Origin of the sequence: Peribacillus frigoritolerans, from assembly GCF_030676415.1 — a bacterium.
Taxonomy (GTDB): domain Bacteria; phylum Bacillota; class Bacilli; order Bacillales; family DSM-1321; genus Peribacillus; species Peribacillus frigoritolerans_A.
The window spans coordinates 57,672-115,342 of record NZ_JAUUTW010000003.1; the positions used below are offsets into that span (position 1 = coordinate 57,672).

At 40.5% G+C, this 57,671-nt stretch carries 61 protein-coding genes, 2 pseudogenes, 1 riboswitch and 1 other annotated feature (2 of these 65 cut by a window edge); of the genes and pseudogenes, 46 read left to right on the forward strand and 17 right to left on the reverse strand.

Translation table 11 applies throughout. The annotated features are described in order from the left end of the window. The 3 genes in view from Q8G36_RS03995 to Q8G36_RS04005 are tightly spaced (at most 12 nt apart) and all read right to left on the reverse strand, a layout consistent with a single transcriptional unit that may run on beyond the window. Positions 1–322 carry the start of a sigma-54-dependent transcriptional regulator gene (locus Q8G36_RS03995; protein WP_305159084.1) on the reverse strand. 1,109 nt of this gene lie to the left of the window's left edge, so only the first 322 of its 1,431 coding nucleotides appear in the window; the start codon lies at positions 320–322; its stop codon lies beyond the left edge, outside the window. Positions 323–326: 4 nt separating this feature from the next. After that, entirely contained in the window at positions 327–1,943 is a 1,617-nt protein-coding gene (locus Q8G36_RS04000) for a sensor histidine kinase (protein ID WP_305159085.1), read from the reverse strand. 12 nt (positions 1,944–1,955) lie between these two features. Further along, entirely contained in the window at positions 1,956–3,104 is a 1,149-nt protein-coding gene (locus tag Q8G36_RS04005; protein ID WP_305159086.1) for an iron-containing alcohol dehydrogenase, read from the reverse strand. A gap of 271 nt (positions 3,105–3,375) precedes the next feature. On the opposite strand from Q8G36_RS04005, the gene Q8G36_RS04010 reads away from it, so the two are divergent. The 12 genes from Q8G36_RS04010 to Q8G36_RS04065 all read left to right on the forward strand — a co-directional run bounded on the left by Q8G36_RS04010 (position 3,376) and on the right by Q8G36_RS04065 (position 11,531). Next, positions 3,376–4,779, forward strand: a complete 1,404-nt coding sequence (locus Q8G36_RS04010; protein ID WP_305159087.1) for a M28 family peptidase — start codon at positions 3,376–3,378, stop codon at positions 4,777–4,779. 245 nt (positions 4,780–5,024) lie between these two features. Continuing rightward, a complete protein-coding gene (locus Q8G36_RS04015; protein ID WP_305159088.1) occupies positions 5,025–5,450 on the forward strand; it encodes a YwqH-like family protein in 426 nt (141 codons plus the stop codon). Beyond that, positions 5,450–5,737 (forward strand): YwqI/YxiC family protein, encoded by a 288-nt coding sequence (locus Q8G36_RS04020; RefSeq protein ID WP_034306007.1) that lies wholly within the window; start codon positions 5,450–5,452, stop codon positions 5,735–5,737. Before Q8G36_RS04015 ends, Q8G36_RS04020 begins: the two co-directional genes overlap by 1 nt. Beyond that, a complete protein-coding gene (locus tag Q8G36_RS04025) occupies positions 5,734–7,860 on the forward strand; it encodes a ribonuclease YeeF family protein (RefSeq protein WP_305159089.1) in 2,127 nt (708 codons plus the stop codon). Before Q8G36_RS04020 ends, Q8G36_RS04025 begins: the two co-directional genes overlap by 4 nt. Next, positions 7,860–8,279 (forward strand): hypothetical protein, encoded by a 420-nt coding sequence (locus Q8G36_RS04030; protein WP_057278525.1) that lies wholly within the window; start codon positions 7,860–7,862, stop codon positions 8,277–8,279. The genes Q8G36_RS04025 and Q8G36_RS04030 overlap by 1 nt, the downstream gene beginning before the upstream one ends. 1 nt (position 8,280) lies before the next feature. After that, entirely contained in the window at positions 8,281–8,493 is a 213-nt protein-coding gene (locus Q8G36_RS04035) for a hypothetical protein (RefSeq protein WP_305159090.1), read from the forward strand. 475 nt (positions 8,494–8,968) lie between these two features. Beyond that, a complete protein-coding gene (locus tag Q8G36_RS04040; RefSeq protein WP_305159091.1) occupies positions 8,969–9,211 on the forward strand; it encodes an Imm59 family immunity protein in 243 nt (80 codons plus the stop codon). Positions 9,212–9,626: 415 nt separating this feature from the next. Further along, positions 9,627–9,869 carry an ADP-ribosylglycohydrolase family protein gene (locus tag Q8G36_RS04045; RefSeq protein ID WP_305159287.1) on the forward strand — a complete coding sequence of 81 codons (243 nt, stop codon included), beginning with the start codon at positions 9,627–9,629 and terminating at the stop codon, positions 9,867–9,869. Positions 9,870–10,079: 210 nt separating this feature from the next. Then, a complete protein-coding gene (locus tag Q8G36_RS04050) occupies positions 10,080–10,319 on the forward strand; it encodes a hypothetical protein (protein WP_305159092.1) in 240 nt (79 codons plus the stop codon). Positions 10,320–10,511: 192 nt separating this feature from the next. Beyond that, a complete protein-coding gene (locus tag Q8G36_RS04055) occupies positions 10,512–10,787 on the forward strand; it encodes a hypothetical protein (protein ID WP_305159093.1) in 276 nt (91 codons plus the stop codon). Positions 10,788–10,811: 24 nt separating this feature from the next. Continuing rightward, positions 10,812–11,195, forward strand: a complete 384-nt coding sequence (locus Q8G36_RS04060) for a hypothetical protein (RefSeq protein WP_305159094.1) — start codon at positions 10,812–10,814, stop codon at positions 11,193–11,195. 144 nt (positions 11,196–11,339) lie between these two features. After that, positions 11,340–11,531: a hypothetical protein gene (locus tag Q8G36_RS04065; protein WP_305159095.1), complete on the forward strand. Its 192-nt coding sequence runs from the start codon at positions 11,340–11,342 to the stop codon at positions 11,529–11,531. 196 nt (positions 11,532–11,727) lie between these two features. On the opposite strand, the gene Q8G36_RS04070 is transcribed toward Q8G36_RS04065, so the two are convergent. Further along, positions 11,728–12,984: a DUF445 domain-containing protein gene (locus Q8G36_RS04070; RefSeq protein ID WP_305159096.1), complete on the reverse strand. Its 1,257-nt coding sequence runs from the start codon at positions 12,982–12,984 to the stop codon at positions 11,728–11,730. A 319-nt stretch (positions 12,985–13,303) separates the two neighbouring features. Between Q8G36_RS04070 and Q8G36_RS04075 the strand changes: the two genes are divergently transcribed. From Q8G36_RS04075 to Q8G36_RS04090, 4 genes are all read left to right on the forward strand, one after another. Then, entirely contained in the window at positions 13,304–13,981 is a 678-nt protein-coding gene (locus Q8G36_RS04075) for a response regulator transcription factor (RefSeq protein ID WP_305159097.1), read from the forward strand. Continuing rightward, a complete protein-coding gene (locus tag Q8G36_RS04080; RefSeq protein WP_305159098.1) occupies positions 13,978–15,357 on the forward strand; it encodes a sensor histidine kinase in 1,380 nt (459 codons plus the stop codon). The genes Q8G36_RS04075 and Q8G36_RS04080 overlap by 4 nt, the downstream gene beginning before the upstream one ends. A 99-nt stretch (positions 15,358–15,456) precedes the next feature. Next, entirely contained in the window at positions 15,457–16,563 is a 1,107-nt protein-coding gene (locus Q8G36_RS04085) for an ABC transporter permease (RefSeq protein WP_305159099.1), read from the forward strand. After that, positions 16,560–17,237: an ABC transporter ATP-binding protein gene (locus Q8G36_RS04090; protein ID WP_305159100.1), complete on the forward strand. Its 678-nt coding sequence runs from the start codon at positions 16,560–16,562 to the stop codon at positions 17,235–17,237. The genes Q8G36_RS04085 and Q8G36_RS04090 overlap by 4 nt, the downstream gene beginning before the upstream one ends. Before the next feature lie 175 nt (positions 17,238–17,412). Here the strand turns inward: Q8G36_RS04090 and bioC are convergent, their stop codons facing one another. Genes bioC through bioF form a run of 3 tightly spaced genes read right to left on the reverse strand, consistent with a single transcriptional unit; the run spans position 17,413 to position 20,169 of the window. Further along, positions 17,413–18,234 (reverse strand): malonyl-ACP O-methyltransferase BioC, encoded by an 822-nt coding sequence (bioC, locus tag Q8G36_RS04095; RefSeq protein WP_305159101.1) that lies wholly within the window; start codon positions 18,232–18,234, stop codon positions 17,413–17,415. Beyond that, a complete protein-coding gene (locus tag Q8G36_RS04100) occupies positions 18,227–18,973 on the reverse strand; it encodes an alpha/beta fold hydrolase (RefSeq protein ID WP_305159102.1) in 747 nt (248 codons plus the stop codon). The genes bioC and Q8G36_RS04100 overlap by 8 nt, the downstream gene beginning before the upstream one ends. Then, positions 18,970–20,169 carry an 8-amino-7-oxononanoate synthase gene (gene bioF, locus Q8G36_RS04105; protein ID WP_305159103.1) on the reverse strand — a complete coding sequence of 400 codons (1,200 nt, stop codon included), beginning with the start codon at positions 20,167–20,169 and terminating at the stop codon, positions 18,970–18,972. Before bioF ends, Q8G36_RS04100 begins: the two co-directional genes overlap by 4 nt. Positions 20,170–20,644: 475 nt before the next feature. On the opposite strand from bioF, the gene Q8G36_RS04110 reads away from it, so the two are divergent. The 10 genes from Q8G36_RS04110 (at position 20,645) to Q8G36_RS04155 (ending at position 30,460) form a co-directional block, all read left to right on the forward strand. Continuing rightward, a complete protein-coding gene (locus Q8G36_RS04110; RefSeq protein WP_305159104.1) occupies positions 20,645–21,484 on the forward strand; it encodes a YitT family protein in 840 nt (279 codons plus the stop codon). Between the two features lie 169 nt (positions 21,485–21,653). Then, on the forward strand, positions 21,654–21,839 hold the full coding sequence (locus Q8G36_RS04115; RefSeq protein ID WP_305159105.1) for a hypothetical protein: 186 nt from the start codon (positions 21,654–21,656) through the stop codon (positions 21,837–21,839). A 360-nt stretch (positions 21,840–22,199) separates the two neighbouring features. Continuing rightward, on the forward strand, positions 22,200–23,489 hold the full coding sequence (locus Q8G36_RS04120) for an ABC transporter substrate-binding protein (RefSeq protein ID WP_251432031.1): 1,290 nt from the start codon (positions 22,200–22,202) through the stop codon (positions 23,487–23,489). A gap of 161 nt (positions 23,490–23,650) precedes the next feature. Beyond that, on the forward strand, positions 23,651–24,511 hold the full coding sequence (locus Q8G36_RS04125; protein WP_251432028.1) for a carbohydrate ABC transporter permease: 861 nt from the start codon (positions 23,651–23,653) through the stop codon (positions 24,509–24,511). Continuing rightward, entirely contained in the window at positions 24,511–25,329 is an 819-nt protein-coding gene (locus tag Q8G36_RS04130) for a carbohydrate ABC transporter permease (protein WP_305159106.1), read from the forward strand. The genes Q8G36_RS04125 and Q8G36_RS04130 overlap by 1 nt, the downstream gene beginning before the upstream one ends. A 57-nt stretch (positions 25,330–25,386) precedes the next feature. Further along, the gene (locus tag Q8G36_RS04135; RefSeq protein ID WP_034306559.1) at positions 25,387–26,421 is read left to right on the forward strand and encodes a LacI family DNA-binding transcriptional regulator; all 1,035 of its coding nucleotides are present in this window, start codon (positions 25,387–25,389) and stop codon (positions 26,419–26,421) included. Positions 26,422–26,647: 226 nt separating this feature from the next. Further along, positions 26,648–27,376: a ThuA domain-containing protein gene (locus tag Q8G36_RS04140; RefSeq protein WP_305159107.1), complete on the forward strand. Its 729-nt coding sequence runs from the start codon at positions 26,648–26,650 to the stop codon at positions 27,374–27,376. Positions 27,377–27,389: 13 nt separating this feature from the next. Continuing rightward, positions 27,390–28,412, forward strand: a complete 1,023-nt coding sequence (locus Q8G36_RS04145; protein ID WP_305159108.1) for a Gfo/Idh/MocA family protein — start codon at positions 27,390–27,392, stop codon at positions 28,410–28,412. Between the two features lie 17 nt (positions 28,413–28,429). Further along, positions 28,430–29,470, forward strand: coding sequence for a Gfo/Idh/MocA family protein (locus Q8G36_RS04150; RefSeq protein ID WP_063235296.1), 1,041 nt, complete (start codon positions 28,430–28,432; stop codon positions 29,468–29,470). A gap of 21 nt (positions 29,471–29,491) precedes the next feature. Next, a complete protein-coding gene (locus tag Q8G36_RS04155) occupies positions 29,492–30,460 on the forward strand; it encodes a sugar phosphate isomerase/epimerase family protein (protein ID WP_305159109.1) in 969 nt (322 codons plus the stop codon). Positions 30,461–30,511: 51 nt separating this feature from the next. Here Q8G36_RS04155 and Q8G36_RS04160 read toward each other — a convergent pair whose 3' ends face one another. Continuing rightward, the gene (locus tag Q8G36_RS04160) at positions 30,512–30,784 is read right to left on the reverse strand and encodes a hypothetical protein (RefSeq protein ID WP_305159110.1); all 273 of its coding nucleotides are present in this window, start codon (positions 30,782–30,784) and stop codon (positions 30,512–30,514) included. 492 nt (positions 30,785–31,276) lie between these two features. On the opposite strand from Q8G36_RS04160, the gene Q8G36_RS04165 reads away from it, so the two are divergent. The 5 genes from Q8G36_RS04165 (at position 31,277) to Q8G36_RS29135 (ending at position 34,066) form a co-directional block, all read left to right on the forward strand. Continuing rightward, on the forward strand, positions 31,277–31,597 hold the full coding sequence (locus Q8G36_RS04165; protein WP_016131412.1) for a PadR family transcriptional regulator: 321 nt from the start codon (positions 31,277–31,279) through the stop codon (positions 31,595–31,597). A gap of 71 nt (positions 31,598–31,668) precedes the next feature. Beyond that, positions 31,669–32,022, forward strand: coding sequence for a DUF1048 domain-containing protein (locus Q8G36_RS04170; protein ID WP_305159111.1), 354 nt, complete (start codon positions 31,669–31,671; stop codon positions 32,020–32,022). Positions 32,023–32,221: 199 nt separating this feature from the next. Beyond that, positions 32,222–32,983: an ABC transporter ATP-binding protein gene (locus Q8G36_RS04175; protein ID WP_305159112.1), complete on the forward strand. Its 762-nt coding sequence runs from the start codon at positions 32,222–32,224 to the stop codon at positions 32,981–32,983. Then, the gene (locus Q8G36_RS04180) at positions 32,984–33,733 is read left to right on the forward strand and encodes an ABC transporter permease (protein WP_305159113.1); all 750 of its coding nucleotides are present in this window, start codon (positions 32,984–32,986) and stop codon (positions 33,731–33,733) included. A gap of 171 nt (positions 33,734–33,904) precedes the next feature. Next, positions 33,905–34,066 (forward strand): hypothetical protein, encoded by a 162-nt coding sequence (locus Q8G36_RS29135; protein ID WP_370694015.1) that lies wholly within the window; start codon positions 33,905–33,907, stop codon positions 34,064–34,066. A 137-nt stretch (positions 34,067–34,203) separates the two neighbouring features. Here the strand turns inward: Q8G36_RS29135 and rluF are convergent, their stop codons facing one another. The 4 genes from rluF to brnQ form a co-directional block, all read right to left on the reverse strand. Further along, positions 34,204–34,911 (reverse strand): 23S rRNA pseudouridine(2604) synthase RluF, encoded by a 708-nt coding sequence (gene rluF / locus Q8G36_RS04190; protein ID WP_305159115.1) that lies wholly within the window; start codon positions 34,909–34,911, stop codon positions 34,204–34,206. A 101-nt stretch (positions 34,912–35,012) separates the two neighbouring features. Next, positions 35,013–35,927 carry a DMT family transporter gene (locus tag Q8G36_RS04195; protein WP_305159116.1) on the reverse strand — a complete coding sequence of 305 codons (915 nt, stop codon included), beginning with the start codon at positions 35,925–35,927 and terminating at the stop codon, positions 35,013–35,015. Between the two features lie 198 nt (positions 35,928–36,125). After that, entirely contained in the window at positions 36,126–37,058 is a 933-nt protein-coding gene (locus Q8G36_RS04200; RefSeq protein ID WP_305159117.1) for an aldo/keto reductase, read from the reverse strand. A 121-nt stretch (positions 37,059–37,179) separates the two neighbouring features. Then, the gene (brnQ, locus tag Q8G36_RS04205; protein WP_305159118.1) at positions 37,180–38,511 is read right to left on the reverse strand and encodes a branched-chain amino acid transport system II carrier protein; all 1,332 of its coding nucleotides are present in this window, start codon (positions 38,509–38,511) and stop codon (positions 37,180–37,182) included. Positions 38,512–38,608: 97 nt separating this feature from the next. Then, positions 38,609–38,855: a binding site (T-box leader), on the reverse strand. Positions 38,856–39,062: 207 nt separating this feature from the next. Between brnQ and Q8G36_RS04210 the strand changes: the two genes are divergently transcribed. From Q8G36_RS04210 to Q8G36_RS04235, 6 genes are all read left to right on the forward strand, one after another. Next, positions 39,063–39,236, forward strand: coding sequence for a hypothetical protein (locus Q8G36_RS04210; RefSeq protein WP_164468807.1), 174 nt, complete (start codon positions 39,063–39,065; stop codon positions 39,234–39,236). A gap of 495 nt (positions 39,237–39,731) precedes the next feature. Next, entirely contained in the window at positions 39,732–42,473 is a 2,742-nt protein-coding gene (locus Q8G36_RS04215) for a GTPase domain-containing protein (RefSeq protein WP_305159119.1), read from the forward strand. Positions 42,474–42,568: 95 nt separating this feature from the next. Next, positions 42,569–42,674: riboswitch (SAM riboswitch) on the forward strand. A gap of 116 nt (positions 42,675–42,790) precedes the next feature. After that, on the forward strand, positions 42,791–43,903 hold the full coding sequence (locus tag Q8G36_RS04220; protein WP_305159120.1) for a sugar ABC transporter substrate-binding protein: 1,113 nt from the start codon (positions 42,791–42,793) through the stop codon (positions 43,901–43,903). Positions 43,904–43,959: 56 nt separating this feature from the next. Then, a complete protein-coding gene (locus Q8G36_RS04225) occupies positions 43,960–45,462 on the forward strand; it encodes a sugar ABC transporter ATP-binding protein (protein ID WP_305159121.1) in 1,503 nt (500 codons plus the stop codon). 1 nt (position 45,463) lies between these two features. After that, the gene (locus Q8G36_RS04230) at positions 45,464–46,468 is read left to right on the forward strand and encodes an ABC transporter permease (protein WP_305159122.1); all 1,005 of its coding nucleotides are present in this window, start codon (positions 45,464–45,466) and stop codon (positions 46,466–46,468) included. Between the two features lie 273 nt (positions 46,469–46,741). After that, positions 46,742–47,101 carry a winged helix-turn-helix transcriptional regulator gene (locus Q8G36_RS04235; RefSeq protein ID WP_305159123.1) on the forward strand — a complete coding sequence of 120 codons (360 nt, stop codon included), beginning with the start codon at positions 46,742–46,744 and terminating at the stop codon, positions 47,099–47,101. A 72-nt stretch (positions 47,102–47,173) separates the two neighbouring features. Here Q8G36_RS04235 and Q8G36_RS04240 read toward each other — a convergent pair whose 3' ends face one another. Further along, the gene (locus tag Q8G36_RS04240; RefSeq protein ID WP_305159124.1) at positions 47,174–47,704 is read right to left on the reverse strand and encodes an NAD(P)H-dependent oxidoreductase; all 531 of its coding nucleotides are present in this window, start codon (positions 47,702–47,704) and stop codon (positions 47,174–47,176) included. A gap of 150 nt (positions 47,705–47,854) precedes the next feature. On the opposite strand from Q8G36_RS04240, the gene Q8G36_RS04245 reads away from it, so the two are divergent. Both Q8G36_RS04245 and Q8G36_RS04250 read left to right on the forward strand, forming a co-directional pair. Next, positions 47,855–48,208, forward strand: coding sequence for a PadR family transcriptional regulator (locus tag Q8G36_RS04245; RefSeq protein ID WP_305159125.1), 354 nt, complete (start codon positions 47,855–47,857; stop codon positions 48,206–48,208). Beyond that, positions 48,195–48,563, forward strand: a pseudogene (locus Q8G36_RS04250) (ABC transporter permease); the annotation flags it as partial. The gene Q8G36_RS04245 and the pseudogene Q8G36_RS04250, both read left to right, overlap by 14 nt. 173 nt (positions 48,564–48,736) lie before the next feature. On the opposite strand, the gene Q8G36_RS04255 reads toward Q8G36_RS04250, so the two are convergent. Further along, on the reverse strand, positions 48,737–49,360 hold the full coding sequence (locus Q8G36_RS04255) for a nitroreductase family protein (protein ID WP_305159126.1): 624 nt from the start codon (positions 49,358–49,360) through the stop codon (positions 48,737–48,739). 125 nt (positions 49,361–49,485) lie between these two features. Here Q8G36_RS04255 and Q8G36_RS04260 point away from each other — a divergent pair, with 125 nt between their 5' ends. After that, a complete protein-coding gene (locus Q8G36_RS04260) occupies positions 49,486–49,836 on the forward strand; it encodes a winged helix-turn-helix transcriptional regulator (RefSeq protein WP_305159127.1) in 351 nt (116 codons plus the stop codon). Between the two features lie 322 nt (positions 49,837–50,158). Then, positions 50,159–51,142, forward strand: coding sequence for a ketoacyl-ACP synthase III (locus Q8G36_RS04265; protein ID WP_305159128.1), 984 nt, complete (start codon positions 50,159–50,161; stop codon positions 51,140–51,142). 233 nt (positions 51,143–51,375) lie between these two features. Here Q8G36_RS04265 and Q8G36_RS29140 read toward each other — a convergent pair whose 3' ends face one another. Together Q8G36_RS29140 and Q8G36_RS04270 are read right to left on the reverse strand one after the other, a co-directional pair. Beyond that, positions 51,376–51,534, reverse strand: coding sequence for an IS3 family transposase (locus tag Q8G36_RS29140; RefSeq protein ID WP_370694014.1), 159 nt, complete (start codon positions 51,532–51,534; stop codon positions 51,376–51,378). 248 nt (positions 51,535–51,782) lie between these two features. After that, entirely contained in the window at positions 51,783–52,139 is a 357-nt protein-coding gene (locus Q8G36_RS04270; RefSeq protein WP_305159129.1) for a hydrolase, read from the reverse strand. Between the two features lie 174 nt (positions 52,140–52,313). Between Q8G36_RS04270 and Q8G36_RS04275 the strand changes: the two genes are divergently transcribed. Further along, a complete protein-coding gene (locus Q8G36_RS04275) occupies positions 52,314–53,039 on the forward strand; it encodes a hypothetical protein (RefSeq protein WP_305159130.1) in 726 nt (241 codons plus the stop codon). 194 nt (positions 53,040–53,233) lie between these two features. After that, positions 53,234–54,469 carry a S1C family serine protease gene (locus tag Q8G36_RS04280; RefSeq protein WP_305159131.1) on the forward strand — a complete coding sequence of 412 codons (1,236 nt, stop codon included), beginning with the start codon at positions 53,234–53,236 and terminating at the stop codon, positions 54,467–54,469. 120 nt (positions 54,470–54,589) lie between these two features. Here Q8G36_RS04280 and Q8G36_RS04285 read toward each other — a convergent pair. Next, a pseudogene (locus tag Q8G36_RS04285) lies at positions 54,590–54,718 on the reverse strand (transposase); the annotation flags it as partial. A 390-nt stretch (positions 54,719–55,108) separates the two neighbouring features. Between Q8G36_RS04285 and Q8G36_RS04290 the strand changes: the two are divergent. The 3 genes from Q8G36_RS04290 to qoxB all read left to right on the forward strand — a co-directional run. Beyond that, on the forward strand, positions 55,109–55,423 hold the full coding sequence (locus Q8G36_RS04290; RefSeq protein ID WP_305159132.1) for a hypothetical protein: 315 nt from the start codon (positions 55,109–55,111) through the stop codon (positions 55,421–55,423). A 1,166-nt stretch (positions 55,424–56,589) separates the two neighbouring features. Then, positions 56,590–57,519 carry a cytochrome aa3 quinol oxidase subunit II gene (gene qoxA / locus Q8G36_RS04295; RefSeq protein WP_305159133.1) on the forward strand — a complete coding sequence of 310 codons (930 nt, stop codon included), beginning with the start codon at positions 56,590–56,592 and terminating at the stop codon, positions 57,517–57,519. Positions 57,520–57,592: 73 nt separating this feature from the next. Next, positions 57,593–57,671 carry the 5' end (the start) of a cytochrome aa3 quinol oxidase subunit I gene (gene qoxB, locus Q8G36_RS04300; protein ID WP_305159134.1) on the forward strand. The gene runs 1,868 nt beyond the window's last position, so the window shows 79 of its 1,947 coding nt (coding positions 1–79); it begins with the start codon at positions 57,593–57,595; its stop codon lies off the right edge, out of view.

The following is a 57,671-nucleotide window of genomic DNA, read 5'->3' on the forward strand; positions in this document are numbered from 1 at the left end:
TATCCACAAAAGGTTTTTCCATATAATCACTTGCGCCAAGTTTCATTGCATCAACAGCGGTCTTGACGGTGCTATATCCAGTCATGATCAGTACCTTGCAACGCGGCTGTAGTTGTTTTAGATGCTGCAGGAGGGAAAGGCCATCACAATCCGGAAGCTTCAAGTCTATCATTGCGACATCAAAACGCAGCTGATTCCAATCGATCTCATGAAACTCCCTCCCGCTATTCACAACTTGTACGAGGTAACCTTTCATCGTAAAAAGGCGGGATAGAAAAGTCCCAACCTCTTTCTCATCATCTACCACAAGTAAATGAACCACCTTATCATCCCCTTTCCTCTTCTGCTTGTAAGGGAAGCCTCAGGAAAAAAGTGCTTCCTTGTCCTGGTGTGCTCAAAACGTCGATCTTCCCACCATGGTCTTTGGCGATGCCAAGGCTTACAGACAGCCCCAAACCTGTACCTTTTTCACGGTCTTTAGTCGTATGAAAGGGATGGAATATGAAGGGCAGGCGTTCTTTTTCAATCCCCGTTCCGTTATCAGTCACCTGAACCACCATGAAATTGTTTTCTGAATAGGTAGTGATCGCAATCGATTTTTCCGTTTGGGCGGACTCATCCAATGCGTCCTTGGCATTCAATAGCAAGTTGATGATGATCTGTTCTATCTGCGGCTGGCTGCCCTTTATGAAAGGAAGGTCCTCCTGAAGGGTAAGATGGAGGGAGATTTGCTTCTTTCCAAGTTGGAACTTCAAAAGGTTCAGAACCTGGTGAATGACCTCGTTAATAGAGTAATAGTGGAATCTATACTCATCCTGCCTTGAAAAGGTAAGCAGGCTTTTCACTATTTGCCTGCATCGGTCTCCGCAAATCTTAATATCGTCTAATAGCATATGATCCGGATTGTCCTGTGGAGTTTTCCGTAATAAAATTTGCGAGTTACCAAGAATGGCCGTTAATGGGCTATTCAATTCATGCGCAATCCCAGCTGCCATTTCACCAATCGCCCCAAGTTTACCGGCATGTAATAGCTGGACTTCCATCTGTCTTCTTTCGGTGACATTTTTATAATAAGCAATGACCCCATATACTTGATGCTCCTTATTCTGAATCGGGTATGCATGCATTTCCAAGATGGTATCATGCTGAAGGAGAATTTCCTGAAACCCTGGCTTATTAAATGAAAAGGTATCTTGAATCAGAGATTGGGATTTTTCAATTAATGAAGGCAGGTCGGAAAAGTCCCTGGCTGAATCATTGGATTGATAGACTGTTCCTTTGTGATCAAAGACGATGATCATATCTTCAACTGCCTTGAATGTATCCTCCCACTCCTGTTTGGAATGAAGAACTTCCTTATAAAGCTGGGCATTCTCCAAAGTTAACGCAAGCTGATTGGATAGTTGCTCAAGAAATTCGAGTTCATCTTCATGCCATGTTTTCTTTTTCTTCCTGCCAAAAGTCCAAATTCCGATTTTTTTACTTTTTCCGTATAAAGGGACTAATAGAAGTGATTCGATCTCAAGGGATAATAGACGTTCCTTTTCCGGGAAGTCCGGTAACCGTTTAACTTCCACCTGAATGGGCTGTTTTTCTTTCAAGGCGGACGAGAAATCCTGAAAAGGGTGTAACAAGTTTTTGGGATTCATTTCAAGTTCGCAGTGACCATTAGGGCAGATGTGAAGCAGGGCAGGTTCTTCCTCATACAATATGACAAAATGACTGTCATCGAAGGAAATGAGCTGCTTAAGTTTTGCAATAACATTTCGGAGAATCTCTTGGATGTCGATGTCCATATTCATATTTTTAGTGATGTCATTCATGATTTCAAGCTGCATATTCTTCTTCTTCAGCTGATCCACGGTTTTCTTAAGTTCCGTGTAATACGTTTTCTTTGAAGATTTAACACCTGTCATTAAATCTATCATTTCAAGTTTGTTCATGCTTTTCACCTCTTATAGGGCTGTAAGAAGCAGCTGATTTATCTGTTCTAATGACATATCACGAGGATTTGTGATCATGCAGGCATCCTCAAGAGCGGTCATCCCAATGGGATCTATCATTTCTTTCGTAATGCCGACATCACTTAAACACTTGGGAGCCCCTATATCCTGGGATAATTCCCTTACGAAGTGAATGGCTGCCATTCCTGCTTGCTGCTCCGTCAATGCCCGTGTATCGATGCCCATGATGTCGGCAATCTCGCTGAATCGCCTTGGTGAGGCAATTCGATTGAAATCCATGACATGGGGAAGGAGTATCGCATTGATTTCACCATGCGGAAGGAGGTACTTGCCGCCTATGGCATGTGAAATGGCATGGGCAGCTCCCAAAATGGCATTGGAAAAAGCCAGTCCAGCCTGCAGGCTCGCCATCGCCATCGCTTTTTTTGCTTCCTCATTATGCCTGGATGCAACAGAGGGGCGTAAGTGTCGGGATACGATGGAAAGCGCGTTTTTAGCTTGTACATCTGTCAAAGGTGTCGCAGCGATTGAAACATAGGATTCAATGGCGTGGGTTAAAACATCCATTCCCGTAGCTGCGGTCAAATCCGGTCCCAATGTGGTTAAGGTACCGGGGTCGACTATTGCAATATCGGGGACGAGTGATTTTGAAATGATCGTCATTTTTTTCTCGCGGAATGAATCGACAATCACCGAAAACTGAGATACTTCCGAACCCGATCCTGCAGTGGTCATGATCATCACCATGGGCGGGAGGGGAGAGTGGACTTTATCAACACCTTCATAATCACTGATGATACCGCCATTCGTTACTAAAAGGGCTACCCCTTTGGCGACATCCAAAGCACTGCCTCCACCCAAACCGATGATGGCATCACATTCTTGTTCTTTAAATGCCAAACAGCCGGCTTCGATCTCCCTGTCCTTCGGATTGGTCGTCATTTCAATGAAGGTAGCAAAGGCAAGGCCTGCATCCTGGCAGGATTTAATGACTTTATCCAGCCAGCCAGCATTGGCCACCCCGGAGTCGCTGACTATCAGTGCCTTTTTGGCACCCAGCCGCAAGCAGGCCTCGCCAGCTTGTTCAATCGAACCTTTTCCAAAAATCACTTCCGGCATCACGAATTTAGTTATCGACATTTTTACGCCTTCTCCCTGTAAAAATTCTATCTCTTCTGTATTATTTTCCCGAAAAAGAGCGAAAATCCTGTTTAGATTCCAGGGATTTTTATATAATATGACAAAATATCGGATGGTATAGAACTTTTAGTGCAGGTCAAACCTCCTGTTAATTTCTTTAATTTGTAAATTTGTTACTTTAGACATGTGTTAATTGGGATAAACCTACCTAGTTAGTATTCTCTATAGATTGTAAAATTATGGTGAAAACTATTAAACTGGGAGGCAATTTATGAAAAAACAATTTCTATCGGTTAGCTTAATCGCGGCATTGACACTCGGGACAGCCGGGGCAACCACCGCTTTAGCAGCGCCACACTCATCTCCGGTGCTATCTGCGCCATCCTCGGACAAGCAAGTCATTAAAAGAATCGATGCCGATAAAATCTACAAGAATATTGAATACCTCTCACAAACACCTCGGGTGGCCGGTACGGATTCTGAGTATAATGCCGTCCAATTCATCAAAAAGCAATTCAAATCTTATGGCTATAAAGCCGATATCGAAGAGTTCAATTTTTTATCTTATACAGACCCAAATCTTGTCGAACTGTCCGTTGCCGGATTTGATGGGGAAATCCAAGCGAACCATTTAACCTATTCAGTTAATGGGAATTTATCCGGTGAAGTGGTATATGCCGGTTTAGGAACGAAAGAAGAGCTAGAGGAGACCGACGTTGCTGGGAAGATTGCCCTTATACAAAGAGGCAGCCTCACTTTTGCAGAAAAAGTATTGAATGCAGCAGAAAAAGGGGCAGCGGGTGTCATCCTGTTCAATAATGCCGATGGGGAATTAAACGGGACACTTGGAGAGGATAATGATAAGTATATTCCATCTGTCACGATAACCAAAAAGGACGGAGAAGCCCTTCTGGAAAAATTGAATGCTGGAGCTAAATTGACAGCATCATTAAAAATTGAAGGAGCCTATTCCGGAGAAAAGACGTCTTATAATGTAGTGGCAACGAAAAAAGCAACAAAGAACAATAAAGCAAAAAAGAGCGATATCATTTATATTACTGGACATCATGATTCCGTCGCAGGAGCACCCGGAGCGAATGATGATGCATCAGGAACATCCGTCACCCTTGAACTTGCTCGTGTTCTGAAGAATCTTCCTACAGATACGGAAATTCGCTTCGTCACCTTTGGGGCAGAGGAAAATGGATTGCTAGGTTCACAGCATTATGTGACCAACCTCTCTGATGATGATGATATCAAGCGGACCATTGCCAACTTCAATCTCGATATGGTGGGAAGCAAGGATGCCGGAGATTTGGTCATTTTGACTAATGATGGAGAAATGAACCTTGTAACCGAGCTGGCCCAGGCATCAAGTACAAGACTTAATGGGGAGCCGACTCCATATGGACAAGGCGGGAGAAGTGACCATGTATCCTTTGCTGAGGCTGGGATTCCCGCCGCTTTATTCATCCACAGTCCATCGGAACCTTGGTATCACACTCCTGATGATACCATTGATAAAATCTCAAAAGAAAAGCTTCAGGATGTTGCTGAAATTGTCGGCACCGCTGTCTATGACCAAGCTAAAATCGAAGCTAAAAAACCTGATCCAACTCATAAAAAAGGGAAAAAGGTAAAAGTTCCGCATTTATTTGAAAAGGAATTCAGATAATGCAGTAAAATGAGTATGGAAGTAAGAGAGTGCAGACTGCACTCTCTTTTTATGTTTAAAAATGGAAAACGAGGGGTAAAAAGTCTAATCTGAAATTGGTGGGCGTGGGATGAATTCCCTAAATACCTAGCATAAATAGCTTATTTATCCCTATTTAACTCTAAGACTATAATCCTTATAATAAAAATTATGAAAAATATGACAGTCTACATAATGAGAATAGTAGGTTTGAGGTGATTTTTTAAGTGTATGCAAATTCATTGAGTGAAATTCACTCTGCCCTCTCCAGTAAAATGTCCGATGTGAATGAAAAAATCAATCGCTTGGAGCAGGCAAAAAGACAAATCAAAGAAGAACAGAATGCTTGTCTTGGGGAAATCGCTAAAATTAAAAATCCGGATTTGGCAAAAAGCTGGACGGGAAACCGGGCAGAAGACTTTCAAGATGCCCGCAGTGATGCATACAAGGCAATGTCAACGATCATTCATGATGATTATGACGACTATCAAGAGAAAATCGACGGTAAAATCACACTGCTTAATATAGAGAAAAAGGCTCTGAGTGCAGCAGGTACGATAGCACATGAAGCGGATGTTCTTTTAGGCAAAGGGGAAGCCGTCATAGATCAATTGGAAAGCAAAATATCATATTTAAAAGGGTGGTTGTTTTAATGACGACAATCAAACTGAATCATCCTGCCGTAACGAAGCAAGTCGATCAAGTGAAGACGGCACTTGGTACAGTCACGCTTGGAAATTTGCCGGCAGGCGAGCTTGGCAACAATAAATTGGAATTCACCTCGAAATGGATCGATCGCGAAACGAATCTGGAGAAGGTCTTTGAGCAATATATCAAAATCGTCCAGAAAAATGTGGAAGATACCCGTGCCAACATTGACTTATTAAAAGAACAGGATGAAGCCATCGCCCATACGTCTTCACATGGGTATCAGCGATGAAGATATATGAAGCCGAGACATTGACGGCCGCAACCAAGTCGCGCGCCAAGCAATATGAAGAACTAAAGAAGGAAGTCACAGCCCTGAAAAAGGAATTTCAGGGCATCGTCGGCCTGGATGACGAGTTCCAGGGAGCCGGTGCTACCGCCATCAAAAGCTTCTATGAAGCACAAATCGAGGTGGCGGACGCCTGGATGGAACTATTCACGACCCAGATCAGTTTTTTGGAAGGCATACCGGCCAGTCTGGAAGAAGCGGACCTCTCCGGAAATACGGTGGTCGAGGTCCCCTTTTTAGATGGGGAAGTCTCAAACGGCATCAACCAAGCGAAGTCGCTTGTCGATCAACAAGCGAACGACCTTCAAAGGATCCTGAACAGCATTGACGATATCCTGCCTCTTGATATGTTCGACCAAAAGGACTTTAATGAAAAAATCACGCTGGCCGGGCACAGGCTGGATGACACCGTGACAAAGGTCGAGAATGTCGACCGGCAACTGGTCGAGGAATATGATGTGTCCATCGGGCAGGAAAACGTGGCCGTTGGCCTCTTCCGTGCCTTGCTTGATGCCACCAAGCAGGACGGCAACATTTCGCCGATGACATTCAACCAATCGGCATTCAAGAGCAGTGACGTCTATCAAGTAAAGGATGAAGTCGCCGGTCAGATGAAAGACTATCAAACCTTCAAAAAGGAACAAGCAGAAGCCCGGAAAATCGAACAGGAAATGAAAGAACTCGAAGATCGTCCATGGTACGAAAAAGCCTGGGATACGACAAAAACCTTTACAGGGGAATTCACGGGATATTATGATTCAATCAGGGCCTCAACCGGAGTCGATCCAGTAACGGGCCGCAAGCTGTCCGATGCCGAACGAATCGCCGCCGGCGCCATGGCCGCCGCTGGATTCATCCCCGTCGTCGGCTGGGCCGGACGGGCCATCAAAGGCGGCAGCGCCATCTACAAAACGGCCAAAGGACTCAATGCAGCGAACCACGCGCTCGATGCCTATAAAACGACAAAAGGCTTTAGCCTCCTCCAGAAAACCGAATACGGGATATACGGGCTCCTCGCAGCCAACGGCCTCGGTGAAGCGGCCACAGGCAAAGACATGTTCGGCAACCAGCTAACCGAGGAACAGCGCCAGAACGGGCTGTTAATGGCACTTGGAATCGGCGGTGTGGCAGGTGCGGCTAGGTATGTGGATCATTTACAGGCTAAGAATGCACTCTATCAAACTACTGACTTATTAAAGGAAAATAAAGTAGTAAGAAAATATGCTAAGGAAATAGCGAAACATCCAAATCCTAAACCTGTTGAAGACGTATTAAAGTATGTAATTAGGAAACAAAATTCTATAGGAACTAAGGTAATGCTCGATGGAGAAGTTGTTGAAAAAGTTTTAAAGGAAGTTAAGCCGAATATCACGATAAGAGAACTGGAAAATTTAAAATGGAGTGTAATAGAGGAAGCTACTTTAAAAAATAAGACCAATCTTCAACCTTCACAGAGAGCAAGGTTATGGCAAGGTTCTCATCCTTACTTTGGTATAGATACATATGAGGATATTATTTTGAAAAAAGGCACAATCTTATTTGCTGGATATCCAAGACCAACTGGTTATTGTTTTACAAAAGAGGTTTTAGACAGTGTAGACGGAGATTCAAAAAAATTATTTCAAGGTGTTCAAGTTAATCCTAGAGAATTTGATGATGGAACGGGAGATTATAAATTTCAGGTCATTAAATTCGAATTAATGGATGATTTACCATCAGCTAGAGGTATGACAGATGCGAATCCTCAATTAGGATCAGGCGGTTTAGAGCAAATATTCACACCGGATTTTGAAGATTTACTTAGGGAAGGAAAAGTAAATCCTGTACTGGACGATGTAACTAAACAAAAATTAAGAGGAAATGGAATAGAATTTAATCCAACATTGTTACAACAAAAAGATGAAAGTGGTAAGTACATATACGAAACTATCAGTAAGACTTTTGTAGAGATAGCAGAGGATCCAAATGTTATCAAATTGAAAAATTATAAATTAACTGAAGAAGAATTGTTAAAGATCAAACAAGCTGTAAAATTATTAGAAGAAAGTGGAGGGGGGATTAAGTGATGAGTAATCTTAAAAAGGGAGAGTTAGAAATAGATGGTGTTTTTATTTTTCCTAACTGTAAATTAGTTGATATAAAAACAAAAGAATCTTCAAGTAAGTTTAAAGCTATAACCCTCGATAGTCATAATGAATCTTTAAGGTTTTTAAAAGCACCTAAATTAGGTAGTAAATATTTTAATGTCCGATTATCATTTAAAAATAATTTAATATGGGGGATTGATCTGAAAGTAAATGATCCATCCATTAACCAATGGGACTATGAAGAAAAACTATCTCAGCATGGCGAATGGCTTACAGAGCAAATTGGGTATCCTGAGGGAATATTGTCTGAAAATGTATTTGAATGGGGTAAGATTACTCAATGGTATGATCCAAGATCCAGTGATGCAGGAATAAGCATACTTTATTTCCAAAGGTAAAATGAAACGAAATGAATATGAAAATAAAATAAAAGAGTTAGGTGTAGATTTACAAGAACTCAATATCGTTATTGGAAGAAAAACTAATGTACCATTTTCAACAGGTTGTTACTTTGAAGATGGAAATTGGATATTGTATGATGTGGATGAAAGACAAAATTCTTCAATTATCGAAAAGGGTAACGAGGATCGAATTTTCAAATTTTATATATGATAACGATTGGGAAAATAGGAAAGTAGAATTATTGGAGATAAACCAGTTGATTTGAAAACCAGACTACTTAACCAAACCACCAAAACCATTGCAAGCTTGGTAACAGAGTTAAGATTATCGAAAATGAAAACCGTATTTTGCTAGAATAAAATGAAACCTTGAGTGGCTAAAGCCATTCGAGGTTTTTTGATGAAATTGACAGTGTAATTTTTGTATGAAAACTATGATAGTAAGCAGGTAGTTTGGGAATACGAAATGATTTTAAAAATATAGGTGAAGAAATCGGTAAAAAAGAAATCCCTAAACGGATAAGTAAGGAGGAATTGCAGAAGGTTTTGGGTCACCAGGAGGTGGAATACAATATGAACTTCCTTTACCTGTAGAATGCTTGAGGGGTTAGGGATGTTAAAAGAAATTAAGTAACCAATTCAAAAAGATATTTTTCTATTTATTTAAATTAAAGGAGAATAAACAAATGACACAACAGGAAGCAAAAGAAATAATCGAGCAAGAGAAATTAAAAAGATACAATTGGTTTAATGAACATCCACAAAGAGAAAATGAGGTAGGAATTAGAGTTGATGGTGATCAATGGATAGTATATGTAACTGATGAAAGGGCTAGTGTGGTTACAGGTTCTATTACAAAATTCAATAATGAAAGTGATGCTTTAGAAAACTTTATAAAAAGATTAAGATTAGAAAAAATATTGTTTTAGTCTCATATAATAGGTAATTATGTGTTTAAAATGAGGTTACCCAGTGCCGAATAAACCATCTTTCAAACCTAAAACACATAACCCAAGGAACCCGTATTTTTTTTAAAATTGTTTTACCGCACCTTCAAATGCTTAAAAGTTCGATATTGTATATTGTATGATGTGGTCTGATTACAAAAATTCCTAATTATCAAAAGGGCTTTATGTCGAGTTTTTACTTAGACTTTATTATAATAATTCTCCTGAAGATGCAATAAGACAAACAAAAAAACTTTTTGATGAGAATTTTGTTAAAGATCATATATACCAAAAAGAGCTGAAATCCTATTCAAGAATTTTTGAGGAAGATTTCTTTTCATTACCACAAGAAGAAATTCAGTCAGATGGTTATGTCGTTCATACGTTGTAAGCAGCCATTTGGTGCTTAGGAAATTCAGATTCGTTTAGCGATGTGGTTTTAAAAGCAGTGAATCTAGGGGATGATACAGATACAGTAGGTGCCATTACAGGGACAATGGCAGGTATGTACTATAAAATGGTCGACATCCCTAAAGAATGGCTTGAGAAAATCACAAGAAAAGAAGATATTGATGAATTAATCAAGCAATTCCATAGTTTTTGTGCAGATAAAGCAATTAAAGAAGAGTATGGGGATTGATGTAAATCACCCATATAAATATAACCCCCCCCTATAAAAATCCTTTATAGGGGTTTTTTATGTCGAGATTCCAGTTTATGCTATGTTAAACGAGAAGCGAAGCAGTTTATTTTTGATGATGGAAAATTAAATAATGAGTGGGAAAATGATAAGAAAGGTGAGTATACGATCTATAATGGGAAAGAGTATAGATTCATATAATCTGATTCAGTGGAAGCTACTGAATTAATTAGTAATGATAAAAATGAAATGGACAATGGCTTTACTTATTACAAAAATAATATGTACACGAAAATAGTAGGTGTAAATGAAGTTAAAGAATTATATTCTATTAATCCCTATGCTGTATATAAGGGAGAGATGTTTCCAGCATCTGAAGAAAGAAAAACTGGAAAAGTATTGTTGGATACAACAAACACTGAACTTGCTAAAAAGATGGGGTTTGAATGAACAGATAAATATATGTACTCCAAATCTGTGGAATGGGATGAAGTGGAGATAATCGAGGAGAGGAAACCTTATTCATTAGATTAATTCCCTCATTTCAAACACGATTAATATTTATCGCACTATACCCTCTAATGAGCTTTGGAACTGTTTTGTTAAGGGTCTTCTTTATAGGCGAGTAGATAGGAAGATGAAATGGATAAGAAAAAGCAGTTAATCGATCAAATAAAAGTTGTGATAAATAATCTTGAAAATGATTATTATAATGAAATTACAAGGGGCGTGTTACAACTAATATATATAAGATATAAGAACGCATTGGATGTAATGGAGAATAATGAAGATATAAGAGAATTAAATATTATTGGTGGAGTAAGGGCCTATATGGATAGTTATAATGACTATCAAAAACTGTTATTAGGAGAATTACATAAAGCCGAAAAATTAAATAAAGAATTATTGAATACTTGATAAAGTTTGAAAATGGAGGAACCTATGATAAGAAAAGGAAAGTATGCAATGCATAATGGTAGCGAGTATAGTTTTAGTCTACTGGAAGATAAGTCTATAAGGTTAATAAGTAATAAATATGCTGATCTATCTCAAGGTTTCAAGCATTTAGATGAAAATATTTATATAAAAAATGTTTCTGTAGAAGAGGTAGATTTATTTAAGATAAATTCAAAGGCAATATATAAGGGTGAGGTGTTTCCAGCATCTGAAGAAAGAAGAACTGGAAAAGTATTGTTGGATACAACAAACACTGAGCTTGCTAAAAAGATGGGGTTTGAACGGACAGATAAATATATGTACTCCAAATCTGTTGAATGGGATGAAGTGGAGATAATCGAGGAGAGGAAACCCTATACATTAGATTAATTTCCTGATTTAAAGCGCCTACATAAAGTAAAAGCGATTATTTCTTCAAAAAGTGGGTATTAAGAATTAAGCGGTCTTTCATTTAATATCTAGCACTAAGTTTTCTTTATGTTGAATAAGGAGAATTTGGTGGGAGGTGATTAAATGAGGAAAGCCTATGGTATAAAAAGTTTGATGATTTACTTTGAATCGGTAAATTATCCAATTAAAGAAGAGGAAATCAATGATCTAATTTTGAATAAAAAGATCCCCCATCTCAGACCCATCGATAATTTGCTGATTTTTAATTTGGATCATATTGATGGCTGGCTTAGTGATCAGCAATCCAACCCTTAGTTAATTGAAGCCTTGCTGTAAGTGGAGCCTTGATTTATATGTGTACCTGTAATCTAAGTCTATTGATAAAAAGGAAAAGCTAGCCGAGGTGTTTCATGAAAACCTTGGCTGGCTTTTTGTTTATCTCTTCATTTTCAGAAAAACGAATCAGCACCAGTTGATTTGGTAACGACTGTATACTGCCGTTATGCCTGGATTATAATAGCCTAAGCAGAGCCTGTACCCCTGTTAGGATAAGCCCTATGATAAAACCACAGACCGCTCCATTCACGCGAATCCATTGCAAGTCTTTTCCTACACCGTTTTCCATCATATCAATCAGCGTTTCATTGTCTAACTTATCTAAGTTTTCTTGTACAAGATTGCCGATTTGCGTATGATTTTTTTCAATGAGAACAGTAATTTGTTTCTGTATCCATTGATCGATGCGGTTGCTATTTTCCTTAATATTGTCCAGTATATGATGAATCATTGGAGTCAGGTAAGCATCCATGAAATGTTCATCTTCGACGAAATCCAATGCTTCTTGTTGAATTTGTTTTAGGCTTCCCTCTATTGTCGCCTCAGGCTCCCATTTTGTCAGAAGTTGTTTTTTCCATTTTTCAACTCCTTCTAACAGTTCCCGGTTATGGTTAATGCCTTGTATCTCTTTCCTGATATATAAGATTAAAGCCTCTCTATTTGGTTCTTTCTCGTTTTGTAAATTATTTACGACACTTAATAGCAGGTTTTGTATGATATTCCCAAGTTTCTCTTCGTTAAGTAGACTTTGAATCGATTTAACGGCGAACTGAAGCATACCTTCCAGTTCAATCTTGCTGAGTACATCCATGGAAACAGTGCCAAGTCGGTGACTGGTTTCTTTTTTCCCTAACCAATCTTCCGCTTTTTTCAAAACATGATCCAAAGCCTTCTTATCAAACTCTTCGTTAAGTAACTCTGAACTTACTAAATGAAGAATCTTGCTCATGTCTATGCTAGAAAGTGATGCTTTAATTTTTTTTGCAACGAAAGGTGTAATCTTTTCTATATCTATATAACCAATCATTTGCTTGATTAGTTTAATCAGGACTTTTCTAAAAGTATCACTTTGAATCTCTTTTCCTAAAATAGGGATCAATTTTTCAGTAAAAGGAATATGTTTTACTTTGTCCTGAATACTTTCCTTAGAAAGCCAGTCGTTTTTTAACATCGAAACAAGTGCATTTGTCATTCTTTTACGATTGTTGGGCAAAAGCGCTGTATGGGGGATTGGTAATCCAAGCGGATGGCGGAATAATGCAGTGACTGCAAACCAATCTGCCAATCCGCCGACTAAACCAGCCTCAAACCCTCCATGTAATAAATCTAGCGGCAATGAACCTTGAAATGGAGTGGTTGCAATATAACCCGCCCCCATGATAATTAGTGAATATCTAGCTATTTTTCTTGACGATTTTATTTTTGGTGACATTATATTCTCTCATCCTTAAAAAGAAATTCAATTACTATTAACGTATCATCCATATGTTTAATGTCTTACTTTTATCTAGTAGTAGTATAGCAGGTAGTTCAAAAAAATACTCCCAACAAAGGCAGTAAGTTCATTTATATGAGAATGGGAAAATCACTTATTAAGGAATGACACTTTATAAAGCATTTCAATATGAATCGAAATTATTGGAAAACTAATTTATATGGAACCGGAAAATTAGTAGTTGTTGTTTTACGGGTTTAATTATTGCTATTGTATGTTTAGCCAGGGCAATAAAAGAAGTGGAGATGTGGTTTCTTTGATACATATATTAATTGCGGATGATGATCGGCATATTCGGGAATTGCTTAAATTTCATTTGGAAAAGGAAGGGTACATGGTATCGGAAGCGAAGGATGGTAATGAAGCTTCCTTATTACTGGAGAAGGAACGGGTCCATCTGGCTGTTGTCGATATTATGATGCCGTTTAAAAACGGACTGGATCTTTGTAAGGAAATCCGGGATGAATATGATCTGCCCGTCATTTTATTGACAGCTAAAGATCAACTTATCGATAAGGAAAAGGGGTACTTTGCAGGGACGGATGATTACCTCGTAAAGCCATTTGAGCCAAGGGAGCTTCTATTTCGGATAAAAGCACTATTGCGAAGGTACCGTATGGTGAATTCTGAATCCATCTCATTGAATCAAACGGTCATTGACCGTAAAAGTTACGAAGTGCGAATAAAGGGGAATACGCTGCTCCTGCCGCTTAAGGAATTTGAGCTGCTGGCCCAGCTGGGGAGTTTTCCTGATCAGGTCTTTACGCGTGAGCAGCTTATTGAATTGGTGTGGGGTGCTGATTTTGCAGGGGATGATCGAACGGTTGATGTCCATATTAAACGGTTGAGGGAACGTTTTGCCGGGCGGACCGATGACTTTGTTATAACGACTGTCCGTGGCTTAGGTTATAAACTGGAGGTCAACAAGAAGTGAAAACACTCTATTTCAGGATAGTTATTCAAACCATTTTGATCATGGTGCTTGCCAGTGTCATCGCTTTTTTAATTTCCAATGTTTATTATCATCAGGTTCAAAAACCCAACAATGGTGAGAAGATAAGCCAAGTCGCAAGTGAGATTGTCTCCTTATATGAGGAGAATCCTGATCAGGATATTGATGCGTATTTAAATCATATTGCAGGTTTGCACTATCAAATGTATCTATTTAATGAGCAGGGTGAAGGAACTTTATATGGTGAGCCGTTTCGGGAAACGAGTTTGGATCGCGACACGATTTCCGGGGTTTTGAATGGAAATACCTATCAAGGGATCGCCAATTATAATAATGGGTTATTTATTACCGGTTTTTTTGAAGATGTTTTAATTAATAGCATTGGGGTCCCGATGGACGTGAATGGCGAAAAACATGCATTGTTTGTAAGGCCGAATATAGAGCTGCAGTTTGGTGAATTTCGCTTTTTCCTTGCAGTTTTGCTCGTACTGACGCTACTTCTCAGTTTTTTATTTGTAATCATTAATACGCGTTTCATCGTTAAGCCGATTACGAAATTAACGGAAGCTACAAAAAGAATCGCCGATGGGGATTATAGTAGTGAATTGAATGTCACCCGAAGCGATGAAATAGGGGACTTGGCACAGCATTTCTCGAAAATGACTCAAAGCATACAGAGGTTAGATGATATGAGGCAGGAGTTCGTATCGAATGTATCCCACGAGATTCAATCTCCGCTTGCATCCATCCAAGGTTTTTCTCAAACCCTCCAATCGGAGGAATTAACAAAAGAACAAAGAAATCAGTACTTGTCCATCATTGAAAAAGAAAGCAGGCGCATGTCGTCGTTAAGCAAACAGCTGCTCATGCTTGCTTCGTTGGATAAAGAAGAAGATCCGCTGCAACGGTCAAATTTTGATTTAGCGCAGCAAATCCGGCAAGTGTTGTTCATGCTGGAATGGAATTGGCGGGAAAAAGATATGGTGATCGAAATGGATTTGCCGTCAACCGTCATTTCTGCAGATGAGAAACTTTTAAATCAAGTTTGGACGAATTTGATAACCAATAGCATTAAATACTCGGAAAGCGGCAGTTCAATCAATATTCGGATTAAAAGTATAGGCAGTACTGTTGAAGTGATGATCGCGGATACGGGCATGGGAATTCCAGTAGAAGACCTCCCTTATATCTTTGATCGCTTTTATAAAGTCGACAAAGTGAGGAACAGGAGTGAAGCAGGCAGCGGATTAGGGCTATCGATTACGAAGAAGACGGTTGAACTTCATGGGGGAACCATCGAAGTTCAAAGCGAACTCGGTAAAGGGACCACTTTTTATATACGGCTGCCCCTTATGTAATCAGTTGTTCATCTTCCATTCATATTGATTGTTTACAATCGGGTCATACCGATTCAGGTAGGACTTGATTGGTAAACAAAAGGAATGGGAGATGAAATGATGTTTTTGGCATTACGTGAACTAAAGCATTCAAAGTTACGTTATCTGCTGATTGGACTGATCATGGTATTGGTCGCTTTGCTTGTCTTTATCATTTCAGGATTAGCTAATGGACTATCTTCAGATAATGCTTCATCCATACAAAACATGAAGGCTGACTATTTCGTTATGGAGCATGAGTCTAAAAATAAATTGAATCGATCCATCCTATCCATGGAAAAGCTAGATGAAATCCGGGCCTCGCCGGATGTTAAAGCAGCCGAAGGTCTGGGACAAATGATGATCACATTGAATAAAACCGGCACATCGGATAAAACGGATGTCACCATTTTTGCGACCGATGCCAGTGGTATTTTAGCACCGAAGGTCATAGAAGGAACGAACTATGACAATAAGAAACAAGGTGAAGTCGTTGCAGATCGTTCTTTAAAAGAAGTGGGTTATAAATTAGGTGATTCACTTAAAGATGACCTATCAGGTAAGGTTTTCACCATTGTTGGATTTACTGAAAAGCAATCTTACAGCCATTCACCGGTAGTTTACATGAATGTTAAGGGGTGGCAGGAGATTAATCCTGCATTGAAAAATCAAGAGAAAGATTCAATCAGCACAATAGCCGTGCAAATGGATTCGAAGGCAGAAGAAAATGTACGTGAATCATTGCCTGAAGGCGTAACGCTCATTTCGAAAGAAGTCTCACTTCAGAGTATACCAGGGTTCAAAGAGGAACAGGGTACATTGTCGATGATGATTGCCTTCCTGTTTGTCATAGCAGCTTTCGTTTTGGCTGTATTCTTTTATGTGATTACCTTGCAGAAGACGAATCAATTTGGAGTCCTTAAAGCACTAGGAGCCAATACGGGCTACCTGGCAAAAAGTATCGTTGGTCAAGTAATCCTGCTTGCCGTGACATGCATAGCCATCAGTGTTGCACTGACATATGGCGTCACTTTAATCATGCCAGAAGGAATACCATTTGAATTGAGTGCGGATTTGGTCATTAAATATTCCGTGTTACTTTTGGTTGTATCCGTATTGGGTTCGCTGCTATCACTATACCGAGTGGCGAAGATAGACGCGATCGAAGCAATAGGGAGGGTATCATGATGGGGGATAAACTATTATTTGAAAACGTCAGTAAGATTTATGGGGAAGGCGATAATAAAGTGACTGCCATTGACAATATTTCCCTGAATGTGGGAGCGGGGGAATTCGTCGCCATCGTGGGTCCTTCAGGCTCAGGAAAAAGTACTTTTCTTTCAATAGCAGGTGCGTTACTATCTCCGAGCAAAGGTCGCTTACTGCTGAATGATGAGGATATTACAACACTATCCCCAAAGGAATTGACTCAAGTGCGCCTTGAAAAGATCGGGTTTGTATTCCAATCGTCGAATCTTGTGCCATATCTCACCGTACGAGATCAGCTTCTGCTACTTTCTGAACTGACTGGCAAGCGAGATAAAAAAACTGTGAAAAAAGCGGACGAATTGCTTAGCCACCTTGGACTTGGACATCGGGCAGATCACCTGCCAGAAGCACTGTCGGGCGGTGAGCGGCAGCGTGTAGCCATCGCTCGTTCGCTGATGAATGACCCAGAAATCATTTTAGCGGATGAACCAACCGCAAGTCTTGATTCCAAAAGAGGCAGGGATGTTGTTGAAATGCTTGCACATGAGGTGAAATCAAGAAATAAAGCGGCCATCATGGTAACGCACGATGAAAGAATGTTAGATTTATGTGATCGAGTGGTCAATATTACAGATGGCAAGGTATTTGAATGAGTTATACGTAAATGGCCGCCGCCTCTCCAAAGGAATTAGGAGAGGCGGCGGCCTGAATCGCTTGAATGGGAACCTAGTTAATCGACAGTAAAACAGCTAATACTAGTCGTTACTTTATATTAACGGCCTGTAAATATGTATTACTTTGCTTGTATCCCAGACGGTTATCTTTGGATTAATCATGTTTTTTTATCTTAAAGAACAAACAGTGATAGGTTGCTTTCACACCTGATTCATCTCGGTATTCTGTATCGTATATGTTGATTAACTCTCGAAAAAAGGAAGGGCGCTGGCAGTAGTTTTCTTTATTGCTGTTAGCAGCACCAATCTTTTTAATTGATGTGAAAAATTCACGTACTGTCTGAAAGTACTCTAGTTCAAGCTTTTCCATTTTTGTTATCTCGATTGGAAATGCTGATGAAAAGGGGATTGCTGCTGTACAAACTTGGGTTAATTCTTCTAGTGTGTAAAACATTTGGCCTGGTGAACTATCAATGGAAAGTTGAAGCTTTTCTTTCGCATGTTCATATGACATATGAAGCTCTTGAAAGGTATCCATTCCGAACGTTGAAAAAATCAGGCTTCCTTCAGCCGTTAATCGTGTACACAGTTTTTCAAGGGTTGCAGGAAGATTATTCAGCCATTGAAACGTTGCATTAGAAATAATCAAGTCGTAACTTTCATTTAGCGCCATTTCTTCGATATCCGTACATAAAAATGTAACACGGTCTTCCTTTGTCATTCCTTTTGCCACTTCAACCATTCCTGGTGCCAAATCAACAGCCGTAATAGAGGCATTAGGGAATGTTTTGATGAGTAACCTGGTTAAGTAACCCGTGCCGCAGCCGATTTCAAGAATATTGATTTTAAGATTGGTGTTTTTTTGAGGAAGCAAATCCACTAATTGTTTTGCCATGTTTTTTTGAACATTGGCATACGCATCATATGTTTTCGCGTGTTCACTGAACCGCTTACTTAACAATCGTTTATCAATCATGAATGTACTCCTTTTGAATAAATGTTTTTATATGCTGCACACATTCCTGTGGTTTTGTGAAAAAAGGAATATGACCAGCGCCTTCGATAATATGAAACTCGGCTTTCCCACCCAGATTTTCTTTAATGAAAGATGAGGCTTCGAGTGGACAAATTTTGTCTTCCCGCCCATGAAGCAATATAAAGGGGGATTCAATCCGGTCGAGTCTTGTTCTGGCATCTTTTTGAAGTAAATAATCCAAACCCATAAGAAGCGAAAACACATCATCTCCATGAAACTCGCGTTGAATTGTCGTGATGAATTGATGATAAAAACCTTTTTCTTTTTCAGCTTCGGAAAACATGGCTTCATAGAAAGAAGTCAAAGTCTTCTCTTTATTGCGCTGCAGTTGTTTCTTCATGCGCTCGACCATTCGTGGATCCCAGCCAAATGAATAATTTTCGCCTGTGGTAAACCGACTTGTTGCGCCAAAAAGAATAAAACCTTTTATTTTTTCTCGATATGAACTTGCAAGTTCAAGGGATACTAGTGATCCTAATGACCAGCTCAGTAAATAAACAGGACCATCGATGGAAGCGATTGTATCTATGACACGTTCTTCAAAGTCATTTAGTGCCTTCATATCTCTCCATTCAATAAATGAAAGGTTACATACTTCTGACAGCGGTTTGATTAACGGTTGAAACGCATCTTTTTCCATTCCCCAGCCTGGAAGCATGACTAAATTCGGCTGTTTCATTCAATAACACCCATTTCCTTTCCAATGATCGAAACTTTTTCAACTGCCCAATCAAGATCTTTTTTATCGTGGAGAGCTGTTACGGTAAACCGGATTCTCGCCTCATTTTCAGGAACGGTCGGGGGCCTGACAGCAATAGCCGCAATGCCCTCTTTCTGCAAACGTGCGGCAAATTCCATCGCTTTTTCGTTTTCCCCGATGACGATAGGAACAATTTGTGATCGGCTTCCACAAATATTAAACCCGTAATATGTTAGTTCTTCTCTAAAGTGTTCTGAATTTGTTTGGAGCAGTGAGCGTCGTTCTGGTTCGTGCTGTACAAGTTCCATTGCTGTTTTTATAGCACCGAGTATGGCCGGGGGAAGTGCAGTTGAATAGATGAATCCGCGCATGCGATTTTTTAAATAGTCGATGAGCCATTTTTTCCCGACGACATAGGCCCCGAATGAACCGAGCGCTTTACTGAATGTTCCCATTTGGATATCTATTTTATTTTGAAGATGGAGATGACCGGCATAACCTTCACCCTTATTACCGTAGATGCCGGTTCCGTGTGCTTCATCAGTCATTAACATTGCGTTATAACGTTCTTTTAACCGAACAAGGTCTTCAAGATAAGCAAAGTCACCGTCCATGCTGAAGACCGTATCCGTCACGATTAATTTACGTGCCTCATTTGATGATTTCTTCAATAATGCTTCTAAATGATCTAAATCATTATGACGATAGCGCATATGCTTTGCACGGCTCAAAAGAGCTCCATCGACAATGCTTGCATGATTCAATTTATCGCTATAAATAATATCGTTACGGGACAGCAGGGTCGAGATAATTCCAAGGTTCGCATTATATCCACTGTTGATAATGAGTCCTGCTTCGGCTTTCTTCCAATCGACAAGAGCTTGTTCCGCTTGCTCGTAAAGAGGATGATTGCCAATAATTAAACGTGAAGCCGTTGCTCCTGCACCATATGTATGCACTGCATCAACCATAGCCTTTTTCAGCCGCTCATCTCCTGCATATCCTAAGTAGTTATTAGATGCAAGATTTAGCATCCTGCACCCGTTGATCGTAAGCCATGGCTGCTCGGCGCATACGGTTGATACGAGTTCACGCTTTTGCGAAATCTCTTCTAAATAAGCCAGTTCTTTTTTTATTTTTTCTTCCCAACAAGGTAATTGTTTTTCACTGTGCATGGCCATTCTCCTTTTTATATGTTAACTAAAATAAGTATAGGTTAACATATAAAATATTCTAATCATGACTCAATGAAACTGTCAAGCTTTGAAAAGGAACAGATTAACAAATTAATAATCCATTAATCTGGGAGAAATCAAGGGTCAAAAAAAGACACTTATCATAAGCGTGCAGTTGGTTATTTGAACCAAGTCGAGGAGTATGAAACTAACATTAAGACAAGTTTAAGGAGAAGGAGGATTAATGATGTTTTCGTTGGGCAGTGGCTTTGTTAAGCTAATGTATAAAAGAGCTTAGTGAAAATTAGTGCCTTTGTATGTATTAAGCTTGTTCATTGAAGATAATCTAAATTCCAAGTTAGTCTTTTTGTTAAACCTTCAAATCTTTGAAGGATTAAATGGAATTCCATGTTACTATAGAGCAGTGAAATTAACGAATTCACATTAACCATTACATAAAGGAAGGGTAATAAATATGAAAAAGATTTCTTTAGATGTTTTCTTTATATTAATAGGAGCTTTTATTTTCGCTTTGGCAATAAATCTTTTCGTCATTCCCAATGAACTTGGTGAGGGAGGAGTCACGGGGATAACCATCATTTTATTTTATCTTTTTGAATGGTCACCAGGGCTGTTAAGTTTGATCATTAACGCTTTCCTGCTCATTGTCGGTTATAAATATTTGTCGAAAATGACAACGGTATATACAATCATAGCCGTTGCCTTTAATTCACTTTTCCTTCATTTAACCGAAAGTTGGACGATATCTTCAGATGAATTGGTCATCAATGCGATATTTGGCGGGGTTTTTGCCGGTGCAGGAATTGGGATAATCATTCGTGTTGGGGGCACTACTGCCGGTACGACGATCCTAGCCCGAATTACGAATAAGTATTTGGGATGGAGCTTAAGCTATGGACTTCTGTTTTTCGATTTAATCGTTGCGTTCTCATCTTATTTCATCATTGGTGCAGAAGGTCTGATGCTAACTATCCTTATGCTTTATATTGGAACAAAAACGATGGAATTCATCATTGAGGGATTGAATCCGAAAAAAGCGATTACCATCATTTCAAAAGAAGCGGACCAGATTGCAAAACAAGTAACCGAATTGATGGACCGGGGGGTCACTGTTTTTAGCGGTCATGGATACTATACAAAAGCTTCCAAGGATATTTTATATATCGTTATAAGTAAGCAAGAGGTACTAAAGTTAAAGAGAATAGTGCAGTCAACGGATAGCAATGCTTTTATAGCCATACATGATGTTCGGGACGTATTTGGTGAAGGATTCCTGGATATTTCGAAGTCCTGATGCGAATTATCTAGAAGCGGATATGGTATAAGCGAAATGAAAAGGCCTAATAGGCTTTTTTATTTTGCATGGCAAAAAAATCTGTAAATTCCGAATAATTTGTTATATTATGTAAGTAAGAAACCACACACCCTGAGGAGTGCAGCCATTAAATGTGGAGGTGTCCAAGATGATCCTTTTAAAAGTGGATGACAGAAAGTTTGGGAAAAGCAATATCAAGTACAGTGTCGTTGATAAGGAAACGAATAAATTGATCATTAGTGGTGTGTTTAAAGAATTTGGACAAGCAAGCGATAAATATTATGAATTGAAGGATGAATACGGTTCATCCAATGTGAAGATGATATTGAAGTGAAAAGAGGGGGGCCGACGGGTTTCCCCTTTTTCGTGTAATGCCAGGAATGAAAATGGCCTGTACAATAAATAATCGGATAAAGGAATAATCAAAGGTTTCTGAATCATATAATTAGGTTAAGAAGGTTCTTAACATCCTTTTTTTACAATATACTACAATTTTATTGTAAAGTATGGAATTTGGTGGTAATATAAAGCGCATAAATGTAAACGTTTGCAAATAGTTTTGTGAGGAGGTGATGTAAAAGAAGTACGATAGACTATGAGTTTTATAGAATGGAAGGCTTTTATTTTACTATTTTATGCAAACGTTTTCTTAAAATTGCATGAATATTATGAGAAAAAGGGAGAGTCGGTAGGCATGAAGCGTAAAAAATGGTACGGGGGAATCTTTACTGTTTTATTAATTTTTAGTGTGATTTTGGCTGGATGCTCTTCTTCAACTGGTGGAAACAGCGACTCAAAGGATGTAGTGACGCTGGATATATTTCAATTCAAGGTAGAATTCAAGTCGCAATTCGAGACATTGGCAAAACAATATGAAAAAGAAAATCCAGATGTGAAGATCAAGGTATCGACAGTCGGCGGTGGAAATGATTATAAATCTGCCATAACGGCAAAGTTCGCTTCAGGTGAGGAGCCAGCGGTTTTTAACATTGGCGGACCGGTAGATGTCGCACAATATAAAGATAGATTAACAGATTTAAAGGACACGAAGGCTGCTGCTGCAGCGCTTGACGGTACTTTGGATGGCGTGGAAGAGGACGGGCAAGTCCTTGGACTTCCATTTAACCAGGAAGGATACGGCTTGATTTATAACAAACGAATATTTAAAGAAGCCGGAATTAATCCTGATGAAATTACAAGTTATGAAGCCTTAGAGGCGGCAGTTAAGAAAATGGATTCGCAAAAAGACAAATTGAAAATCGATGCAGTTTTCGCTTATCCGGTCAAAGAGAAGTGGGTGACAGGAAATCATTTATCCAATGTATTCTTAGCACCGGAGTTTGATGGGAATGTGTTAGAAGCAAGCAAGGCTCCAACGGTTAAATTCACGGATGGTGACAAGTTTAAACAAATGGTCGATATCCAAAATAAATATTCCGTCCAGCCGACAGCGAGTCTCGATTACTCCCAACAAGTGGAAGAACTGTTCTCGCTTGAAAAGGTTGCGATCATTCAGCAAGGTAACTGGGTGTATAACACAGTGTATGATATGGACCCTGAGTTAGCGGAAAAGGGAATTGGCATCATCCCGATTCCAAATGGAGACAATGCAGGCATGCCGGTCGGCGTACCGAACTATTGGGCGGTGAATAAGAAATCGGATGAAAAGGTACAGGAAGCAGCGAAGAAGTTCCTTGACTGGATGTATACATCCGAAGAAGGGAAAAAAGCCGTCTTGGAAGATTTTAAATTCATTCCTGCTTATGAAGGATATGATGTAGAAAAAATTGCCGATCCAATTTCAAAAGAAATTTATAAATACTCCCAAGAAGGAAACACGATTGGGTGGGTGTTTAATGGTTATCCGGTTGGTTGGAATGATGACCTTGGTGCTAGTGTCCAAAAATACGTAACTGGTAAATTGACTTGGGAGGAATTTGTCCAACAGAACATTGAAAATTGGGAGAAGATTCATAGCAAATAAAGTGTTGGGAAATGCAAATGACCAATCGGCATGAAAAGTGTGTCGATTGGTTGTTCCTTGTTATAGAAAAGCCGCATTGCCTCAACGAGGGATTCAGCAAATAACCCAGTCATGATCTAAAACCCATTAACTATTAAATCATTTCAAGGAGGTCGGTTTCGTTGAGAAATCGGGATGCCGCATATTGGCTGTTTTTGACACCTGTTCTTGCTGCACTCATTTTGGTTGTGATCGTGCCACTCATCTTCGGATTTTATTATTCCTTTACGAATTGGAACGGTTTAGGGACACCGGATTTCATTGGTCTTAAGAATTATATGGACTTGTTTACGGATAAAGGGTTCCTTGATACATTTTGGTTCACCATTAAATTTTCCGTAGCGGCAATTGTGGTAATCAATATCATCGGATTAAGTTTGGCTCTCATCGTGACTTCGAAAATTAAATCAAGCAACATACTGCGGACCGTTTTCTTTATGCCCAATTTAATTGGCGGCTTGATTCTCGGCTTTATTTGGCAGTTCATTTTTATTAAGGTCTTCGGTGCGATTGGTGATTTGACTGGGATCGAAGCATTTAATGGATGGTTATCAACGACAGATACAGGTTTTTGGGGATTGATCATTTTAACGTCTTGGCAAATGGCCGGGTATATCATGATCATTTATATTGCCTATCTGCAGGCTGTTCCTGAAGACTTGATCGAAGCGGCAAAAATTGATGGAGCTAACAGCTTCCAGCGTTTTCGCCATATAACTTTTCCGCTAGTGGCACCTGCTTTTACCGTCAGTTTGTTTTTGACGCTTTCCCACTCGTTCAAGATCTATGATCAAAATCTTTCTTTGACGAATGGAGCTCCCTATAATTCAACTGAAATGGTTGCGATGAACATTGTAAAATCCGCCTTCACCGAAAACGATATGGCATATGCACAAGCAAAAGCCGTTATCTTTTTCGTAATCGTGGCGGTCGTATCACTGACACAAGTCTATTTCAATAAAAAACGGGAGGTTGAGCTGTAATGAGGGGAAAATGGAAATTGTGGCTGATTGGATTCATCGGATTCATTTTGGCTATGTTATGGCTCACTCCGTTTTATTTAATGCTTGTCAATGCCTTTAAAATGAAACGGGATATATTTGCCGATACACTGGGACTGCCTGAAACCTGGACATTCGAAAACTTCATTCAAGCTTTCGAGCAATTGGATTTTCTCCGGACTTTATTCAATTCTTTATTGATATCGGGCGTCAGTGTAGTCATCATCATCATTTTTTCTGCGATGGCAGCATACGCTCTTTCCCGAAACAAAAGTAAAATAAGTTCCCTGCTTTTCTTTGTGTTTGTAGCTGCCATGCTGATCCCGTTTCAGTCTGTGATGATACCGCTCGTTGCCCAATTCGGACAGCTTGGGATGTTGAACAAGGCCGGACTTATTTTCATGTATTTAGGTTTTGGCTGCAGTCTTTCCATATTCCTTTACCATGGTACTTTAAAAGGGATTCCCCTCTCACTTGATGAGGCAGCAAAGATTGATGGTGCAAACCGCTTTCAAGTATTTTGGTATATCATATTTCCATTATTAAAACCGATGTCCATTACAGTCGGGATCTTAAATGTCATTTGGATATGGAATGACTATTTGTTGCCATCCCTTGTTATTGGCGGAGCAGGATCGGAGACCATCCCACTTAAATTATTCTTCTTTTTCGGTCAATATACGAAGCAATGGCATCTCGCCTTGGCTGGCCTTACTTTATCCATCATTCCAGTCATCATTGCTTACTTTTTTGCTCAGAGGCAAATTATCAAAGGAATTGCAGATGGAGCCGTTAAATAACTATTTAAATATAGGGAATATTAAACCATGTGCGGTGAACGGGGAGTGTTGATGAAATTGTCTGTTACTATAAAAGACGTTGCCAAAAAAGCAAATGTCGCTCCATCAACGGTATCGCGTGTAATCCATAACAGCCCGACAATCAGTGAAAAGACAAAGCGTAAAGTACGCAAGGTATTAAAGGAAATGGGCTATCATATGAATGAAAATGCCCGGAACTTAGTCACGAAGTCAACTAAGGCCATTGGGATCGTCATGAAAAGTTCGGCAAGGGAATCACTTTATAATCCCTTTTTTCCAGAAGTGATCCGAGGCATCGGGGATTTCTGTAATAAAGAAGGGTACAGTCTTTCCTTGACAACCGGCGAGACGGAGGATGCCATCTTTGAGGATGTCGTGAAAATGGTTCAGGGCAGAAGAGTGGATGGCATGATTGTTTTGTACTCTAAAAAGGACGATAAAGTGGTGCCGTATTTATTAAAGCAGGGCTTCCCGTTCGTTTTGATCGGGAAGCCAAGTACGAACATGAGCGGAATCACGTTCATTGATAACGATAATGTTCAAGCGGCCAGGGAAGTATCGGAGTTTGTAATAAATCTTGGACATGAGCGAATCGCCTTTTTAGGGGGCAGTCCCGAGTTTGAGGTGATCCAGGACCGCTTGACAGGCTTTCAACAAGCGATGGAACAGGCCGGGGTGGATGTGCGACAGGAATATATCAAATTGATTCCTTTAAATCGAACGGATGGAATAAAGGCCATTGACGAATTGCTGGAATTGAAAGAGGCACCAACCGCATTTTTGGTTATGGATCTTTTATTGGGTGTTCTCTTGCTTGGAGTGTTAGCTGAAAAGAACTTGAAAGTGCCACAGCAAATAAGCGTCGTCTGTTTTAACCACTCAGAATTCATAGAATTTTTAAGTACGCCGCTGACAACGGTTGATATCCATACGTATCAGTTAGGGTATGAGGCGGCAAAATGCGTGTTCGATTTAATTGCAAATCCGGAAATGATGGAAAAGAGTATCAGTATTCCTACCAAAATCATAAAACGGGAGTCGCATTTTGTTGCCGAAAAGGAAATTAAATGAAAAATGTAGAAATGTTTTACCAATTAAAGCTTGATTTTTGCTAACATAAATTTACAATATAGATTATCACGATTATTTTTGAAAATTCATACTTACTGAGTCAATAAGTATGTTCTTATATTTTGATCACACCTAACGCAAACGTTTGCGTTACGGATAAAGAGGTAATAGTTAAACATGCAAAGCAGGTTGCCGTGAAATGAATCTTGAATGGAGGAGGTTGTTCATGAGAGTCCTGGTATGGAATGAGTTTCGCCACGAGAAAACAAAGCCTGAAGTAGCCGAATTATACCCAGATGGTATCCATGGTGCAATTGCTAGCTTTTTACAAAGTGAGCAGGTCGAGGTGAGGACCGCCACTCTCGATGAAGAAGAGCATGGATTAACCGAAGAAGCACTGGAACGAACCGATGTACTTCTTTGGTGGGGGCATGTTGCACATGATGAAGTTCAGGATGAAATCATTGCAAGGGTTCACAAGCGAGTACTCGAGGGAATGGGTCTCATCGTCCTCCATTCTGGTCATTTTTCAAAGATCTTCAAACGATTAATGGGCACGACTTGCGATTTGAAATGGCGGGTGGCGGATGAAAGGGAACGGCTCTGGGTTGTCGATCCGAGTCATCCCATCGTTGATGGAATCGGAGAATATATAGAGCTTGAGAAGGAAGAAATGTACGGGGAACATTTTGATATTCCTGCACCAGATCAATTAATATTCGTCAGTTGGTTTGAAGGTGGGGAGATATTCAGAAGCGGTTGCACGTATCAGCGGGGAAAAGGGAGGATTTTCTACTTCCGTCCAGGTCATGAAACATATCCTACCTACCATAATCCGGAGATTCAAAGAGTAATTAAGAATGCCGTTGATTGGGTCAAGCCGGAATTTGGAATGGTAACGAACTATGGGAAAGCCGAACCGTTGGAATCCATCTCAGGCAAAGAGATGAAGTGAAGGAGAGAACGAAATGGGCAAAGTGAAGGTAGGAGTCATTGGATGCGGGAGTATCGCAAAAAACAGGCATTTTCCGGAGTATGATGCACATCAGGAAACGGAGATCATTGCCGTTTGTGATATTGTGCTGGACCGGGCGAATGCAGCAGCACAAAGGTATGGCGCGCAAGCATATACTGATTATATAGAACTTTTGAAGAATGAGGAGATTGAAGCGATCAGTGTATGTACACCGAATTACCTGCATGCACGCATCACAGTTGCGGCCTTGGAAGCTGGTAAGCATGTCCTTTGTGAGAAACCAATGGCTACTTCTTTAGTAGACGCTGAAAAAATGAATGCAGCAGCAGCGAAAAGCGGCAAAATACTAATGATTGGTCATAATCAGCGTTTTGTTCCCTCTCATCAAAAAGCGAAACAGCTTATTGAGAGCGGGGAGGTAGGAAGGGTCTATAGCTTCCGGACGGCATTTGGACATTCCGGGCCGGAAACCTGGAGCGTGGACGGACTGGAAAGCTGGTTTTTTAAGAAGGATCAGGCAGTCATTGGTGCAATGGGCGATTTAGGCGTTCATAAAGCTGATTTATTAAGGTATATCCTTGGAGAAGAATTTGTTGAAGTGGGAGCCTTTGTGGAAACGACTGCCAAGAAAAATACGGACGTTGATGACAGTGCGGCCTGTATCCTCCGGACGGAGAGCGGTATCATCGGAACTCTTACCGCCAGCTGGTCTTATGCAAAAGAAGACAATGCTACAGTCATTTATGCGGAAAAAGCGGTATTGCGCCTTGAAGACGATCCGAATTACTCACTGATCATCCATCATGATAATGGAAAGACAGAAACCATCCAATTAGGAAGCATCCAGACTAATGACTCAGAAGGACAGCATGATTCCGAAGTGATCAGCCACTTTGTAAAATGTGTGGTGGACAATGAGGAGCCTCTTGTCTCAGGAGTTGAAGGATTAAAATCATTAAAAGTCATTCTTGGCGCGATGGAATCAAATGCATCCCGAAAAATCATCCGCTTATAAAGGGGTTAAAAGTCATCATGTACAAATTAAAAATGGGTATTATCGGTGCTGGCGGAATTGCCCAAAAAAGGCATATCCCAGCTTTTCAAAAATTTCAAGATAAAGTGGTTTTATACGCGATTCAGGATATAGATGAAATGAAGGCGCGAGAAGTGGCGCGTGAATTTCATATCGAAAAGGTTTTCACCAATTATGAAGAAATGTTTGCTGAAGTGGATGCCGTTACGATTGCAACGCCAAACAAGTTCCATGCGGAGATTTCCATTGCTGCTCTGCAAGCGGGGGTACATGTGTTATGCGAAAAGCCAATGGCCATTACAACTGAGGAATGTATAGCAATAACCGAGGCTGCAAACATATCGGGTAAAGTTTTATCGACTGCTTATCATTACCGCTTCATGAAGGAAGCCCAGGCTGCAAAGAAAATGATTCAGGCCGGTGAAATCGGTGAACCATATGTAGCGCGTGTACAGGCAATCAGACGACGTAAAGTCCCTGGCTGGGGAGTGTTTACAAGCAAGGAATTGCAAGGCGGGGGAAGCGTGATCGATTACGGCTGCCATTTGCTTGATTTGGCGTTATGGCTGATGGATGACCCAGAACCGATTGAAATCGTAGGTTCGACATATAATTATGTCAGTAAGGGTGTCGATCAGGTTAATTTATGGGGGAATTTCGATGCCTCGGTATTTGAAGTGGATGACCATGCCACGGCATATATTAAATTTGCCAACGGAGCATCCCTATTATTCGAAACATCTTGGGCCGCCAATATCCGTGAAGAAGCGACTGTTTTGAGTTTATCCGGAACGCAGGGCGGACTTGATGTGTTCCCGTTGGTCTTGAATCAGGCTAAGCACGGCATGCTTCTAAATAGTGAGGCAGTATGGATGCCAGGGGAGGATACACCAGACCTGCAACAGGCAGAGAACTTTATTAATAGCTGCCTGGGGTTGGCAGAACCATTGGTAAAACCATCGGAAGCCATGAAAGTTTCAAAAATAATCGAAGCCATTTATCAAAGCTCGGCAAGTGGGAAGGTCATGAGCATAAATTAATGAAAAGGTGAGGTGGGGCTTGTGAAATTAGGGATTTTCACAGTGCTATTTGCTCAAAAGTCATTCGAGGATATGCTTGATTATGTCGCGGATTCTGGATTAAAAACAGTTGAAATCGGTACAGGCGGGTATCCAGGAAATATCCATTGTCCACTCGATGAACTGCTGGAAAGTGAAGAAAAGCGCCAAAAATACCTCGAAGCCGTTCAAGCAAGAGGGTTAACGATCAGTGCATTCAGCTGCCACGGCAATCCAATTTCTCCAGATGAAGCATTCGCTAAAGAAAGTGATGAAACACTGATTAAAACAATCAAGCTTGCATCCTTACTGAACGTCCCGGTCGTCAATACCTTTTCCGGTACAGCCGGTGATCACGAAGGAGCTAAATATCCAAACTGGCCTGTCGCCCCATGGCCGAATGAGTATACAGATGTGCTGAAATGGCAATGGGAAGAAAAATTGATTCCCTATTGGAAAAAAGCAGCCGCCATTGCCGATGAACATAATATAAAAATCGGTCTCGAACTCCATGGGGGCTTTCTCGTCCACACACCCTACACCTTGTTAAAACTGCGGGAAGCTACATCTGATGCAATAGGCGCCAACCTTGATCCAAGCCATCTTTGGTGGCAGGGCATCGAACCAGTCGGGGCCATCAAAATCCTAGGGAAAGCGGGAGCAATCTACCACTTCCACGCAAAAGACACATACTTGGATCAGGATAACATCAATATGTATGGATTAACCGACATGCAGCCATATGGAAATATCCAGAGCCGTGCCTGGAACTTCCGCTCTGTAGGGTGCGGCCACAGCCTGCAAGAGTGGTCCGACATCATGAGCGCCCTTCGCACATACGGTTACGATTACGTCGTCAGCATCGAACACGAAGATCCGCTAATGTCAGTTGAAGAAGGATTCCAACGGGCCGTAACCAATCTGAAAACTGTACTCATCAACGAAAGCCCAACTGATTTATGGTGGGTATAATTTGTAGCCGATAACGAGCAGCCTGTTGCAGGTTGCTTTTTATTTTGGCCCTTACTCGTAAAAAGTGGAATTCACGAGTAAATCAGCAGAATTCACGAGTAAAAGTGTGGAATTCACGAGTAAAAGTGCTAAATTCACGAGTAAAAGTGCTAAATTCACGAGTAAAAGCGTGAAACTCACGAGTAAATCAGCGGAATTTACGAGTAAAAGTGCTAAATTCACGAGTAAAAGCGTGAAACTCACGAGTAAAAGTGCTAAATTCACGAGTAAAGAGGAATTCACGAGTAAAAGCGTGAAACTCACGAGTAAAAGTAGAAAACTCACGAGAAAAGTGGAATTAATATTACGTCAAAATTTCTTTTTCACATCAATTGTGTTGAAGACAAACATATTATGATCCTTTCCCCCTCACGTTTTAAACGTGTTCTTCACTGTCGATATACCGAAATCTTTCGCCTTTCTTAACATACGTGTAGTCATTGTGAAAGAAGCATAGGAGGAAGTAAAAGCTCCATAATAGAAATCAGCTGTTTCCAATGGAGGAGATAGCTGGTTTTAAAAAAATTTCAAGTTGACAGTCACCTACTACGTGTTACAGCATACCCTATAGTAAGTAACACTGGATACCAACAGCACTGAATAGTGAAGTTGCAAAAATATTATTAAGAAAAAAAGTTGACACCTCTGCTACTCGGTGTTACAGTTTAGGTGTAATAAGTAATACTAAATAGCGTGTTTACATTACCCAAAAGCTATTCAGTAAAAATTCCCCCTCAGAACTAAGTTATAAGTCACAAAATAGAGGAGGCTCTGAACATGGAAAATTTAACTGAAATGCTGAAAGGTTCGCTGGAAGGCTGCGTGCTGGAAATCATCAGCCGCCATGAAACCTATGGCTACGAGATTACCCGCCGCCTGAACGAGCTTGGGTTTACTGAAGTCGTGGAAGGGACGGTCTACACCATCCTCGTGCGATTAGAAAAGAAAAAACTGGTGAACATAGAGAAGAAACCATCAGATATGGGGCCGCCCCGCAAGTTTTACTCACTTAATGAGGCTGGCCGCCAAGAACTTGAATTGTTTTGGAAAAAATGGGATTTTGTATCATCAAAAATCAACGTCTTAAAGTCAATCTAGCTTCATAAGATATTCCGTACGACATTTTTGGAGTGTCTTGTTCAGCTTTATAAAAAAGGAGGAAAAATAACATGATGGAATTGTTCAAAAAAATGATTGGTGATAAAAAAGAGTATAAAATGATGATGGCACGGGTTGAAGCCCTGCCAGAGGACTACCAGTTTGTATTTAAGAAAATTCAAAACTATATGTGGAATTTCTCAGCGGGCAGCGGGATGGATATGCTGCACATGCAGTATGAATTAATCGATTTGTTCGAAGCCGGTGCGGCGGAAGGCAGACAAGTGCTGGAAATCACTGGGGACGACGTGGCGTCCTTTGCCGACGAGCTAGTGGCAAATGCTAAAACCTATTTCGCCAAGTATCGTGAAGATCTGAATGAAAGTATCATGAAGCGATTGGGAAAAAATAAATTCAATAGTTAATTCCGACTGAATAGCTGGTTACAAATGTGAATTGCCACCTTCGCTATTCAGTTATATTTTTAACTCGGTAGTAAGTAATACAGAATATCAGTCAGACTAAATAGAAGAGAATAGGTAATCTAGTTCCGCTAGGCACTCGACCGGATAATTACGAAACTTACAAGCGGCCTTGCCGCGCTATTAATAGGAGGAAAAAAGTATGAGCAATGCAGCGATTTCTGTAAAAGGGTTAAAAAAATCCTTTAAAGATAATGAAGTCTTAAAGGGGGTGGATTTTGAGGTGCGGCGTGGCGAAATTTTCGCACTGCTGGGCTCAAATGGAGCGGGCAAGACGACGACGGTCAATATCCTCTCTACTCTGATGAAGGCCGATGGCGGCGAAGTAGGTATTTGCGGCTTTGACGTCCAGCGTCAACCGGATCATGTTCGCCAGAGCATCAGCCTGACAGGGCAGTTTGCAGCTTTAGACGGCATGCTCACCGGGCGGGAAAACCTACTGATGATCGCCAAGTTGCGGGGAGTTTCCAATCCTGCTCAAGTCGCCGACAATCTGCTTGCAAGATTCAGCCTGGCCGATGCGGCCAACCGCCGGGCGGACAAATATTCCGGCGGGATGAAGCGTCGGCTTGACATCGCCATGAGCCTGATCGGGACCCCAGCAGTCATTTTTCTCGACGAACCGACGACAGGGCTTGACCCCGAAGCGCGGATTGAAGTCTGGGATACCATCAAGGAGCTTGCCGGCGGAGGCACGACCATCTTGCTGACGACCCAGTACCTGGAGGAAGCCGAACAACTGGCGGACCGTATCGCCATCCTGCATGGCGGAAAAATCATCTCGACCGGGACCCTTACCGAACTCAAGGAGATGTTCCCGCCAGCGAAAGTGGAGTACATCGAGAAGCAGCCGACACTGGAGGAAATTTTCCTCGCGATCATCGGCAAAAAGGAGAAGATGTAAATGAAAAGCAAAACAGGGGTATTACTAGGACGTTTAATGCGCAACATCATGCGCAGCCCGGATACAATTATCACGGTGGCGATTACGCCGATTATGATGCTGCTGCTGTTTGTCTACGTATTTGGCGGCGCCATAGATGCAGGCACGGACAACTACGTCAATTATTTATTGCCGGGAATCTTGCTGATGGCTATCGCATCCGGCGTCGCTTACACTTCCGTGCGGCTGTTTACGGATGTAAAGAGCGGGCTGATGGCGCGTTTCATTACCATGCCCATCAAGCGCTCGTCGGTATTGTGGGCTCACGTGTTGACCTCGCTTGTATCCAATGCGCTTACTGTCGTCGTGGTTATCCTCGTCGCGCTCTTGATGGGTTTCCGTTCCAGCGCTGATATCCTGGATTGGCTTGCGGTAGCTGGGATACTCGCGCTGTTTACGCTAGCGCTGACATGGCTGGCGGTCATTCCCGGATTGACAGCGGGGGCTATGGAAGGCGCGACAGCCTACTCGTACCCGCTGATTTTCCTGCCGTTTATCAGTTCGGCCTTTGTTCCCACCGAAACTATGCCTAAAATTGTCCGTGCGTTCGCTGAGAACCAGCCCGTGACTTCAATCGTGAATGCGATTCGTGCCCTCTTGTATGAAGGGTCTGTTGGCAACGATATTTGGATCGCGCTTTCCTGGTGCGTCGGCATAATGGTCATCGCTTACTTCTTCGCCAGTAAAGCATTTAAACGCCAGTTAGGGTAAGTACATCATTAAGGGATTAGCCATATCAATAGTCAGCTGATGCGATGAATGCATTTGCTATCACATGGAAGGCTGCTTAATGCCGGGGCAACCATCGATGAAATCATGGAAACCCTTAAAATTGGTGTGATTGGTGGCGGCTTGATCACTTATCCCAACGCGAGGTTTGCCATGCATGCTCCGAGTAAAAGTGGAAAACTCACGAGTAAAAGTGGAAAACTCACGAGTAAAAGTGGAAAACTCACGAGTAAAAGTGGAAAACTCACGAGTAAAAATGCGAAACTCACGAGTAAAAGTGGAAAACTCACGAGTAAGTGCGAAACTCACGAGTAAAAGCGTTAAACTCACTAGTAAAAGTGCGAAACTCACGAGTAAAAGCACCTAAATACAATTAAAAAAGCAAATTATTGCTGGAAATTCTTCTGAAAGTAAAAAATGATGCCCCCGGAGTTCTGGGGGCATCTTCATTATCATCTTTGCCTTGGGGTATAATCCAATTCCTTAAATAGTTCCGTCAATTCATCCTCGGTCAGGTCGCGCCATTGTCCGATCGCCAGTCCGTCCAGATGGATGTTCATGATCCGGATTCGATGTAAATCACGGACTTCATAACCTAGTGCGGAGCACATACGGCGGATTTGTCTGTTCAGTCCTTGCATCAAAGTGATGTTAAATGTATTTTTGGTCAACTGCTCGACCTTACAAGGAAGTGTTTTTGTATCCAAAATCTCCACTCCGGATGACATATCTTTAATGAAGGAAGCGGTAAGTGGCTTATCAACGGTTACGATGTATTCTTTTTCATGTTTGTTTTCTGCACGAAGGATTTCATTTACGATGTCTCCGTCATTTGTAAGAAGGATAAGACCGCTTGAGTCTTTGTCCAGCCGTCCGATATGAAAAATGCGAAGCGGATGATTTACAAAATCAACGATATTCCCTTTAATGTGTTTTTCCGTCGTACTTGTAATCCCTATCGGTTTATTCAGTGCAATATAGACATTTTGCTGTTCCACTTTTATCGGCTTGCCGTCTACACGAACATCATCGCCGGGTTCAGCTTGACTGCCGAGCTCCGCTACAGTGCCATTAATCGTCACACGGCCCTCGGCTATCCATTTGTCTGCGCCTCGTCGCGAGGTAATTCCGGATTCACTGATAAATTTATTGATCCTCAACTAAAGCACACCTTTACATTCAGATTTTCTTCTTTAAAGGATAACGTAAATCATGGTGCATAGACAAGGGGGAAAGACAAGATAGCGTTAGTTGATGAGAATTACTGGATGTTTTTTACATGTTCTTTCGTGACATCTGCCGGATCTTCCTTTTTCTTTTTGCTTGTAAGGTAGACGCCAATGAAGACAAGGAGGCCACCTAGGATTTGGATGATAGTAATCGCATGACCCAAAATCAGACTGAGAATGGCGGTAAATACAGCAATCAGATTTAGATAAATTCCAGCCTGTCCGGCATTGATATGACGTAGGGAAATATTCCAGAAAATAAATGAGCCGACAGACGGGAAGATCCCAATATATAAGAGGCCAGTGATTGCTTTACTGCTTAAATCAAGGTTCATACCCGAGCCAATGGCAAATGGAGCGACGAGAATCAATCCGAGAAATACGGAAACGGCAGTGGCTGAGATGATCGGAATGTTTTTCAGTTTTTTACCGATTATTGAATAGAAGGTCCAAACGAGAATCGCGAGGATCATCAATAGGTCGCCTTTATTATAAGTAAGCTGGAAAATATCCAGAAGGTGTCCTTTTGTTAAGACCAATAAAACGCCGAATAAAGATATGATAAGTCCGAGTGCATGGAGGGATGAAATTTTCTCCTTTAACAGCAAAGCGGAAAAAAGAACAATTAAGGCAGGGTTCATGGAATTGACAAGAGCAGCATTCATGGAAGTTGTATAGGTCAAAGCCCAATAAAGGAAAAAATTATAACTGATGATTCCGAGCACACCCATGACTAATAGTAATTTCCAGGCTTTCCATACAATCTTCCAGTTTGGCTTTTCAATCCATTGCGCTAGTGGAAATAATAAGAAAACGGCAATTAGCCATCTCGTAAATGTTAGCTGGATCGGGGAAAGTTCGGACACAACGTATTTTCCGAAAATGTAATTACCGGCCCAAAACAAATTTGCCAAGATAAGAAATAAAATAACAATAGATTTTTTCATCAGGCAGCCTCTTCCTTAATTGATGGAATATTCACTAAATATAGCAAAATAGAAGTACCTAATCAATATATATAAGGAAACGTAAAGAGCATAGGAGTCAGTTTTTGTGCATGATAACCGAGGAAGGATGAACCAGAGATCAGGATAAATAAAGTAAAGGCCGTTCAGCTTAAACTGAACAGCCTTTTCACATCTATATTAAGCGAAAATGGCACTGATTTCGGCGATTTCATCCATGGTTAGATCGACATTCAATGCTTGTAAGTTGCGTGTGACCTGTTCTGGCTTTTTCGCTCCGGGAATCAGTACATCTATCGAGTGCCGAGTTAAATACCAAGCTAGTACCACATCGGCGACATCGGTATGCTTCCTGTCGGCAATCGCCCGTACTTCTTCCACTTTTTGCAGGTTGCTTACAAAAGCTTGTCCTTGGAAAAGCGGACTTTTTGCCCGGCCGTCCTCGAATGTTGATTCCTGATTATATTTGCCGCCGAGCAGACCGGAAGCAAGGGGGAAATAAGGAATGAAGGAAATATCATTTTCGGCTGTATATGGCAGCAGGTCTTGTTCTGCCTCACGTTTGAATAGATTGTATTCGGATTGCAGGACATCCACATAGCCGTCTTTATTCGCTTCCTTCAATTGTTCGTACGAAAAGTTCGAGACGCCGATTGACTTGATTTTACCTGCATCCTTCAATTCCTTTAAGGCACCTACTGCTTCATCTTTAGGGGTATCCTCATCAGGGAAATGGATATAAAATAAGTCGATGCAGTCTGTTTGGAGCCTTTTTAGACTCGAGTCCACGGCATCTTTCAGAAAAGCCGGAGAGTTATCAAAGACGATGTTGCCATCGACAAATTTATGTGCCCCTTTAGTGGCAAGGACTATATCCTCGCGTTTGCGACTCTCTTTAAGGATTTCACCGATAAGTTCTTCTGAACGCTCAGGACCGTAAATGTAAGCTGTATCCCAAAAGTTGATTCCCTCTTCCAATGCCGTTCTCAAAACATCCCTTCCTGTATCCTCACTTAGATTAGGGAAAAGGTTATGTCCGCCAACTGCATTCGTGCCAAGGCCAATCGGGTTTACATACAAATCTGTTTTACCAATACGGGTTTGCTTAGACATATTACTTATCATCTCCTTTGACCCATCATAACAAAAAGTGGATTGTGATTTCCAAAATAAAGCAATGCAGTCGTGTATAAAATAAGCAGATGATCCGTAAAATCACCTGCTTACTTCATTATTATAGTGTTTCGATTTCCAACTCCTCAGCTGGAGCTGTTTGTCCAATTTGACTGAGCAGAAGGCCAAAGGCTGTACCGACTAGAGCAGGGATGATCCACTCCATGCCGTAGGCGGAAAGGGGAAGGGCATCACTTAAGGTTTGCACGGGTCCTAATTGCAAACCGAAAGCATTCAGTCCATCTATCAAGGCGAAAACTCCTGTGAAAGTCAGTGCACTGCGATAAACTTTCTTCGGGTTTTTGAAATGACGGCTGAAGAATGTCAGGACAATCAGGACGATCGTTAACGGATAAGCCATCACGAGGAATGGTACCGATACTTTTAAAATTTGATTCAGACCCATATTTGAAAGGATGAAACCGACGATTGTTACGATCTGAATGACAGTTTTATAGTTCAGCTTGGGGAAAAGTTTCGAGAAATACTGTCCGCAAGCAGTCGTCAACCCGACAACGGTGGTGAAGCATGCTAAAGTGAAAATGATGCCGAGAAGGACCTTCCCGCCAGTTCCAAGTAAAAGAGTGGATGCGACAGTGAGGATATCCGTTCCGTTTTCGAATGACCCATCGGCTGCCATGCGTGCTCCCATTACACCTAAGGAAATATAAACTAAAGAAAGCAAAACACCAGCGATGAGACCCGCTTTTACTGTATATCTCGTCAATTGCTTTCGTTCGGAAATCCCCCTTTGCTGGATTGAAGTAAGGATGACGATCCCAAAAGCCAGGGCAGCTAGAGCATCCATCGTGTTGTAACCTTCAATGAACCCTTTCGAAAATGCTCCCGCAGCATATGCTTCGGTTGGAGCTTGGAATGGAGCATCAAGCTTTACGAACCCAACGACACAGAGAATGACCATGGACAAAAGAAGAACGGGAGTAATCCAGCGTCCCATGAAGGTTTCCATTTTTTTTGGATTCAATGAAATGGCATAAACGATGATGAAAAATATGGTTGTGAACATGAATAGAAATAGTGGTTGATTCATTGAGTCGCCAAGGTATGGCTTGAAGCCCATTTCATAGGCAACATTCGCATTCCGTGGAATGGCCAGAAAAGGCCCGATGCTTAAATAGATGACCACCATGAACAACGTGCTGAATAAAGGATGTACACGGGCCCCGATAGTTTGTGCCCCGCCTTTAACAAGTGAGACTGCAAGAAGCACCAAAATTGGCAGGCCGACTCCGGTGACGATAAAACCGGTAATGGCTGGCCAGAAAGATGTTCCCGAAGATGCTCCTAAAAATGGAGGGAATATGAGATTCCCCGCTCCGAAGAACATTGAGAAAAGCATAAGGCCGATAAATAATGTGTCTGTTTTTTTCATGGTGATTTCCCCTTTTTTAAAAATGATAACTCTCGCCGACTGGCCTGAAAAAGGCTAATTAAAGTGTTTTGTGCAAATAAAAAACTCGCCCCTGAAAATCAGGGACGAGTTTGTGCTCGCGTTACCACCCATATTCCGCACTTCAAAGAAGCTGCGGCACTCAGTCAACGTACGAATTCATACGTGATCCATTGTAACGGCGGAAACCCGTCAAAGCCTACTGCATTTTCAGCTTTGCATCTCAGAGATGATTTTCGGATAGGCCTTGGACATCGACTTCCACCACATGTCGACTCTCTGTGGAACAGGGTTCTCATCTTACTCTTTCTCTTCATAGATTTTATAATATAAAGATAATTTAGCAAATTCTGATTATGAAGTCAACATATTTTATCATTAATCCTTTTAAAGGAGCGGGAAATTAGTCCCAAGTTGGCGAAACTTCCTTTATTAAGAGTGTTTTTTGAAAAAGAATAGGATATTACTCCCTATTATCTTTCTAATCGCAACTATATTATAATAGAAGGCAGAACACTAAAGGAGACAACAGTATGTCTGAAAATAAAAAATTAAGCCTGGCGGATGCAGTCAAACAAAAACTGGCTCAAAAGCAAGCAGGATCAAGTAAAGATAAACTGGAAACAGGCGTTGTGAAGAAAACGAAACAGCTTAAAAGCCAGTTGACCAAAAAGCCGAATAACCAACGTAAGCGTACAGGGGTATAATCCTAATTTGTCAAAGGACAACGACTGTTCGGAGCTTATCAGAGAGCAGTTACCTTTTATGAATGAGGGTACTGCTTTTTTATATGAACGCAAAAATGGGGATTTAGTAATGGACGAGGCAGAGTGATTTTTTTTTTTACCTTTTATATTTAGTTGAAGGGCTGGGCTTATGGTAATTTAGAGGTATGAAGAATGGTTCGCTCACCACTATCTGATATGTGGTAAAACTAGAAAAAACCTATTTTCTCGAATATGGAAATGACATCTCTGTATCGGTTTATTAAAAACATTACAGTTCCGTTTGTTTCTGTTTTAAAATTGTAAGAATGGTGACATGTTGTTACCATATTGTTTTGCTAAAATAATATTTTAAGGTTTTGTAAATGATTTTTTAACTAAAGGAACCTGTAAATTGAATGTTAGGTCTAATAGAGGGCTTATAGAATCAGTGATTATCCTTTAATTGAAAATATGAAATATATCGGGGGAATAAAGATGGACGAACGGCTGATCGGAAAAAAATATTATGAAACGATGATTGAGGATACAAGGAAGCACCCCATTCAAGCTTTGGGTGAATTGTTTCTCGTGGAACAAAAAAAGGAAAGAGCGGATTTAACCGCAATTCGATTTGCTCAAGGAGAAGTATATTTTCAGCATCATGACTATGAAGCAGCCATTTTTAAATGGGAAAACATAGAAGGGGAACTTGGTTCATGGGCGAAGAAAAACATCGCTGATGCTTATTTTGAACTGGAAATGTATTCAACCGCAGAGGATATCTATAAATCCGTCGATACGAATGAAGCGGTTTTGAAAACAGAGGTTCTTTTGCAACTTTTTTCCCTGTACATAGTGGAATCGAGAAATGACCTGGCTTCCAAAGTCGTGAAAGAAGCAGTCGAGTTTCAACCGGACTACCCGAATGTCACGGAAATCGCACGCGCCTTTTTTGAAGAACAAAAGGATTGGAACAGTGCGGTGGTATTAGCGGCGAATGAAAGTATCCGTACAGAATCAATGGGCTGGTTCGATGTGCTGAAGACGTATATCCAGCAGGGTGTTGCACAATCGATGGATCCGGATTATTTTTCAACTGTCCTTGGTTCGCTATACACACTCGACCAGGAACGTTTCGAAAAGGTGACGGTTGCCCTTTGGAAAAATTATAAATATACGGATTCTTATTTCGAATGGCTAAGAGTGATTAATAACTTGATAGATACCATCGAATTAAACCATGCGGATGTATGGGATGAGCTTTCCGTCTATTACAGGGATGCATATGCAGGTCTGTTAGAAGGAACGCACCTAATCAAAGATTTAAGTCCTGTCGTGCCAAGGTTGCTGGAAAACTGGCTCAAAATCGCAGATGGGGAGCTCTCGCTGTTTGCGGCGGCATCCGCGTTGTCCTGGAATGAAATCTTCCCGGATACGATCAATGCGCTGGTCATTCAGGATGCAGAAAGCCTGCTTTCGAAATCGCCTAAATTGGGAGGCGGACTGGAAGCGGGAGAGAAACTGTTCAATTCCATTATCCAGTGGGCTGAAGATAATGATTTAAGGGTTGGCAATAAGCTTAAATGGATGGTAGAGGGGCTTAAGGATACCAGGAATTTCAATCTGCTTCTTGCAGGAAGTACAGGAAATGGCAAGACATCCTTTATTCAGTCAATCGTTGGCGAAAGCATTGCCGCTGAAGATCATTCGTCCCTAGTCAGTGTCAAAGACGGGGATGATTTGGAAATCCTTGAAATTACCGATACAGATAGCAAAGTTGTCGAGGAGCTAACTGATTTGGATGAAACACGCCGCCAGCGCGGGACTATTGTCGATGTGACCATCATCAGTGACTACCTAAGAAATAATCATCTGCGATTACTGGATACACCGGGGTTCAATGGGGAAAAAAGCGTGGAATCCGATTTCCAAGCCTATTTACATGGCAGTGATGGCCTGATGTTCGTTCTTGACGCCCGGGCGCCTTTCACCGGCAGCGAACGGGATCTGTTATTGGAAATTCAAATGATGGCTCCGAAACTGCCGATTCATTTCCTATTAAATAAAATGGATACGATATACAGTGATCAGGTCGCAGTCCGGATGGAAGACGAAACATGGGATAAAGTGAATGCATATTTCCCGAATGCGAAAGTATTCGCTTTCTCAAAACATTATGACAGCAGGCAGCAATTGAAGGACCTTTCAGCCTTCCTTCAATCGAATTATCAAGATGATAATTGGAAGGAAAGAAGATCTGAAAAAATCCTGGCATTCATTCGTAAAACTTTATCTTATCTATTAGAAAAACGGGCAGCCAATGAGCGGAAATGCGAGCATTCCATCTCTTGGAATGAACAGATGGAAGTCAAACTGAATGGGGCGGTCAATCAACTGGCTGATTTGGAAAAAGAAAAAAGTGAAAATATCATAAGGTCATATCGTTCGCTTAAGGACGAAGTGAAAAATCAGCTTTATTCAAAAATTCCTGAATTACTGAGGGATTGCTCTAAATCGTTAACGGAAAGCAGTGATTTCAGTCAGGTCCATGTACAGTTAAACCAGGAAATGAATGAGCGGATTCAAAACTTCATTTCTGACAAGATCATGCCTCAATATTACCGTTCTCTTCAAGATTGGATTGCCAGTTCCCAAATGGAGTTCTCACAAAGCCAGCAGTTTATGGATGAGATGAGTGCCGGATTCAATGAATTATACAAAGAAGAACGGATTACGCTGGCAGGTGACTTCAGGGTATTGGATGACTGGCGCCGTGATGCCGACCGGATGACAAGCAGTATCCGCATCGAAAACGTTAATATCCTTTTGCGCAGGACTCCATCACAATTGCTGCTTAAAGGAGCAGGGAAGCTGTTTGGGGCGATACCGCAAAATAAAGCCAATATGTACAATCGTTATAAGAAATACCTGGAAAGTGAAGATTACCTGGATGTTGCCGAAATGATCACGGAACGTTTCCTTACCCAATTTGGATTGTTTGAAAAATCTTTGGATCGGGACATCTCACTTTTCTATCGCAGTTCATTTGCCTTACTTCAAAAAACGATAGAGCAAACGCAGACTGAAATAAAAGACTACCAGGCTGCATTGGAGCATATGAAAGAAAATCCGGAAGTTTACCGTGACCCGATCACTTTGTTCGAAGTGAAATTAAGGCAGTTGGAGAGGCTTGAAAAAATCGAGAAAAAGCGTCTAGCCCAGCTTCAAAGAAAATGAAAAATGACAGGGAACATTCCAAATATTCGAAAATCTATTGACTTTACAACTATATCCCTATAAAGTGATAATTACGAAAACGTAACACAATATATCTCTTATCAAGAGTGGCGGAGGGACTGGCCCTAAGATGCCCAGCAACCGTTCCATTAGGAATTGGTGCTAAATCCTGCAAAACAGAAATGTTTTGACAGATAAGAGAGGGACAAGTCTGCAAAACAGCCGATTAAACCTCTCTATAATTAGAGAGGTTTTTATTTTGGGATTTACACCAACTTAACAGATAAGACTAATAAGAAAATATGGAGGGAAACAAGATGAGAAGGTCTATTAAAGGGATATTCATTTCAGCCATCGCTTCGGCTTTGCTTTTAACGGGTTGCTCTACTGGGCAGAGTTCCACAGAATCGAAGAAAGAAGAAAAAGTATCATTTGAAAATGTCCCGGAAAGATTTGCTGATGGGGATGGAGCCAAGATCAAAGTGATCCGTAAAATTGGCGGTGATGATCATACGGCCCAATACCTGGCGGGGGCGAAAGAAGAAGGAGAAGCGCTGGGGTTTCAAGTGGATACGTATACAGCCAATGGTGATACGGCTAAATTCCATGATGCGATAGCGCAAGCTTTGGAGGAAGATTACGACGGCTATATCATTTCCCATGGTGATGATGCAGCAACTGTGAATGACGTTCAAAAGTTGGTTGATGCAGGCAAAAGCGTTGTCACATTCGATTCAATAAGCGATCTATCTAAAATAGAGGGCGTGACATTAACTTCTCAGGATGATGAAGCATTGGCCACACTAGCTTTTGATAAACTGATAAAAGAACAGAAAGGTGAAGCGGCAATTGCATATCTTTGGGTGGACGGTTTTCCTCCAATGGTAAGAAGAAATGCAGTCTATCAGGAAAAATTAAAAGAAAATCCCGGGATTAAAGAAGTCGAAAGATTCGGAGTGGCATCTGCTGATACTTCGGTTCAGACACAAAATGCTGTAGCCGCAATGCTGAATAAATACCCTAAAGGTAAATTGGATGCCATTTTCGCAACATGGGATGCCTTTGCTATCGGTGCAGCCCGGGCGATTAAAGAAGCGGGCCGCGATGAAGTGAAGATATATGGAATAGATGTATCGAATGCAGATCTCCAGGAAATCCAATCAGCCGATAGCTCTTGGTCCTACACAGCAGCAGTCGATCCCAAGTTGATCGGTGCAGTGAATATGAGGATATTGGCTAAAAAATTAGCGGGCGAAGAAACGCCGCAAACCTATGACTTGGAGGCATCACTTATTTCACAACAGCAAATCCAAGCTTCAAAAGAAGCGGTAAACATGGCAAATCTGTCTGGTATAGTCGATGGTTGGGGTGTATCGACGGAATTTGAAGAAGATTGGATGAAAGTTTTGAAAGACCATTATAAAAAGTAAAAAGAGACACTCTCTTTCCAGTGAAGGGAGTGTCTGTTCAATAAGGGGGAATGGACATGGGCACGCAACTAGAAATGAAGAAGATTTCGATTGAATTTCCGGGGGTGAAGGCGCTGAGTGAAGTTGATTTTTCCGTACAATCAGGGACAGCCCACGCATTGGTCGGTGCAAACGGAGCAGGGAAATCGACGTTAATGAAAGTTTTATCGGGAGCCCATGTTCATTATTCAGGTGACATTTTTATTGATGGGATGAAGCGGGATATCCGTTCGCCAAAAGCGGCTCAGGAACAAGGCATTCAAATTGTTTATCAGGAAGTGGATACTGCCCTCATCCCTTATTTAACGGTTGGGGAAAATGTAATGTTGAATGATATGGTCCAAAACATGGGGAAAAAGCAGAGGGTCCAATGGAAAAAGCTGCACAAACAAGCCTCTTATATTCTTGAAGATATGAAAATTCGTGTCCCTTCGAAAAAGCTGGTAAGAGACCTTACCTTGGCTGAAAAACAGATGGTCCTGATAGCAAGAGCCGTATCGACAGAATGCAAATTCCTGATTCTCGACGAGCCAACTGCTCCGTTAAGCCATACGGAGACGACAGAACTTTTTCGAATTGTAAATGAATTAAAGCAAAAAGGCGTGGGAATCATTTTCATTTCACATCGTCTGCCCGAGATCTTTGAAATCTGTGAGGAAATTACGATCATGAGGAATGGGGAGCGTGTCATTTGTCGAAAAAAGGATGACATAACCCGTACCGAAGTCGTGGAGAACATGCTCGGGAAAACCTTGGATGAACAGTTTCCTGAAGTGAATACTTCGATTGGAGATGTAATTCTGGAAGTGAACGGATTGTCAGATGCCGAGAAAGTTAAAAATGTCAGTCTGAATATTAAAGCAGGCGAGATAATCGGCTTGGTAGGTTTGGTCGGGGCTGGGAAAACGGAGCTGTGTAAAACCCTTTTCGGTCATACTTCAATCACAGCGGGGGAAGTCATCCTGAATGGTCGAAAGCTTTCTTTGAAATCACCGCACGAAGCAGTAAAAAGCGGTCTGGCACTTGTACCTGAGGAGCGCAGGAAAGAAGGGGTCCTAGTTCAGGAATCAGTCTCGGCGAACTTGACTGCAGCCAGTCTCGGCAAATTCTGCAAGACATTCAGCTTCGTGGATCGTAAGGCGGAAAAGGAAAAAGCGAAGGAAATGATCGCAAGTCTCGGTATTAAAACTCCCTCAGGGGAAGTGAATGTCGAAAACCTTTCAGGTGGTAACCAGCAAAAAGTTGCCATCGGAAAATGGCTTATGGCTGATGCGGATGTATACATATTCGATGAACCAACGAAAGGGGTCGATGTTGGAGCCAAGAAGGATATATTCGAATTGATTGCAAAGCTTGCAAGGAATGGAAAAGCGATCATTTATGCATCATCCGAGCTTTCTGAAATCATGGGCATTACCAACCGGACCTATGTGTTATATGACGGGAGCACTGTCATTGAATTAGAAACAAGCAAAACGAATGAAGAAGAACTATTATTCTATTCAACAGGAGGAAAATAGGATGAGCATACCCATTCCTGTTACACAGACAGCGAAAACGAAGAAAAAGGTGGAACTATTCGACTTTTTCTATAAATACGGCACAATATTGACGATTATCATTCTGATTGGAATTTTTGCCGTGTCCAATCCATCTTTCATTCAAACTACGAATCTGGTCAACATCCTGCGTTCCATTTCAATCGTGACCATCATTGCAATCGGCATTACGATATCCCTGACCGTGGATGGCTTCGACCTTTCCGTCGGCTCTGTCGCATCATTGGCCAATGCCGTCGTCATCTCGATGTTTGTCTGGTTTTCACAGGATACATTTATCGCCATATTAGCTGCAATCGGTGCCTCACTTGTCGTAGGGGCTTTGAATTCATTCATGATCGTTAAATTGAGAATTCCAGACATGCTGATGACATTGGCTACCATGTTCATTATCCAGGGAATTGCCCTTACCTATACAAAAGGGGCAACGGTTTCGCAAAATATGGTCATGCCCGACGGTACGTTCGCAACAGGACTGATCAGCCCGTTTTTCGCCAAAATTGGCCAGGTACCATGGATAATCCTGATCATGGCCGTCATTGTAATAGCGACCCATATCTTTTTGACTTATACGAAGCACGGTCGTTATATGTACATTATTGGGGGGAATAAGGAAGCGGCGAGACTTTCCGGGATATCGGTTAATAAATACAAAATCCTTGCCTATCTGCTTTCAGCTCTATTTGCTGCAATCGGGGGGATTGTCCTTGCTTCAAGGGTCATGACATCGGAAATCAATTCAGGGTCCCCCTATTTAATGGATGCCGTCGCGGCAGCCTTCATTGGTTCCTCCGTTTTAGGAGCGGGAAAACCGAATGCCTTTGGAACCTTTGTCGGTGCAGTCCTGATTGGAATCCTTCAAAATGGGCTGATCATGATGTCCGTTCCGTATTATGCGATGGATATCGTCAAAGGAACAGTGCTGGCCCTTGCGCTCGCTGTAACCTATTACAAACAAAAACACTAAAATGAATCCATTACGTTACTATACAGAAATCCAAAATTATGGAAAAAATCCTGTTGGATATACAACAGGATTTTTCCTTTTAAAAAAGGGACGGGTTATGGATATAAATTATCTCCATTTTTAATTAATAATATTTATTAACGCTAATATGGGGTAGCCACGATAGCGAAATTTTAGAGGAAATTTACTTTACCTTTCAATAAAATTGATAATGATCTATTGTAAAGTATGAACATTCAAATCCTATACTTAACCAAAGGAGAGTGTAAACTTATGCGCGAAACCTGTGTTCCGACTGGCGTGAAACCAAAAGACACTGGCTTTGGATATACGTTGTCCTTAATAGGCGGCAAATATAAAATGATCATTATGTATTGGCTGTCTGAAAATAAGGTTATGCGGCATAATCAGCTGAAGCGGAGTATCGGCACCATTTCCTTTAAAACGCTAAGCATCATGTTAAAGGAGCTGGAGGCAGACGGTCTTATCATACGCAAGGAATTTCCCCAAATACCTCCAAAAGTAGAATATTCATTATCTGAACGTGGTCTATCTCTCATTCCATTGTTAAATATGATGTGCGAGTGGGGAGAGAAAAACAGTTTGCCAGCTCAGGAGACTGTACAGCCGTAGGTGTAGCTATTTTGATTAAATCAAAAGAAGTGTTTCCCTAACAAGGAAATACTTCTTTGATGAAACTGCCTATTAGAGGTTGTCGACAAAATTTAAATAATCTTGTGCGCTTTTTTCCAATTCACTTGCGGACGGCTCATTTTCAGCACCATAAAACGCAAAGAATGAACGATAATCTGCATTACAGTATAGGAAGGTAGTTTCAAAGGGAGATAATAAATGTTCAAGTGTATAGCGATATCTTCCCTCTTCACTATAATCCTCTTTGTTAATTCCGGCAGATACAGCTAAAGCAGCTTTGCGATTCTTTAATTTATCGCCTCCATTTGAACCATAAGCCCAACCATAAGTAAAAACATCGTCAAGCCATCTTTTTAGGAGAGGCGGACAATTAAACCAATAAAAAGGGAACTGTAAAACAAGATTACTATGCGATTCGATTAATTGCTGTTCTTTTTCCGCATTAATGTTTCCGTCAGGGTAAACCTTATACAATTCGTGTACTGTATACTTTTCCGGATATTTCCTTAGCGCTTCTACCCATCGCTTATTTATGACGGATGTTTCTAGACTTGGGTGTGATACGATAACAAGAGTTTTCAAAGATTTCTCCTCCTTAATTTTTATTTATTTTAAGTATAAAGTGCACTCTGCAAGTACGTAAGTATGCACTTTTAGTATAGGTACTTACCTAAAGGAGAGTGTAATTCAGGTATAACTAAAAAAACGGTTAGTTGAATTTGTAATTATTAAATGAATACCTTGCCTTATAAAAAATATATTAATGAAGTCTTAAAAGGTCATATAGACACGCTCATCCTGTCACTTTTACATAGGAGGGATATGTACGGCTTTGAATTAGCCAAAATTGTTCGTGAAAAGAGTGATGACCAATTTGAATTAAAAGAAGGTACACTTTATCTGTCTTTAAAAAGATTAGAAAAGAATGAATGGATTTCTTCTTACTGGGGGGATGAGCAAGGACCAGGAGGAAGAAGAAAATATTATAGACTTACATCAGTGGGTGAAGAAGGATTTAAACAAAAGCGCCTGGAATGGGAATTTGTAAAAGATGTGATTGATTCCTTTTTAGATTGGGGGAAATAAGGAAGCGGCGAGACTTTCCGGGATATCGGTTAATAAATACAAAATCCTTGCCTATCTGCTTTCAGCTCTATTTGCTGCAATCGGGGGGATTGTCCTTGCTTCAAGGGTCATGCCATCGGAAATCAATTCAGGGTCCCCCTATTTAATGGATGCCGTCGCGGCAGCCTTCATTGGTTCCTCCGTTTTAGGAGCGGGAAAACCGAATGCCTTTGGAACCTTCGTCGGTGCAGTCCTGATCGGAATTCTGCAAATTGGGCTGATCATGATGTCCGTTCCGTATTATGCGATGGATATCGTCAAAGGAACAGTGCTGGCCCTTGCGCTCGCGGTAACTTATTACAAACAAAAACACTAAAATGAATCCGTTACGTTAATGTGACTATATGATAAGTCTGCATGTGGATGATATAAGAGACTGGTAACTCGTGGTGAGTTTTAACTATAAGAAGATAGGGGAAGAGGGTTCTTTTTAACCCCCTTTCCACACTAATTTCCAATATCCAAATTTTAAAAAAGTAATTGCACTCACTATATTTTGTTTTTATAAATGACTTTGTTAACATCGTGTCTTACTGTTTTGTGACCTTCTTTAATCCCTTTCCCCATGGCAATAAGCATAACATCTAAATACCTATCAGAAATTTTTAAGGCTGACTTTAATTGTTCGGAATCATACCCGGACATTGTAATGGTTTCAAGACCTGCCTCGTTCGCCAATAAAACTAACGACATTGATGCCAGGCTTGCGTCTCTTATTAATTCAACCTTTAAATCTTCTTTTGATTTATTTAGATAATAATTGATTGCCGCGTTTGTTAGATAATCTCTTACTGATGCGTCAAAATAACCTTTTTGAAACTCATCCTCATGTATCATCATGATATTTTCTTTTTCAAATGCTTGATAATCACCTAGTATAACAATCAGTACTGAGGCTTCAATTACCTGTTGCTGATTAAAAGCAATGGGCAGTAACAAATTCTTTAAATATGGTTCATCTATAACCAGGTATCGTGTTGCTTGAATATTGTTTCCGTTAGGCGATTTACTGGCTCCTTCAATAAATGTCGCCAACGTTTCTGGACTAATTTTATAATGGGGATCATACTGCCTTACGGAACGTCTTTTTTCTATAATCTCTCTTACACTCATCGTGTTCACTCCCAATGTTATATTTGCTTCATAATCAGAGTATAATGGACCCATGATGTAGAAGAAAATAACGCACAATAAAGTGGCATAGCCACCTTTATGTGCCTATTCAGGAGGAATGAGGAATGAAGAGTCTAAATACTGGAATAAATATTTTCATGAATACTGTAGGAGGAAAGTGGAAATGCTTAATCCTCTTTTTTCTGAGTCAAAAACCAATGAGGACAAAAGAGTTTTATATTCTAATACCGGCCATTACCCAGAAAGTCTTAACCGACCAATTAAAGCAGTTGGAAAGAGATGGGCTTGTTCGAAGAGAAGTATATAAAGTAGTACCGCCAAAAGTAGAATACAGTTTAACTGAGTTGGGTCAATCCTTTGTACCTGTATTAAATACCATGTGTGAATGGGGCACTGCATATGCAGTCGAACAAAACCTCGAAAGACAAGAACAAATCTGTCGTCAACATAAATAAGTAAGAGCTGCATCAACTAGGAGTATGGATTTTTTTGACAAGTTCAGTGATGCAAGCAGAAATTTATTCAAGCTATCAATATAATTGTAAGAAATACGTTATTAGAGGGAATGTCTTGAAGATGACTGTTGGCAGTCTCTCTAGAAATTGTATTAAACTAACAGGTGCTTTACTTTAAAGTAGTTGCTTTGCCCCGCTCTTTTTCTTATGGGTTTAAATGTAACGGTTAGTTGCATAAGATTTTTTTTGCTTTATAATTAGTACCAGGTGTTAATATCAAGTTATGAAATGATGCAATTCATACACACGAGGTGGCTATTCTATGTTCAAATCCAAAGCACGTATTACTGCGATAGGTTCGTATGTTCCTGAAAAAAGGTTAACAAATAAAGACTTAGAAAAAATGGTTGAAACCAATGATGAATGGATAGTTAAACGTACTGGTATTAAAGAACGAAGAATTGCACATGAAGAAGAGTTTACTAGTGATATAGGTTATAAAGCTGTAAAGGATTTAATGGAACGGTATGATAAATCTGTCGAAGATGTTGATATGATCATTGTCTGTACCTTTACACCTGATTTCAACACTCCAAGTGTAGCATCTTTAGTCCAAGCAAAGCTAGGTATTAAGAATACTGGAGCTATTGATTTAAACGCTGCCTGTGCAGGATTTACTTATGGGTTGCATGTAGCCAATGGATTAGTAACATCTGGTTTAAACAAGAAAGTTCTTGTTATTGGAGCCGATACTTTATCAAAACTTATGGACTATGAAGATCGAGCCACTTGTATTTTATTTGGAGATGGCGGAGGAGCAGTTCTTGTAGAATATGATGAAAAACAGCCAAGTTTTATTTCTTCACATTTATATTCGGAGGGAGAAGGCGGAAAACATTTATATAGTACAAACCTATCGACACGTATAAATGGTGAAGACTTAAATAATAGTGGCAACCTTGTACAAAATGGACGTGAGGTTTATAAATGGGCTGTTACGACCGTTCCAAAAGGAATGCAAACTGTTATGAAAAATGCTGAATATCAATTGAATGATGTTGATTGGTTCGTACCGCATAGTGCAAATTTAAGAATGATTGAGTCAATATGTGATAGAAGTGGCTTTCCAATTGAGCGTACTTTATATAGCTTAGTGGAGTATGGAAATACTTCTTCAGCAACAATTCCATTATCTTTAGAAATAGGATTAAAAGAAGGGAAGCTCAGTGGTGGTGAGAAGGTTTTATTATATGGTTTCGGCGGTGGGTTAGCTCAAGCTGGATTGCTTATCAATTGGACCTTATAACGCTTTTTTCTACAACTAATAACTGAGTTTGTACCAGAAGAAGGCCTCTCATTGGGGGCCTTCTTAAAGTATGATTCTTTGAAAATGATTCATTCAAACTTAAAAATGAAGAGTCAGGGTATTTCAACAGGACCTTTATTTGTATTTTAGACAACTAGAGGTATACCGCAACATCCTCTTTAAAAAAACAGAACCTTTGAACTGAAGTGAACCCAAATGGTTAGGCACTTTATTTAAACAGCCTTGAGGGCATGAACCCGGTAATCTACTGGGTTCATGCCTTTTATTTTTACCTTGATTCGTTGATGATCATAGTAATGATATATTCTTCTAGTTCTTTTTTGATTTCCAGTTGTTATACTTTGAAAGAGTATTGGTGCAAAAAGGTTCAAAGAGCGACATATAAAAAAATGCTTCGTGAAATAAAACAGACTGGTTTTTACACCGTTTACAAATAATATTAGTTAATTCTTGGAATATGTGATAGCAAGATGGCTTATTAAGTTAAAAAATTATATGATTTATCATAAATCACAATAGGAATCTTTTTGTTTTCCCTTATATTGGGGGAAGGACAACCTTTTGATTGAACTTGATCAAAAGAACAGAACCTTTGAATTTCAGGTTCTGTTCCTATTTCTTATTTGAACTTTTGCACTTCTTCTTGTCCCTCGAATTTGTTATCTTTCAATATGCCGATTTCTTCAATATGATTTCGTGCCGTTTCGTCCCCTAATTTATAAATGAGGGCATAAAGCCTTTTCATGGCTGCATCGTATTTATCATTTGCCCGGTCATGATGATAGAGAAGGTAGGGCACATGTGAACGGGCATATGCCTCCAGGTCATCTGTCCGGTGTTCCTCCAAGCATTGTTTCAATTCTGCAAGTTCCTCATCAGTTGCGTGTACTGTGAAGCTCGGATTCTCTTCAAGTTTTTGTCCGAGTACGTCGCCGCTGACCAAATCGACATGATAGGTCTTTTTTTCCTGCATCATTCTGTGCATCATCCTTTCAAGCGTTTATTTATTCTGTACCACTATTTGTAAAAAGTTAATCATGAATGTAAACATTTCCTTAATGAAAAAGATAGGAAATAGAGGTATCGGATTTCTTATCAAATGGTTTAAGATGGATTTACGGAATATTGTGGAAAAGTGAGGGGGGATATAGTGAAGAGGTCAATCATGGTTATTTTTTTTGTGTTGATTGCTTCAGGCTGCGTAACAAGGAATTATGATTCCAATATGGATTTAGGGAAAAGTCAGTTGAATGAGGAAAATTATTTGGAAGCCCATGAGGCATTTGAATTAGCTTATAAAGAAGCAAAAACATCGGAAGCAAGAGAGTTAATGGATCTTTCAGGTTTTCTGGCGAGCGGGATGAAGAATTACGACGAACAGGATTTTGATTCGGCCAAAAGTGATTTTGAAGAAGCGACCGCATATAAAGCAAAATACCGGGAAGGTAAACTAATGGTTTTAAAGGCGGTGGAAATGCACCCGGTATCAGACTCCGCCACGATAGAAACAGTAGAGGGGAATGACGAAGTGGAACCGGTGGAGGAAGTAACTGAGGACGGAACCATTGGATCCAAAGGGCAAGATGAGGCGGCAACGGATACAAAAGGAAAAGTTGAAACGGCATCAGGCAAAGAAGGGAGCAAGGATTCGGTAAGTGCTTTAAGTAAATCTCAGGCGGAGAAGCTTGTGAAGGATTACGTGGACATGGAAAATTTCCCGAATTTGCATATCGAATATGATCATGATGCCGAAAAGGGAGATTACATTTTTCATGTTTTCGAGGTGGATGAAGGCAGTCAGAAAAGTGGTCACAAAACCACTTGGGGTTGGTATGGCGTGAATAAGAAGACTAAAGAAGTTTATGAAGTCATGTAAGGATAATTAAAAATGGTCGAAAAGAAGGCCCCCTGTTGAGGCCTTTTTATTTTGCAGCACGGTAAAATACAGAATTCGATAAAATCTTTATATTCTTTGTAAAAAGATCGCCTTATTCTTTATTTCTTAAGAATTTTTTAATATTTACTGTTTATGATTGAGCCATGTAAAGGACAATCATAGGAGGGATAAAGATGGAGAATTATAATGGTGATGAGCAAGTCAGAGTCAAGGCAGAACGGAAAAAGGGTAAGTCTCTTTGGCTAACTAGCCTTGTTTCCGGAACGGTTGCTTCTATGGTTACATCGTCTGTATTTCTATTTGGCGGGGATTTTATAGATCAAGGGAAAAGTTCAGTGAATGAGTCAACCAAAACGGCAGGTGTAGAGCAAACGGAAAGTGTTGAAAAGGATAGAAGTGTCACGGCGGAAAAGTTATCGACAAGTACGGATTCAAATGATAGGGCAGAGATGGTCGAATCAGCATCAAAATCGATTGTAGGGGTCGTGAATTTACAGGAGATGCAAAACCAGAACCCGTACCAGCGGCAAAGCACCGAGAGCGAAACGGTTGAGAGCGGCACTGGCTCAGGGGTCATTTATAAAAAAACTGGTGGGAAAGCCTATATCATCACGAACAATCATGTTATTGAAGGAGCCAAGGAAGTCGAAATTTCATTGTATGATGGACAAAAGGCAACGGCAGCGGTTGTTGGGGCTGATGCTTTGACGGACTTAGCGGTTTTGACAATTGATGCCTCGATGGCACCTGAGGGAATTAAATTCGGGAATTCAGATAGCATGCGTCCAGGTGAAGAAGTATTGGCAATTGGCAACCCTCTTGGACTTGATTTTTCACGATCGGTTACACAAGGGATCGTCAGTGCGACCGGACGCTCCATTTCAGTCGATACATCGGACGGGGAGTGGGAACTTGATGTCCTTCAAACAGATGCAGCGATCAACCCTGGCAACAGCGGCGGTGCATTGATCAACACCGCTGGGGAAGTGATCGGGATAAACAGTTTGAAGATTTCCGAAAATGGTGTGGAAGGCTTAGGGTTTGCCATACCAAGTAATGATGTGATTCCGATTGTTACGGAACTGATTGAAAATGGAAAAATCACACGCCCATATTTAGGAGTCAGCTTGGCCAGTATAGAAGAACTGCCGCAATATTACCTTCAAAATGTTCCAGAAGCTGCGAAGTCCGGTGTAATGGTGACCAGTATAGAAGCGGGCTCGGCTGCCGCGAATGGAGGGCTTAAGCAACAGGATATCATCGTTGGGATTGATGGAACGAAAATAAATACTGCCGCAGCATTAAGGAAATACTTATATACAGATAAGAAAATCGGCGATAAAGTAAAGGTAGAAGTATATCGAGGTACTGAAGAGAAAACGGTAACGATAACCTTGCAAAAACCATAGAAAATGGTAGGCCCCTGATTATCCATCAGGGGCCTCGGTTTGTAGACAAAAGGTGTTCGGAATTAAAAAATTCCGAACACCTTTTGAAATTCCCTTTGAATTTTAGGCGATTTTTGGAACTCACCATGTCCATTTGGCCATAGTCTTTAAATTAAAGGCAGCGAAAGTAAGCATCGCCTGCATCGACAATTTTTTAAGTCCCCTTAAAGTAGTCCAACATATACCATACTTTTCTTTTGTAACAATAAAGGTTTAGGAGTTTTTATCTAAAAGTTAAAACAAAGTTGATTGGAACGGAAGGTGCGAGACTCCTGCGGGGAAAGCGAGTCCAGGGGAGACCCCGCAGGCGCTAAGGCGCCGAGGAGGCTCCCGGACCGCCCGCGGAAAGCGAGCGCCTGGAGTGGAAATGAACGTTCAAATTGTACAAACCCCTATTTAATAGTATACAAAAGGTTAATATCGAAAAAATAGATAGTATATTTGCACTGTTTTTCAGATTTTTCATATAGTTATGAATGCCTAAAAGTGAATAGTGGCGCCTTCTATTTGTCAAGGTTTTCATTGTGAATATGTTAAAAAATAGAAAAGATTTGACAAATTTGTGAAATGTCATAAAATAGAAAGAAAGGGGATGAAATTATGGAAACTAATCAGAAGATGTTAGATGCAGTGAAATGGGTGTCGGGCACAGGTTGTGTAATCGGAATTATTATTTTTGCTTTAAGCTTTTTTGTAAGCGATTACAATAAGGATTATATATTTACCTCTGTTGGAATCGCCATCACACTAAGCGCAGCTGCCATTTTTCTAGTTGGTATATTTTTTGTCCTGACAGAAGAAATGGTAATGAATACACATAAAGGCGAAAGAATTGAACCGGAAACGACTAAAATCATAAAAATGAAATCAAAGGCTAAAACTCAAACAAAAAGAAGTACAGAATTCAGTAACTAAAACCAGGAATATGCGTAATAAACTGGCTTTCTCTCATCAGATTCAATAACATGGTTGAACAAAACTAGCTGTTCGTTTATCAGAATTTGAGCCAATTTGATCCCTGTCAATGAATGCGCTTTCATTTCGTATATTGCTTGTATCGATAAATTTTAATTCAACAAAATATACTGCACTCGTTATGTAACAGAAAATATTTCAAGCAACCCTTCGTATTAAACGGAATACATACGATGTGCTTGTACATCCAAATCAAACTCAGGAAGTTCTAACTTTACATTTTGAACTATATCCACGAGGAAAGGACACTTTTAAAAGGTCCTTTTTTCGTGGATTTTTTTATGTACTTTTACTTCAAGGTACAAAGGGATGCATGTATCAATAGGGGGTTATTGAGTAGAGAGTTTCCAAAAGGCGGAGTTGAGTGGAACAAACAAATGTATTTTTTTTCATGTTTTTTGTCCTGCCCTACTGACTGATAAACTTGACCAGTTGCAACAGTTTGACTGACCCCTGAATTACTTCACCCCACGACTACTGCTAAACGGCTGTTTGTAATATACAGGGAAATAAGTATTGCGAGGAACCAAAGAACCCAATTACATTTCACACTCGTTGTTTCTTTATATATATATAATATTGACCAGTGTTGGATCATAAGGGTATTGAAGCATGGATACAACATCGTGCACAATGCGGCTACCATTTACCAACTTCCATGGGCGAGTGAAATAAATCCGCTTTAAATCATGTTTTCCAACGATAGATACGTAATTAACAGGATAGGTAATATAATTCATAATCTTTATAAGTTTTGAGGCAATAAACGCGGTGAATATAATGTGAAAATTTCATTTCATTATATTAGAGTAATATTAAACGGAAAGTGGATGGTACTATCTGCAATCCTGTACTGATAATTGAAGTTTCCATAGGTAAGTTATTAAACATTTATTATATTTCATTTGCTGAAGATTTTCGAACATTTCAGTTCATTTACCATCTTCTTACTGCTCTTTAATGAACTTTATGTGACAGATGTCACTTTATATTGTCTTTTTTTACACTTGGGATTAATATTGGTATGTCGGGGTTTGTGAACATGGTAACACTTTGTCCGAATAATTACCAATAGGAATTTTATTATGTAAGAAAGGGGTAGTACTATGAAAATAAAATGGGCTCTATTAACTATACTTTTTACTATTGCCACTGTGCTAACCGGTTGCGATAACCCATTAATGGTCTTGGACCCTAAAGGGCCAGTAGCTGCAACACAAGCAGATGTTATTATGATTTCGATATGGACAATGTCCTTTGTCGTCCTTGTCGTTATGGTACTGTATATCTTCATGATAATGAAATATCGTGCTTCCAAACAACGTGATGATTATGAACCGCCTCATATTGAAGGAAGTAAGGTTCTTGAAATAATTTGGGTTGCGATCCCAATTTTAATCGTCGCTTTCCTATCCGTTGTTACTGTTAAAACAACAAATGAAGTTGAGGCAACACCTAAAGGGTACGGAGATCAAGAACCTTTAGTTATTTACGCTTCATCTTCGAACTGGAAATGGCATTTTAGTTATCCGGAAGAAGATATCGAAACAGTCAACTATCTGTTTATACCTACTAACCGACCAATTGAATTTAAACTTTACTCATTCGGTCCAATCTCAAGTTTCTGGATTCCGCAACTTGGAGGACAAAAATACGCGATGTCGGACATGGTTAATACGTTGCACTTAGCAGCTGATGTACCAGGTGAGTATATGGGTCGAAATTCAAACTTCAGTGGTTCAGGTTTTGCTCAGCAAACGTTCAACGTTAATGCACTGTCTGCAGAAGAATACGATAAGTGGGTAGATGAAATTAAAGCTACTGCTAAACCGATTACTGAGGAAAAATTCAATGAATTGTTAAAACCTGGTCATGTGGGACAATCCACTTACACTGGAACTCACTTAGAGTTTTCACCAGCTCCTGAAGGGGAAAATGCTGGCCATGACCACGGATCTTCTGATACTGAAGAAAATGATTCCAAGGATTCACACAAGGAACATTCAGAACACAGCAACATGAATCATGATCACTAAGAATTAATTTCGTTCGATAAAACAACTAGGTTTACAAGATAAGGAATATTTTCCTGAAAGGAGTCACAAAAGTATGGATTACTTTGATCGATTTGCCGTACCTCATCCAAGTCCTGCGATTTATGCATCCATGGTTGCCATTGGTTTAACCA

Coding starts and splice junctions, on each gene's coding strand:
- Q8G36_RS04055 (WP_305159093.1), top strand. CDS start 10,512: ATGGATAAGAAAAAGCAGTTAATCGATCAAATAAAAGTTGTGATAAAT.
- Q8G36_RS04260 (WP_305159127.1), top strand. CDS start 49,486: ATGAAGAGTCTAAATACTGGAATAAATATTTTCATGAATACTGTAGGA.
- Q8G36_RS04040 (WP_305159091.1), top strand. CDS start 8,969: ATGACACAACAGGAAGCAAAAGAAATAATCGAGCAAGAGAAATTAAAA.
- Q8G36_RS04005 (WP_305159086.1), bottom strand. CDS start 3,104: ATGTCGATAACTAAATTCGTGATGCCGGAAGTGATTTTTGGAAAAGGT.
- Q8G36_RS04270 (WP_305159129.1), bottom strand. CDS start 52,139: ATGATGCAGGAAAAAAAGACCTATCATGTCGATTTGGTCAGCGGCGAC.
- Q8G36_RS04030 (WP_057278525.1), top strand. CDS start 7,860: ATGAGTAATCTTAAAAAGGGAGAGTTAGAAATAGATGGTGTTTTTATT.
- Q8G36_RS04085 (WP_305159099.1), top strand. CDS start 15,457: ATGTTTTTGGCATTACGTGAACTAAAGCATTCAAAGTTACGTTATCTG.
- Q8G36_RS04020 (WP_034306007.1), top strand. CDS start 5,450: ATGACGACAATCAAACTGAATCATCCTGCCGTAACGAAGCAAGTCGAT.
- Q8G36_RS04145 (WP_305159108.1), top strand. CDS start 27,390: ATGGGCAAAGTGAAGGTAGGAGTCATTGGATGCGGGAGTATCGCAAAA.
- Q8G36_RS04225 (WP_305159121.1), top strand. CDS start 43,960: ATGGGCACGCAACTAGAAATGAAGAAGATTTCGATTGAATTTCCGGGG.
- Q8G36_RS04100 (WP_305159102.1), bottom strand. CDS start 18,973: ATGAAACAGCCGAATTTAGTCATGCTTCCAGGCTGGGGAATGGAAAAA.
- Q8G36_RS04065 (WP_305159095.1), top strand. CDS start 11,340: ATGAGGAAAGCCTATGGTATAAAAAGTTTGATGATTTACTTTGAATCG.
- qoxA (WP_305159133.1), top strand. CDS start 56,590: ATGAAAATAAAATGGGCTCTATTAACTATACTTTTTACTATTGCCACT.
- Q8G36_RS04000 (WP_305159085.1), bottom strand. CDS start 1,943: ATGAACAAACTTGAAATGATAGATTTAATGACAGGTGTTAAATCTTCA.
- Q8G36_RS29135 (WP_370694015.1), top strand. CDS start 33,905: ATGCATGCTCCGAGTAAAAGTGGAAAACTCACGAGTAAAAGTGGAAAA.
- Q8G36_RS04290 (WP_305159132.1), top strand. CDS start 55,109: ATGGAAACTAATCAGAAGATGTTAGATGCAGTGAAATGGGTGTCGGGC.
- Q8G36_RS04235 (WP_305159123.1), top strand. CDS start 46,742: ATGCGCGAAACCTGTGTTCCGACTGGCGTGAAACCAAAAGACACTGGC.
- Q8G36_RS04215 (WP_305159119.1), top strand. CDS start 39,732: ATGGACGAACGGCTGATCGGAAAAAAATATTATGAAACGATGATTGAG.
- Q8G36_RS04035 (WP_305159090.1), top strand. CDS start 8,281: ATGAAACGAAATGAATATGAAAATAAAATAAAAGAGTTAGGTGTAGAT.
- Q8G36_RS04115 (WP_305159105.1), top strand. CDS start 21,654: ATGATCCTTTTAAAAGTGGATGACAGAAAGTTTGGGAAAAGCAATATC.
- Q8G36_RS04255 (WP_305159126.1), bottom strand. CDS start 49,360: ATGAGTGTAAGAGAGATTATAGAAAAAAGACGTTCCGTAAGGCAGTAT.
- bioF (WP_305159103.1), bottom strand. CDS start 20,169: ATGCACAGTGAAAAACAATTACCTTGTTGGGAAGAAAAAATAAAAAAA.
- Q8G36_RS04230 (WP_305159122.1), top strand. CDS start 45,464: ATGAGCATACCCATTCCTGTTACACAGACAGCGAAAACGAAGAAAAAG.
- Q8G36_RS04175 (WP_305159112.1), top strand. CDS start 32,222: ATGAGCAATGCAGCGATTTCTGTAAAAGGGTTAAAAAAATCCTTTAAA.
- Q8G36_RS04120 (WP_251432031.1), top strand. CDS start 22,200: ATGAAGCGTAAAAAATGGTACGGGGGAATCTTTACTGTTTTATTAATT.
- bioC (WP_305159101.1), bottom strand. CDS start 18,234: ATGATTGATAAACGATTGTTAAGTAAGCGGTTCAGTGAACACGCGAAA.
- Q8G36_RS04060 (WP_305159094.1), top strand. CDS start 10,812: ATGATAAGAAAAGGAAAGTATGCAATGCATAATGGTAGCGAGTATAGT.
- Q8G36_RS04070 (WP_305159096.1), bottom strand. CDS start 12,984: ATGTCACCAAAAATAAAATCGTCAAGAAAAATAGCTAGATATTCACTA.
- Q8G36_RS04195 (WP_305159116.1), bottom strand. CDS start 35,927: ATGAAAAAATCTATTGTTATTTTATTTCTTATCTTGGCAAATTTGTTT.
- Q8G36_RS04280 (WP_305159131.1), top strand. CDS start 53,234: ATGGAGAATTATAATGGTGATGAGCAAGTCAGAGTCAAGGCAGAACGG.
- Q8G36_RS04140 (WP_305159107.1), top strand. CDS start 26,648: ATGAGAGTCCTGGTATGGAATGAGTTTCGCCACGAGAAAACAAAGCCT.
- Q8G36_RS04025 (WP_305159089.1), top strand. CDS start 5,734: ATGAAGATATATGAAGCCGAGACATTGACGGCCGCAACCAAGTCGCGC.
- Q8G36_RS04245 (WP_305159125.1), top strand. CDS start 47,855: ATGAATACCTTGCCTTATAAAAAATATATTAATGAAGTCTTAAAAGGT.
- Q8G36_RS04110 (WP_305159104.1), top strand. CDS start 20,645: ATGAAAAAGATTTCTTTAGATGTTTTCTTTATATTAATAGGAGCTTTT.
- brnQ (WP_305159118.1), bottom strand. CDS start 38,511: ATGAAAAAAACAGACACATTATTTATCGGCCTTATGCTTTTCTCAATG.
- Q8G36_RS04180 (WP_305159113.1), top strand. CDS start 32,984: ATGAAAAGCAAAACAGGGGTATTACTAGGACGTTTAATGCGCAACATC.
- Q8G36_RS04170 (WP_305159111.1), top strand. CDS start 31,669: ATGATGGAATTGTTCAAAAAAATGATTGGTGATAAAAAAGAGTATAAA.
- Q8G36_RS04150 (WP_063235296.1), top strand. CDS start 28,430: ATGTACAAATTAAAAATGGGTATTATCGGTGCTGGCGGAATTGCCCAA.
- Q8G36_RS04265 (WP_305159128.1), top strand. CDS start 50,159: ATGTTCAAATCCAAAGCACGTATTACTGCGATAGGTTCGTATGTTCCT.
- Q8G36_RS04090 (WP_305159100.1), top strand. CDS start 16,560: ATGATGGGGGATAAACTATTATTTGAAAACGTCAGTAAGATTTATGGG.
- Q8G36_RS04210 (WP_164468807.1), top strand. CDS start 39,063: ATGTCTGAAAATAAAAAATTAAGCCTGGCGGATGCAGTCAAACAAAAA.
- Q8G36_RS04165 (WP_016131412.1), top strand. CDS start 31,277: ATGGAAAATTTAACTGAAATGCTGAAAGGTTCGCTGGAAGGCTGCGTG.
- Q8G36_RS04130 (WP_305159106.1), top strand. CDS start 24,511: ATGAGGGGAAAATGGAAATTGTGGCTGATTGGATTCATCGGATTCATT.
- Q8G36_RS04220 (WP_305159120.1), top strand. CDS start 42,791: ATGAGAAGGTCTATTAAAGGGATATTCATTTCAGCCATCGCTTCGGCT.
- Q8G36_RS04200 (WP_305159117.1), bottom strand. CDS start 37,058: ATGTCTAAGCAAACCCGTATTGGTAAAACAGATTTGTATGTAAACCCG.
- Q8G36_RS04010 (WP_305159087.1), top strand. CDS start 3,376: ATGAAAAAACAATTTCTATCGGTTAGCTTAATCGCGGCATTGACACTC.